The sequence below is a fragment of the Mesorhizobium sp. WSM4813 genome, from assembly GCF_055811555.1.
Genome location: NZ_JBVVQU010000016.1, coordinates 1 through 55,787, shown reverse-complemented (window position 1 = coordinate 55,787; position 55,787 = coordinate 1). Strand labels below are relative to the sequence as shown.

At 63.2% G+C, this 55,787-nt stretch carries 54 protein-coding genes, 2 pseudogenes and 1 riboswitch; of the genes and pseudogenes, 28 read left to right on the top strand and 28 right to left on the bottom strand.

Going from position 1 to position 55,787, the window contains the following annotated elements:
- The first annotated feature begins 483 nt into the window (after positions 1-483).
- The gene (locus AC0L25_RS11550; protein ID WP_082982175.1) at positions 484-918 is read left to right on the top strand and encodes a hypothetical protein; all 435 of its coding nucleotides are present in this window, start codon (positions 484-486) and stop codon (positions 916-918) included.
- Positions 919-1,103: 185 nt separating this feature from the next.
- On the opposite strand, the gene AC0L25_RS11545 is transcribed toward AC0L25_RS11550, so the two are convergent.
- Together AC0L25_RS11545 and AC0L25_RS11540 are read right to left on the bottom strand one after the other, a co-directional pair.
- Positions 1,104-2,810, bottom strand: a complete 1,707-nt coding sequence (locus AC0L25_RS11545; protein WP_473595601.1) for an HAD family hydrolase — start codon at positions 2,808-2,810, stop codon at positions 1,104-1,106.
- A 198-nt stretch (positions 2,811-3,008) separates the two neighbouring features.
- Positions 3,009-3,293, bottom strand: coding sequence for an acylphosphatase (locus AC0L25_RS11540; RefSeq protein ID WP_473595600.1), 285 nt, complete (start codon positions 3,291-3,293; stop codon positions 3,009-3,011).
- A gap of 146 nt (positions 3,294-3,439) precedes the next feature.
- On the opposite strand from AC0L25_RS11540, the gene AC0L25_RS11535 reads away from it, so the two are divergent.
- Positions 3,440-4,252 carry a nucleotidyltransferase family protein gene (locus tag AC0L25_RS11535; protein WP_473595599.1) on the top strand — a complete coding sequence of 271 codons (813 nt, stop codon included), beginning with the start codon at positions 3,440-3,442 and terminating at the stop codon, positions 4,250-4,252.
- The gene (locus AC0L25_RS11530; RefSeq protein WP_473595598.1) at positions 4,245-4,997 is read left to right on the top strand and encodes a metallophosphoesterase family protein; all 753 of its coding nucleotides are present in this window, start codon (positions 4,245-4,247) and stop codon (positions 4,995-4,997) included. The genes AC0L25_RS11535 and AC0L25_RS11530 overlap by 8 nt, the downstream gene beginning before the upstream one ends.
- Positions 4,998-5,013: 16 nt before the next feature.
- Here AC0L25_RS11530 and AC0L25_RS11525 read toward each other — a convergent pair whose 3' ends face one another.
- The 4 genes from AC0L25_RS11525 to AC0L25_RS11510 all read right to left on the bottom strand — a co-directional run bounded on the left by AC0L25_RS11525 (position 5,014) and on the right by AC0L25_RS11510 (position 8,604).
- On the bottom strand, positions 5,014-6,204 hold the full coding sequence (locus tag AC0L25_RS11525) for an NADH-quinone oxidoreductase subunit D (RefSeq protein WP_473595597.1): 1,191 nt from the start codon (positions 6,202-6,204) through the stop codon (positions 5,014-5,016).
- Between the two features lie 73 nt (positions 6,205-6,277).
- Positions 6,278-6,718: a hypothetical protein gene (locus AC0L25_RS11520; RefSeq protein ID WP_473595596.1), complete on the bottom strand. Its 441-nt coding sequence runs from the start codon at positions 6,716-6,718 to the stop codon at positions 6,278-6,280.
- 133 nt (positions 6,719-6,851) lie between these two features.
- Entirely contained in the window at positions 6,852-7,211 is a 360-nt protein-coding gene (locus AC0L25_RS11515; protein WP_473595595.1) for a YybH family protein, read from the bottom strand.
- A gap of 271 nt (positions 7,212-7,482) precedes the next feature.
- Positions 7,483-8,604: an NAD(P)/FAD-dependent oxidoreductase gene (locus AC0L25_RS11510; protein ID WP_473595594.1), complete on the bottom strand. Its 1,122-nt coding sequence runs from the start codon at positions 8,602-8,604 to the stop codon at positions 7,483-7,485.
- Positions 8,605-8,835: 231 nt separating this feature from the next.
- On the opposite strand from AC0L25_RS11510, the gene AC0L25_RS11505 reads away from it, so the two are divergent.
- Together AC0L25_RS11505 and AC0L25_RS11500 are read left to right on the top strand one after the other, a co-directional pair.
- Positions 8,836-10,212 carry an aspartate aminotransferase family protein gene (locus AC0L25_RS11505; RefSeq protein ID WP_473595593.1) on the top strand — a complete coding sequence of 459 codons (1,377 nt, stop codon included), beginning with the start codon at positions 8,836-8,838 and terminating at the stop codon, positions 10,210-10,212.
- A gap of 145 nt (positions 10,213-10,357) precedes the next feature.
- Positions 10,358-10,470, top strand: a riboswitch (TPP riboswitch).
- Positions 10,461-11,069 carry a YkoF family thiamine/hydroxymethylpyrimidine-binding protein gene (locus tag AC0L25_RS11500; RefSeq protein WP_473595592.1) on the top strand — a complete coding sequence of 203 codons (609 nt, stop codon included), beginning with the start codon at positions 10,461-10,463 and terminating at the stop codon, positions 11,067-11,069. Its footprint overlaps the riboswitch before it by 10 nt.
- A gap of 9 nt (positions 11,070-11,078) precedes the next feature.
- On the opposite strand, the gene AC0L25_RS11495 is transcribed toward AC0L25_RS11500, so the two are convergent.
- The 4 genes from AC0L25_RS11495 to AC0L25_RS11480 all read right to left on the bottom strand — a co-directional run bounded on the left by AC0L25_RS11495 (position 11,079) and on the right by AC0L25_RS11480 (position 15,874).
- Positions 11,079-12,188: an alcohol dehydrogenase family protein gene (locus AC0L25_RS11495; protein WP_473595591.1), complete on the bottom strand. Its 1,110-nt coding sequence runs from the start codon at positions 12,186-12,188 to the stop codon at positions 11,079-11,081.
- A 9-nt stretch (positions 12,189-12,197) separates the two neighbouring features.
- The gene (locus tag AC0L25_RS11490; protein WP_473595590.1) at positions 12,198-13,577 is read right to left on the bottom strand and encodes an aminotransferase; all 1,380 of its coding nucleotides are present in this window, start codon (positions 13,575-13,577) and stop codon (positions 12,198-12,200) included.
- Positions 13,578-13,758: 181 nt separating this feature from the next.
- Entirely contained in the window at positions 13,759-15,252 is a 1,494-nt protein-coding gene (locus AC0L25_RS11485; RefSeq protein WP_473595589.1) for an NAD-dependent succinate-semialdehyde dehydrogenase, read from the bottom strand.
- A 130-nt stretch (positions 15,253-15,382) separates the two neighbouring features.
- Positions 15,383-15,874, bottom strand: a complete 492-nt coding sequence (locus AC0L25_RS11480) for an Lrp/AsnC family transcriptional regulator (RefSeq protein ID WP_473595588.1) — start codon at positions 15,872-15,874, stop codon at positions 15,383-15,385.
- Positions 15,875-15,957: 83 nt separating this feature from the next.
- Between AC0L25_RS11480 and ehuR the strand changes: the two genes are divergently transcribed.
- From ehuR to doeB, 10 genes are all read left to right on the top strand, one after another.
- Positions 15,958-17,343, top strand: coding sequence for a MocR-like ectoine utilization transcription factor EhuR (ehuR, locus tag AC0L25_RS11475; protein WP_473595587.1), 1,386 nt, complete (start codon positions 15,958-15,960; stop codon positions 17,341-17,343).
- Between the two features lie 123 nt (positions 17,344-17,466).
- On the top strand, positions 17,467-18,252 hold the full coding sequence (gene ehuA, locus AC0L25_RS11470) for an ectoine/hydroxyectoine ABC transporter ATP-binding protein EhuA (RefSeq protein WP_473595586.1): 786 nt from the start codon (positions 17,467-17,469) through the stop codon (positions 18,250-18,252).
- A 70-nt stretch (positions 18,253-18,322) separates the two neighbouring features.
- Entirely contained in the window at positions 18,323-19,174 is an 852-nt protein-coding gene (gene ehuB / locus AC0L25_RS11465) for an ectoine/hydroxyectoine ABC transporter substrate-binding protein EhuB (RefSeq protein ID WP_473595585.1), read from the top strand.
- Positions 19,175-19,361: 187 nt separating this feature from the next.
- Positions 19,362-20,021, top strand: coding sequence for an ectoine/hydroxyectoine ABC transporter permease subunit EhuC (ehuC, locus tag AC0L25_RS11460; protein ID WP_473595584.1), 660 nt, complete (start codon positions 19,362-19,364; stop codon positions 20,019-20,021).
- A 16-nt stretch (positions 20,022-20,037) separates the two neighbouring features.
- Complete coding sequence (gene ehuD / locus AC0L25_RS11455; RefSeq protein WP_473595583.1) at positions 20,038-20,697, top strand: ectoine/hydroxyectoine ABC transporter permease subunit EhuD; 660 nt, start codon at positions 20,038-20,040, stop codon at positions 20,695-20,697.
- Positions 20,698-20,734: 37 nt separating this feature from the next.
- Entirely contained in the window at positions 20,735-21,508 is a 774-nt protein-coding gene (gene eutA, locus AC0L25_RS11450; RefSeq protein WP_473595582.1) for an ectoine utilization protein EutA, read from the top strand.
- A gap of 16 nt (positions 21,509-21,524) precedes the next feature.
- Positions 21,525-22,517 carry a hydroxyectoine utilization dehydratase EutB gene (eutB, locus tag AC0L25_RS11445; RefSeq protein WP_473595581.1) on the top strand — a complete coding sequence of 331 codons (993 nt, stop codon included), beginning with the start codon at positions 21,525-21,527 and terminating at the stop codon, positions 22,515-22,517.
- Entirely contained in the window at positions 22,514-23,506 is a 993-nt protein-coding gene (gene eutC, locus AC0L25_RS11440) for an ectoine utilization protein EutC (protein WP_473595580.1), read from the top strand. The genes eutB and eutC overlap by 4 nt, the downstream gene beginning before the upstream one ends.
- A gap of 38 nt (positions 23,507-23,544) precedes the next feature.
- Positions 23,545-24,723, top strand: a complete 1,179-nt coding sequence (gene doeA / locus AC0L25_RS11435) for an ectoine hydrolase DoeA (RefSeq protein ID WP_473595579.1) — start codon at positions 23,545-23,547, stop codon at positions 24,721-24,723.
- 5 nt (positions 24,724-24,728) lie between these two features.
- A complete protein-coding gene (gene doeB / locus AC0L25_RS11430) occupies positions 24,729-25,730 on the top strand; it encodes a N(2)-acetyl-L-2,4-diaminobutanoate deacetylase DoeB (RefSeq protein WP_473595578.1) in 1,002 nt (333 codons plus the stop codon).
- A 60-nt stretch (positions 25,731-25,790) separates the two neighbouring features.
- Here doeB and AC0L25_RS11425 read toward each other — a convergent pair whose 3' ends face one another.
- The 3 genes from AC0L25_RS11425 to cueR all read right to left on the bottom strand — a co-directional run bounded on the left by AC0L25_RS11425 (position 25,791) and on the right by cueR (position 27,528).
- Positions 25,791-26,468 (bottom strand): phytochelatin synthase family protein, encoded by a 678-nt coding sequence (locus tag AC0L25_RS11425; protein ID WP_473595577.1) that lies wholly within the window; start codon positions 26,466-26,468, stop codon positions 25,791-25,793.
- Positions 26,469-26,587: 119 nt separating this feature from the next.
- Positions 26,588-27,133: a cytochrome c gene (locus AC0L25_RS11420; protein ID WP_473595576.1), complete on the bottom strand. Its 546-nt coding sequence runs from the start codon at positions 27,131-27,133 to the stop codon at positions 26,588-26,590.
- Complete coding sequence (gene cueR, locus AC0L25_RS11415; protein WP_473595575.1) at positions 27,130-27,528, bottom strand: Cu(I)-responsive transcriptional regulator; 399 nt, start codon at positions 27,526-27,528, stop codon at positions 27,130-27,132. The genes AC0L25_RS11420 and cueR overlap by 4 nt, the downstream gene beginning before the upstream one ends.
- A gap of 862 nt (positions 27,529-28,390) precedes the next feature.
- On the opposite strand from cueR, the gene AC0L25_RS11410 reads away from it, so the two are divergent.
- The 3 genes from AC0L25_RS11410 to AC0L25_RS11400 are packed head-to-tail and all read left to right on the top strand — an operon-like array spanning position 28,391 to position 31,385.
- The gene (locus tag AC0L25_RS11410; RefSeq protein WP_473595574.1) at positions 28,391-29,458 is read left to right on the top strand and encodes a type III polyketide synthase; all 1,068 of its coding nucleotides are present in this window, start codon (positions 28,391-28,393) and stop codon (positions 29,456-29,458) included.
- Positions 29,455-30,168, top strand: coding sequence for a methyltransferase domain-containing protein (locus AC0L25_RS11405; RefSeq protein WP_473595573.1), 714 nt, complete (start codon positions 29,455-29,457; stop codon positions 30,166-30,168). The genes AC0L25_RS11410 and AC0L25_RS11405 overlap by 4 nt, the downstream gene beginning before the upstream one ends.
- Positions 30,165-31,385 carry an NAD(P)/FAD-dependent oxidoreductase gene (locus tag AC0L25_RS11400; protein ID WP_473595572.1) on the top strand — a complete coding sequence of 407 codons (1,221 nt, stop codon included), beginning with the start codon at positions 30,165-30,167 and terminating at the stop codon, positions 31,383-31,385. Before AC0L25_RS11405 ends, AC0L25_RS11400 begins: the two co-directional genes overlap by 4 nt.
- A gap of 52 nt (positions 31,386-31,437) precedes the next feature.
- On the opposite strand, the gene AC0L25_RS11395 is transcribed toward AC0L25_RS11400, so the two are convergent.
- Together AC0L25_RS11395 and AC0L25_RS11390 are read right to left on the bottom strand one after the other, a co-directional pair.
- Positions 31,438-31,737 (bottom strand): hypothetical protein, encoded by a 300-nt coding sequence (locus AC0L25_RS11395; protein ID WP_473595571.1) that lies wholly within the window; start codon positions 31,735-31,737, stop codon positions 31,438-31,440.
- A 208-nt stretch (positions 31,738-31,945) separates the two neighbouring features.
- Entirely contained in the window at positions 31,946-32,209 is a 264-nt protein-coding gene (locus AC0L25_RS11390; protein WP_352952418.1) for a hypothetical protein, read from the bottom strand.
- Between the two features lie 244 nt (positions 32,210-32,453).
- Here AC0L25_RS11390 and AC0L25_RS11385 point away from each other — a divergent pair, with 244 nt between their 5' ends.
- A complete protein-coding gene (locus tag AC0L25_RS11385) occupies positions 32,454-33,893 on the top strand; it encodes an FAD-binding oxidoreductase (protein ID WP_473595570.1) in 1,440 nt (479 codons plus the stop codon).
- A 157-nt stretch (positions 33,894-34,050) separates the two neighbouring features.
- Here the strand turns inward: AC0L25_RS11385 and AC0L25_RS11380 are convergent, their stop codons facing one another.
- Entirely contained in the window at positions 34,051-34,476 is a 426-nt protein-coding gene (locus tag AC0L25_RS11380; protein WP_352952420.1) for a hypothetical protein, read from the bottom strand.
- A 503-nt stretch (positions 34,477-34,979) separates the two neighbouring features.
- Between AC0L25_RS11380 and AC0L25_RS11375 the strand changes: the two genes are divergently transcribed.
- The 3 genes from AC0L25_RS11375 to AC0L25_RS11365 all read left to right on the top strand — a co-directional run bounded on the left by AC0L25_RS11375 (position 34,980) and on the right by AC0L25_RS11365 (position 38,757).
- The gene (locus AC0L25_RS11375; RefSeq protein WP_473595569.1) at positions 34,980-36,467 is read left to right on the top strand and encodes a DUF2778 domain-containing protein; all 1,488 of its coding nucleotides are present in this window, start codon (positions 34,980-34,982) and stop codon (positions 36,465-36,467) included.
- Between the two features lie 369 nt (positions 36,468-36,836).
- Complete coding sequence (locus AC0L25_RS11370) at positions 36,837-37,622, top strand: ThuA domain-containing protein (protein ID WP_473595568.1); 786 nt, start codon at positions 36,837-36,839, stop codon at positions 37,620-37,622.
- A gap of 76 nt (positions 37,623-37,698) precedes the next feature.
- Positions 37,699-38,757, top strand: a complete 1,059-nt coding sequence (locus AC0L25_RS11365) for a Gfo/Idh/MocA family protein (RefSeq protein ID WP_473595567.1) — start codon at positions 37,699-37,701, stop codon at positions 38,755-38,757.
- Between the two features lie 196 nt (positions 38,758-38,953).
- On the opposite strand, the gene AC0L25_RS11360 is transcribed toward AC0L25_RS11365, so the two are convergent.
- A complete protein-coding gene (locus AC0L25_RS11360; protein ID WP_473595566.1) occupies positions 38,954-39,820 on the bottom strand; it encodes an alpha/beta fold hydrolase in 867 nt (288 codons plus the stop codon).
- On the bottom strand, positions 39,817-40,419 hold the full coding sequence (locus AC0L25_RS11355) for a TetR/AcrR family transcriptional regulator (RefSeq protein WP_473595565.1): 603 nt from the start codon (positions 40,417-40,419) through the stop codon (positions 39,817-39,819). The genes AC0L25_RS11360 and AC0L25_RS11355 overlap by 4 nt, the downstream gene beginning before the upstream one ends.
- 107 nt (positions 40,420-40,526) lie before the next feature.
- On the opposite strand from AC0L25_RS11355, the gene AC0L25_RS11350 reads away from it, so the two are divergent.
- Positions 40,527-41,528: an NADP-dependent oxidoreductase gene (locus tag AC0L25_RS11350; protein ID WP_473595649.1), complete on the top strand. Its 1,002-nt coding sequence runs from the start codon at positions 40,527-40,529 to the stop codon at positions 41,526-41,528.
- 42 nt (positions 41,529-41,570) lie between these two features.
- Here the strand turns inward: AC0L25_RS11350 and AC0L25_RS11345 are convergent, their stop codons facing one another.
- The 8 genes and pseudogenes from AC0L25_RS11345 to AC0L25_RS11310 form a co-directional block, all read right to left on the bottom strand.
- Positions 41,571-42,299: an amino acid ABC transporter ATP-binding protein gene (locus AC0L25_RS11345; RefSeq protein ID WP_473595564.1), complete on the bottom strand. Its 729-nt coding sequence runs from the start codon at positions 42,297-42,299 to the stop codon at positions 41,571-41,573.
- 29 nt (positions 42,300-42,328) lie between these two features.
- A complete protein-coding gene (locus AC0L25_RS11340; RefSeq protein ID WP_473595563.1) occupies positions 42,329-43,003 on the bottom strand; it encodes an amino acid ABC transporter permease in 675 nt (224 codons plus the stop codon).
- A complete protein-coding gene (locus tag AC0L25_RS11335) occupies positions 43,000-43,671 on the bottom strand; it encodes an amino acid ABC transporter permease (RefSeq protein WP_473595648.1) in 672 nt (223 codons plus the stop codon). Before AC0L25_RS11335 ends, AC0L25_RS11340 begins: the two co-directional genes overlap by 4 nt.
- Before the next feature lie 115 nt (positions 43,672-43,786).
- Positions 43,787-44,575 (bottom strand): ABC transporter substrate-binding protein, encoded by a 789-nt coding sequence (locus tag AC0L25_RS11330; protein ID WP_023799181.1) that lies wholly within the window; start codon positions 44,573-44,575, stop codon positions 43,787-43,789.
- 110 nt (positions 44,576-44,685) lie between these two features.
- Entirely contained in the window at positions 44,686-45,849 is a 1,164-nt protein-coding gene (locus tag AC0L25_RS11325; protein ID WP_473595562.1) for a saccharopine dehydrogenase family protein, read from the bottom strand.
- A complete protein-coding gene (locus AC0L25_RS11320; protein WP_473595561.1) occupies positions 45,846-46,367 on the bottom strand; it encodes an Lrp/AsnC family transcriptional regulator in 522 nt (173 codons plus the stop codon). The genes AC0L25_RS11325 and AC0L25_RS11320 overlap by 4 nt, the downstream gene beginning before the upstream one ends.
- A 178-nt stretch (positions 46,368-46,545) precedes the next feature.
- Positions 46,546-46,865 (bottom strand): annotated as a pseudogene (locus tag AC0L25_RS11315) (LysR substrate-binding domain-containing protein); the annotation flags it as partial.
- Between the two features lie 259 nt (positions 46,866-47,124).
- Complete coding sequence (locus tag AC0L25_RS11310; RefSeq protein ID WP_473595560.1) at positions 47,125-47,850, bottom strand: 3-keto-5-aminohexanoate cleavage protein; 726 nt, start codon at positions 47,848-47,850, stop codon at positions 47,125-47,127.
- Between the two features lie 276 nt (positions 47,851-48,126).
- On the opposite strand from AC0L25_RS11310, the gene AC0L25_RS11305 reads away from it, so the two are divergent.
- A complete protein-coding gene (locus AC0L25_RS11305) occupies positions 48,127-48,552 on the top strand; it encodes an OsmC family protein (RefSeq protein WP_473595559.1) in 426 nt (141 codons plus the stop codon).
- Positions 48,553-48,590: 38 nt separating this feature from the next.
- A pseudogene (locus AC0L25_RS11300) lies at positions 48,591-49,200 on the top strand (carboxymuconolactone decarboxylase family protein).
- On the opposite strand, the gene AC0L25_RS11295 reads toward AC0L25_RS11300, so the two are convergent.
- Positions 49,149-50,504 (bottom strand): sigma-54-dependent transcriptional regulator, encoded by a 1,356-nt coding sequence (locus AC0L25_RS11295; protein ID WP_473595558.1) that lies wholly within the window; start codon positions 50,502-50,504, stop codon positions 49,149-49,151. The pseudogene AC0L25_RS11300 and the gene AC0L25_RS11295 sit on opposite strands and share 52 nt — an antisense overlap.
- Positions 50,505-50,517: 13 nt before the next feature.
- On the bottom strand, positions 50,518-52,377 hold the full coding sequence (locus AC0L25_RS11290) for a sensor histidine kinase (RefSeq protein ID WP_473595557.1): 1,860 nt from the start codon (positions 52,375-52,377) through the stop codon (positions 50,518-50,520).
- 238 nt (positions 52,378-52,615) lie between these two features.
- On the opposite strand from AC0L25_RS11290, the gene AC0L25_RS11285 reads away from it, so the two are divergent.
- From AC0L25_RS11285 to AC0L25_RS11275, 3 genes are all read left to right on the top strand, one after another.
- On the top strand, positions 52,616-53,947 hold the full coding sequence (locus AC0L25_RS11285; RefSeq protein ID WP_473595556.1) for a dicarboxylate/amino acid:cation symporter: 1,332 nt from the start codon (positions 52,616-52,618) through the stop codon (positions 53,945-53,947).
- Between the two features lie 148 nt (positions 53,948-54,095).
- Positions 54,096-54,308, top strand: a complete 213-nt coding sequence (locus AC0L25_RS11280; RefSeq protein ID WP_473595555.1) for a hypothetical protein — start codon at positions 54,096-54,098, stop codon at positions 54,306-54,308.
- A 117-nt stretch (positions 54,309-54,425) separates the two neighbouring features.
- Positions 54,426-55,490: a glycosyltransferase family 2 protein gene (locus tag AC0L25_RS11275; protein WP_473595554.1), complete on the top strand. Its 1,065-nt coding sequence runs from the start codon at positions 54,426-54,428 to the stop codon at positions 55,488-55,490.
- Positions 55,491-55,787: the final 297 nt, after the last annotated feature.

Here is a 55,787-nt window from a genome sequence, read left to right as displayed (position 1 = left end):
AAATGTCGGGGATTGGATGCATTAGGACCGATTTTCAGCGGCGCATCATTTTCATCCGGATTGGGAACGGGAGCTTCGTCGGGAAGTCTATCCGGATCCGGCTCACGCACCGGCTTCGGTTCAGGAAACGGCGGTGGCGTGGGCGCCGGAGTGGGCGTTGGTTCGGGAGTGGGAAGAATGGCCATAGCGTGATTTCTTTCCGCTCGCTGCACTCTGCCTTGGCGGGTCGCTGACGTCGGCCGGATTTTTTGACGCCACCCGTTCCGACCGGTTTCGCTCTACGGGCCGATGCACGCAGAACGACCACGCGTGCCTATAGTTCCGATGGGAACCTCCGATCCCCCACATCAGGCACTCGTGGCAGGACGACGCCGTCAGAAAAGTGATCGAATGGTCCGTGCATCAGGGCCTTGTCGGCGTCGTGGAGCGCCATAATTTCCATTTCAGGGTGGGACGAACTCACCTGCTGAATAGGAGGCGGCCGTGAAGCACCAAACACTTGACCAACTGCATACCGTTGCCGATGTTCACGCTGAAGCAACAGACCTCGTAGCGACCCGAAGCCAGCGTCTCGAACGTTGGGCGAAACTGCTGGAGAAAAATCCCGATCGGCGTCTCGAAGCGCTGACGGGCACCGAATACAAGTCCCCTGAGATACGCGAAAAAATGCGTTACAACGACTCGCCTCTCACGGTTGCCTTCGAGGATCCGATCTTTCGTGCGCAAGGCTTGAGAGACGACACCTACGGTGAAGCCAGGCGCTTCTTCGAACTGACCGACTGGCAGTTGCACGAAATCGTCTGCCATTGCCATGTCGGCGCCACGATACGAGCGCGATGGGCTGCCTCTCGCGTCCGTGCGGCAATGTCCGAGAGGTTCGGTTTCTTCGCCTGGCTGCGAGGAACATTCATGCATTGACGCTACGGACATTCACGATGCCGGCATTCACGCTAGGGGCCGGCATGTTCGGGTGATGGAGGCGGCGAAAGCGATCTCCACGCCTCGTATCAGCGGTCGTTGATGTGCGGATATGTCGTTCTGCGGCAATCCGCCATCGGCGAGGGTCGATACAATGGCCTCGATACCACAGGCATGGGCTGATTTCAGTCGGCGGGCGCCGTGTAGCGGCGATGGACCGCTTCCGCGATGGCGGCACGGCTTTTATGCGGATCGAGACTATCGTCATCCTCGATGACCGCCGCTTCCTCCGCAAGTCCCTGATCCTTGACCTGGTCGCGGAACCAGGCCGAATAGTCACCCGCGCGCAAGTGATGCTCCCAGGTGCGGTCGTCGATTCCCTCGGCGATATGGAGGAACATCATGAGATTTTGCGCTTTCAGGTTGAGCTTGCCGTCCGCGCCGCGGAAATAGAAACTGTTGTCGCCAAGATCGCCCTCGGCATACTTCCGAATATGGCGCTTGCGTTCCTGCCGGGGGCGCTCGATCGAGATCGGCCTTGCAGGATCGGCTGTTGACCGGTTCCAATACAAGACCTTGTTTTCCGGTGGCGGCACGACGCCCTGCGGCACGTCCTCGCCAATTGCGGCGCAGAAGCTTTCGACGACCTTGTCGGCTTCCGGGCCAAGAGCCAGCACCGTGTCGACACCTGCCAGCACGTCCCGCGAAACCAGATCGGGATGAACTGTGACCAGAATGGTCGCCGAAAGGCTCTTTGGAAGCGCAAAGAATGTGCCATCGCGCGCATGCGGCAACATATGGTGTGCCTCGTCGATGATCAGCCAATGCGGGCGTCCGGTGCGGGCGCGAAGCGCGGCAAGCTCCGGCAGCAGCTTGGCGAAGGCGTTTGGCCGCTCCGCGGTCTTGATCCCGAGCATGTTGACGGCGACATTGTTGGACGGCTTCGACAAAAGGTCGAAGATTTCGCGCGAGCTCGGCGGGCTTTTGGCGTCGCCAACCACCAGTACGTCCTCCAGTTCCTCGTAGTCGCCCTCCGGGTCGAGGACGCAAAACTGGAAGCCTTGCTCGACAAAGCGTTCGGTCAGGGCGGTGGCGAGGGTGGATTTCCCGATCCCCGACGTGCCGGCCAGCAGCACGCCGCCGCCGCGCGGTGAAAGGTGCATCACCGTGCCCGATCCGTCGTCCGCGCCAATCTCAATGCGTTGCCGCGCCGTGTCCAGCAAGGCGGCGTCATGCGAGATGAGGCCCTCGATCAACTCCCTCACGCCCGCGCCGCGGGCACCATTCGTCACGTGGCCCGCCGTCTCCCGTACCTTCGGCAGTGCGTTGGCGACTGCAACTCCGAAGCCGACGGCGCGCAGAAAGGCATGGTCGTTCTCCGCATCGCCGATGCCGACGACATTGTGGGCGGACAACCCCAGATCCTCGAGGGCAGCCGCAAGACCGGTCGCCTTGTTGACCCCGCTTGGCAGCACCATGACGGCACCTTTGTTGAAGATGATCTCCAGTTCCAGGCCAAGGTCTTTGATCACTTCCAGCACGATGGTCTCATTAGGCTCCCTGGTGGCGACGACGGAACGTCCCATCGACAGGGGCGCGATCTTGCGCATCATCAGCCTGTCGACGAATTCCGCCGGAGGCGCAGGCGCCAGGATGCGCTCCTCCTTCGAAGCTGGCGTGTAAACGAGCGCGCCATTTTCGGCGACGACTTTGTCGAAAATGCCAAGCTCCGGGAAAACGCTTTCGAGATCGGCAAGCTCGCGACCGGTGACCATTATCAACTTGCGGCCGGTTTCCTTCAGCCGCCCGAGCGCGGCACGGGTCGCATCGGAAACGATCCCGTTTTCCGCGAGTGTGCCGTCGTAGTCAGTGGCTAGTGCAAGAACATACATTGAACTGTCCGTCGGTAGTCCGAAGCTGACCCGAGAAGCTGTCTCGCCGAACTGAGCGGGAAGCCATCTGCTGCGGTGACTTTGTCTTGGCTGATCGGTTCAAACGGCGCTGGCTGCCGATTGTTCCCGGGAAGGCAAGAGTTGCTGAGGCCTGGCTTTTGCTTAAGCATCGGTTTTTCCCAACCCGGTACGCGCTTGCTAGCCGACAATCCTGAATCCGTTCGGCTCCTGGCCGGGATCGACGTCTTGGGATGTCACGCTGGAGACCGACGCTCCGATCGGTCCTTTCCAGAACCGGTTCATCATGGTCGAAATTGCGCGCTCGGGTCCGACGATCAGTGCCGTTACGGATCCGTCCTCCTCATTGCGAACCCATCCGGACAGACCGAGCCTCTCGGCCTCGGTCCGTGTCCACACGCGAAACGAGACGCCTTGCACCCTTCCACTCAGCCTGACACGTACCGCTTTGCGTCCGTCCTCCATGATCACCTCCGTGCAGCTGTTTGTTCACACCTTCAATCACCAGCTGCGAAAAAGGCTCCGCCTTGTCGGCAACGGAACCATGCGGCGGCGGCTTTGTTTAAAGACGGACAGCTGCAGGTTGCTGGGGGCCTCGGAGCCACGATTCCATGACCAACGATTCTCCAAAGGGAGGCGCCATTCCGGCATCCGTTCCGACGATCGACGCAAAAGCGGCGCCGACGCTTCAGCACGCCGAGGCCGAGGTCTTCTACACCGAGGCGATCCGCGAGCTTGCCGCGACGGACATTCCCTTTCTTGTCGCCGGCACCTACGCGGTGAGCGCCTACACCGGCGTCACGCGCCAGACGAAGGATCTCGACATTTTCTGCAAGGCCGGCGATTACGCCCGCATTCTCGCTCATTTCAAGCAGGCCGGTTATGCGGTCGAGATATTGGATGACCGGTGGCTCGGCAAGGTCTTCAAGGGCACGCATTTTTTTGACGTCATATTCGCCTCGGCGAACGGAACCATGCCTGTCAGCGACCAGTGGCTGGAGCACGCAAGGCAGATCGATTTGCTGGGTAGTCGGGTGCGGATCGTAGGTCCGACCGAGCTTATCTGGTCCAAGTGCTTCATCCAGGACCGAGGCCGCCACGACGGCGCCGACGTCGCTCATACAATCCTCAAGGCGCAGGATCAAATCGATTGGCACCGGCTGCTTTCCTACCTCGAAGTTCATTGGGAGGTGCTGTTGATGCAGCTTCTGAATTTCCGATGGATCTATCCGAGCGAGCGCGATCATGTACCGGCCTGGCTGCTCGACGAATTGCTTGACCGTCTCGCCAAGCAGAGGGAACTGCCCACGCCCCGAATGAAGATTTGCCGCGGACGACTGCTTTCGCCGACCGACTACGAGATCGACGTCAAGGAATGGGGCTTTGCCGGCGTCGGTGGAACAGGAGAATTTCGTGATGGCTGAGAAGGGCACAACCGCCAAGGCAAGGGTTGGGAACGGCGACACCGTGAGGATTGCGGCTGTCGGCGACCTGCATGTGAAGGAAGACGCCGAGACCTCTTGTCGTGATCTCTTCGGCGAGGTCTCGCGCGAAGCGGACGTCCTCGTTCTCACCGGCGACCTCACCAATCTCGGCAAGCCCCGCGAGGCCGAAATCCTTGCGGAAGATTTGCGCGCCTGCGCAATCCCAGTCGTCGCCGTGCTCGGCAACCATGACTATGAATCCGGCGCGGTCGAGGACGTCGCCCACATCCTTCGGCAGGCAGGCGTCCATCTTCTCGACGGCCAGACGACGGAAATCAAGGAGGTCGGCTTTGTCGGCGTGAAGGGTTTCATTGGCGGTTTTGGATCACGCATGCTCGGCTCCTTCGGCGAGCCCGCGATCAAGGCGATGGTCGCCGAAAGCGTCAGCGAGTCGATGCGGCTCGAAAACGCAATGCGGCAGGTTCGCACCAATCGTACGCTTGTCGTCCTGCACTACGCTCCGGTGGTCGAGACAGTCGCTGGCGAGCCATTGGAGATTTTTCCGTTCCTGGGCTCGTCGCGCCTGGCGGAGACGATCGATCGGTTCAAGGTCAGCGCCGTGGTGCATGGCCACGCGCATCGCGGTGCCTATGAAGGTCGCACGCCCGGCGGCGCCCCGGTATATAACGTCGCCATGCACGTGGCGAAGCCAACCGGCCGTCCCTACGCCTTGCTCGAAATCTGAAGCACCCTGTGGGTGGTCAGCGGTCGATCTCGCCGAACACGATATCGAGCGACCCGATGATCGCAGCGACATCGGCGATCATGTGCCCCCGCGACAGAAAATCCATTGCTTGCAAATGGGCAAAGGACGGCGCCCGGATCTTGCATCGATACGGAGTATTGCTGCCATTCGAAACCAGATAGACGCCGAACTCGCCCTTCGGCGCCTCTACCGCGGCGTAGACCTCTCCTTGGGGCACGCGAATACCCTCGGTGTAGAGTTTGAAATGGTGGATCGTCGCTTCCATTGAGCGTTTCATCGTCGCCCGCGGCGGCGGCGTGATCTTCTGGTTCGGGATCGCGACCGGCCCGCGGCCTTCGGGCGATCTCAATTTCTCCACGCATTGCTTCATGATCCGCACCGATTGGCGCATTTCCTCCATGCGGACGAGATAGCGGTCATAGCAGTCCCCGTTCTTGCCGATCGGAATGTCGAAATCCATCTCTGCGTAGCACTCGTATGGCTGCGCCTTGCGCAAGTCCCATGATGCGCCCGACCCGCGCACCATCACGCCGGAGAAGCCCCAGGCCCAGGCGTCGTCCTGCCCGATCACACCGACATCGACATTGCGCTGCTTGAAGATGCGGTTGCCGGTGAGCAATTCGTCGAGATTGTCGCAGACCTTGAGGAAGGGGTCGCAGAATGCCCAGATGTCGTCCAGCAGCTTCGGAGGCAGGTCCTGATGCACGCCGCCGACCCTGAAATAATTCGCATGCATGCGGGCGCCGGAGGCGCGCTCGTAGAAAACCATCAGCTTCTCGCGCTCGGCGAAACCCCAGAGCGGCGGGGTCAGCGCGCCGATATCCATGGCCTGTGTCGTGACGTTGAGGAGATGCGACAAGAGCCGGCCGATTTCGCAAAAGAGAACACGGATGAGCTGTCCGCGCTTCGGCACTGAGATTTCGAGCAGCTTCTCGGCGGCGAGGCAGAACGCATGCTCCTGGTTCATCGGCGCGACGTAGTCGAGCCGGTCGAAATAGGGCAGCGCCTGCAGATAGTTCTTGTACTCGATGAGTTTTTCCGTGCCGCGGTGGAGCAGGCCGATATGGGGATCGGCCCGGTCGACGATCTCGCCGTCCAGTTCCAGCACCAGCCGCAGCACGCCGTGAGCAGAGGGATGCTGCGGCCCGAAGTTGAGAGTGAAGTTGCGAACTGCAGCTTCCACCATGACGCTGCTCCGCTGTACTGGGGTTCTCATGGCCGAAGCCGTGTGCTCCGCTCAGCCACGCCCGGGCCGTCGATCACGTGGTTGTCTGAATGATCAGCGTCAGCATGCCATCGCCGTCGATATTGGCAGCGACGACCTGCGAGGAATCAAGCCCGTTCGCCGCCAGCGCCGTTGCTGCCTGCGGTGACGCATCGATCGAGCTCTGCAGGGTAAGCAGATCTTCAACGCTGGTCTGGGTGATCACGGCCTCGGCTTGTGTTTTGAGTTCGGGAGGCAAATCCTCGAGGGCGACGATCGCAATGCCAGTAAAGTTCTGGTCGGTGAAACCCTGATCCGGTAGCGCTTGATCCGGCAGGGCTTGGTCAGGCGGCGTTTGGTCGGGCAGGGTTGGATCGGGCAGGGCTTCCGGGGCAGGGGGTGCGATTTGGGGAAGCTGCGGGTCGGTAGATTGCGCGTGGATCGGCTGCGCCAGGGCCAATCCCGAAAGGGCGGCAATTGTCGTCAACATGCGCATGATCGGTCCTTCCGTTCTCCGGTTGCTCGGGGAGGATCACTTGGTGACCACACAACCACCGTGCCGGATTATGGTTCCAGGTCCGTCACGGATAAGGCCGTCGGGAGGTCCTGCCACATGCGTCGGGCCGACGCTACGCGACGGAGAATCGATCGATGACCCACAGCCATGTCCCGTCGCCTTGGCGGCGGGCGACCTCGGCGGTTACGGTGCCGTCGGGGAGACGGGTTGACGTGAGTGCCAAATCTCCGCTGACAACAGCCGGGGCCTGATTTCCGGCAGCAAATTTTCGGCCCGTTGCGGTGAGGTCCGCAAAGAGTGCCCGGATCGCTTCGCGGCCCAGCGTCAGTCGCCCCTCACCGCTGTCGACGACGGCGTTGGGTTCAAAAAGCGCGGCCATGCCGTCGATGTCTCCCACCCACTGCCGGGAGATCAGCAGGCGCTCCAAATCCTGGGGATCACGCGCCGGCTCACGGCTTGGTTCATCGGTCATGGCGAGGACTCCTCCGGCATTCTCATGAACTACAGGTTCTTACGAACTGTAGGATCTCATGAGTTGCAGGCTGCCGCAAAAGCCTTGGCGGCTTGGGCGCTGCCCTTGAGGGAAGTGACAGCCATCTAACCCCCGTCATTGAGCCGACGGTTCCGAAGCCTCCGGCGATCGGCTGTGATCGACGGACCCAGGTTCTGCGACCCCGGCTTATGGCTTACGGCGTTTTGGATTACGCTTTTAGCAGCGAGCACGCTCGCGCAGGTCGCCTAGGTTAGCTTGCCTTCGGCGCGAGGCGCTGCGCGACATGGTCGGCGACCGCCAGGCTTGAGGTCAGGCCGGGGCTCTCGATGCCGAACAAATTGACCAGGCCCTCCACGCCGTGGACCGACGCGTCCTGGATGACGAAGTCGGCATTGGCTTCGCCGGGACCGGAGAGCTTCGGCCGGATGCCGCTATAGGCCGGCTGCAGACTGCCATCGGCGAGACCCGGCCAGTATTTGCGGATCTCGTCGTAGAAGCGCTCGCCGCGCGCTGGGTCGACGCGATAGTCGAGTTGATCCGTCCATTCGACATCCGGCCCGAAGCGGGCGACGCCGTCGAGGTCAAGCGTCAGATGGACGCCGAGCCCGCCGGGTTCGGGTATGGGATAGACCAGCCGCGAGAACGACCCCCGGCCGGCGACCGAAAAATAATTGCCCTTGGCATAGCGAAGTTCTGGCACGAACTGCGGGTCGAGCCCGTCAAGCGAGCCGGCAAGTGCCGTGGCACCAAGCCCGGCGGCGTTGACGAAGCGCGCGGTGGCGATTTCAAAGCGCCAGCCGCTGGTGCTGTCGACCGTGTCGAGCACGATGCGCCCACTCTCGATGCGGCCGGCGACGATGCGGGTGTTGAGGCTGAGTAGCGCCCCGTGCTCCTCGGCGTCGCCCAGCAGCGCCAGCATCAGGGCGTGGCTGTCAATGATGCCGGTGGCGGGAGACAGAAGAGCCGCCGTGCATCGCAGCTTCGGCTCCAGCCCGCGCACCTCGGCGGCGGTCAAGGACGTCAGGTCGCCCGCGCCGCAGGCAGAGGCGTTGGCCAGGATGGAAGCGAGCACCGGCTCCTGTCCGGCATCCGTGGCGACGATGAGCTTGCCGCAGCGCGCATGCGGCACCGCCCGCTCCTGGCAATAACGGTAGAGCTTTTCCCGGCCTGCCACGCAGAGCCGGGCCTTCAGCGATCCGGTCGGATAGTAGATGCCGGCATGAATAACCTCGGAATTGCGCGAGCTAATCCCGGCGCCGATGGCGTTCTCGGCTTCGAGGATCAAGGTGTCCATGCCGCGCTGCGCCATCTCGCGCGCGATCGCGAGGCCGACGACGCCGGCGCCGGCAACGATGCAGTCGACATGGTCCACGATCAGGCCACCTCAGGCTTGTTGTTGTGCCTGCTGGTGAGCCGTTCGGGAATCAAGTCCTCGCGACGCGTACAGCCGGCTTCTGCATGTCTCAGTCCATCCGCCAGCCCTTCCGAAAGGGCTTGACACCCTTACAAGAAACAGATGCACCAAACAGCATCAATGCCAGAGGCCGATGCGCGCCGAACGGCGGCAAGGACGCACGTCCCGGCATGCAGGACAGGAACGATCATGGACGGTCGACCGAATTCTCCCGAAGCTCGCGACATCAGCTACCACATGCACGGCTACACCAATGCCCGCAAGCATGAGGAAGCAGGGCCGCTCGTCATCGAGAAAGGCGACGGCATCTATGTCGAGGATCTCGCCGGCAACCGCTATATCGAGGCGATGGCCGGGCTTTGGAGTGTCGCGGTCGGCTTCTCCGAGAAGCGGCTGGTCGACGCGGCGGTGCGCCAGATGTCCAAGCTGCCCTACTATCACGACTTCGGCTCCAAATCGCATTCGCCGCTGATCGATCTCGCCGAGAAACTTGTGGAGATGGCGCCGGTGCGGATGAGCAAGGCGTATTTCACCAATTCCGGCTCCGAGGCCAACGATACGGCCATGAAGATGATCTGGTACCGGTCGAACGCCCTCGGCCAGCCGGCACGCAAGAAGATCATCAGCCGCAATCGCGGCTATCACGGCGTCACCATTGCCTCGGCAAGCCTGACCGGCCTGCCCAACAACCACATTTCCTTCGACCTGCCGATCGCCAATGTGCTGCATACGGCGACGCCGCACCATTGGCGCGAGGGATTGCCAAATGAAAGCGAAGAGCAGTTTTCGAGCCGGCTTGCCGACGATTTGGAAAAGCTGATCCTCGCCGAAGGACCGGAAACCATCGCTGCCTTCTTCGGCGAGCCCATCATGGGCGCCGGCGGCGTCATCGTTCCCCCGGCCGGCTATTGGGAGAAGATTCAGGCGGTCCTGTCGAAATACGACGTCCTGCTCGTCGCCGACGAGGTCATCTGCGGTTTTGGCCGAACCGGCGAAATGTTCGGCTCGCAGACCTTCGGCATTAGGCCAGACATCATGGTGCTGTCGAAGCAGATTTCTTCCTCGTACCTGCCGATCTCAGCCTTGCTGATCAACGAAAAGGTTTTCGAGCCGATTGCCGACGAAAGCAATCGCATCGGCACCTTCGGCCACGGCTTCACAGGCGGCGGTCATCCAGTCGCGGCGGCGGTCGCGTTCGAGAACCTGAAGCTGATCGAGGAACGCGACCTTGTCGGCAATGCGCGCACGGTCGGCGCGCATATGCAGAAGCGGCTGCGCGAGCTCGCTCCGCACCCGCTTGTCGGCGAGGTGCGCGGCGTCGGCCTGATCGCGGCGGTCGAACTGGTTGGCGACAAGGCGGACAAGACGCCGTGGGAGACGGCCGGCGCGCTGGGCGGGCTCGTCAACGGTTTTATGCAGCAGAACGGCGTCATCTCGCGCAACATGGGCGACGCGCTGGCCTTCTGCCCGCCGCTCATCATCACCGAGCCCCAGGTCGATCAGGTGGTAGACGCGTTTGAAAGATCGCTCGAAGCCGCGGTCAAGCAGGTCGGGTCACTGAGCTGATCAGGTCGTCCGAAGGCAGAGGCTGAATGGGCGTTGGTGATTGGCGAAGTCGGCAGCTTCGCTGGCGGCGCCACGCTCGGCAATTGGTCTGAAGCGATTGCCCCGGGATCCTACTTGAACATCCACCGCGCCGGTGCTACGTCCACCCTATCGACAGGGGCGCTCCGTATTGCCGGGGCTGAGATGGAAGGTGCCAAGCCTTCGGTCCCTCAAGCTGATCTGGGTAATGCCAGCGGAGCGAGGCGACTATGTTTTCAGGTGCACAGATTTCCCTGTATCCGATGTGCGACGATTTCGTCGGCGTCATCCTTAGAGCAATTTCGGCGATGGATTCCTATCGGCCGAATTTCCGCATCGAGACCGACGACATCTCGACGCTGATCGTCGGCCCGCCCGAACAGCTTTTCCCGGCCATGCGCGATCTGTTCGCCTCGGCGGCGGCAGGTGGCGCGCATTGCGTGTTGTCGGCGACGGTGTCGCGCGGCTGCCCTGGCGAGCCCGACGATCCGATCTGCACACCGATTTCCGGAAGCAGCCACGGACTGTCTCTGACCGAGCGCATCGGTGCGGCGCGGGCGCATGTCGACAGCGCGAAAAAAAACGGACAACAGGTCGCCGCGCAGTTCTCGCTCTATCCGCTCGGCGAGGGCCATCACATGGACGAGATCTACGGCTGCATCGACTTTCTCAAGACCTCGGGCGTCTTCGACAGATCGAAGAACTTCTGCACGAAGCTGAGCGGTGACGCCGGGCCGGTGTTTGCGACGCTGTCGGAAGCCTTCCTTCGCTTCGGCGCCCCGCAAGGCCATGTCGCGCTCGATCTCACCGTGTCAGCGAACAGCCCGACATCTTGTTAGTGTTGGTTGTCAACGGATTACAGCGAAATCCGAAACGGCATCCGGAACGACCACCAGTTTGCCGACAAAGTCCTTGGCGATGAAATCCGCCTGGGCGCGGTGGAAATCGGAGAGCCTGTAGACACCGCCGACCAGCGGCCGGATGTTCTTCTCCTCGATGTAGTGGACGATGCGGCGGAAATCGTGTCGCGTGCCTTGGCTGGACCCGTGCAGCTGCAACTGCTTGAGATACATGGTGCGCAGATCGAGCTGCACGACCGGGCCAGCAATCGCGCCGGCCGTGGTGTAGCGGCCTTCGGGCCGAAGGATGCGCAAGAGGTCATTGAAGATCGCGCCGCCGACCAAGTCGGCAACCACGTCGATCGGCTGTCCGCCTGCCGCCCCATTTACCGCAGCCGCCAGGTCAGCGACGCCACGGGTGATCACTGCCTCGGCGCCGATGTCGAGCACCGCCTGTTCCTTGCCCTTGCCGACGACGGCATAGGGAATGGCGCCGCGCGCCCGCGCCAGCTGCACGATGCCGGAGCCGACGCCGCCGGAGGCGCCGGTGACCAGCACGCGCTCGCCGGCCTTCAACGCGGCGCGTTCCAGCATCTGTTCGCCGGTGAGATAGGCGCAGCAGAAGGTGGCGAGTTCGACATCGGTCAGATTGGTGTCGACAACATGGGCGTTGTCGGCCGGCACGGCCTGGTACTCGGCATAGCCGCCGTCACGGCCGTGGCCCATATAGTCGATGTCGGCGAGTGAATCGTCGTTGCGGTTGTAGATGGAGAAGTCGACCATCACCCGCTCGCCGATGCGGTCCGGCGAGACACCATCGCCGACGGCGACAATGTGGCCGACCGTGTCGGCGCCCTGGATTCGCGGGAAAGTCAGCGTGTTGCCTTGCCGCCGCCAGGTCGACACGGCGGCTGCGTCTTCTTCCGTGCCATAAGCGCCCTGTCGCACCCAGACGTCGGTGTTGTTCATGCCGCAGGCAGTGACCTTGACCAGCACTTCACCAGGGGCGGGCGACGGCACCTTCACGTCGGTGCGGTAGACGAGCTTTTCCGGTCCGCCGTGACCGGTCAGAAGCACGGCGGCCATGGTGGCGGGGAGGGGTTTGGCTATGGCTTTCATGTCGGTTCTTCAGAGGTTCGCGAACACGCTTTTCACCACATCAGCCGTCTTCGATACGACGATGTCGGCCTCTTCGCGCGTCAGGCAGAGCGGCGGCGCGAAGCCGAGAATGTCGCCTTGCGGCATTGCCCGGCCGATGACGCCGCGCTCGGCAAGGGCGGTCGCGACCTGCGGGCCGATCTTTTGCGAGGCGTCGAAGAACACGCGGTCGTCCCGGTCGGCGACGAATTCGATTGCCGCCAGCATGCCGTCGCCGCGAACCTCGCCGACATTTTTGTGGCCGCCGATGGCTTTCGCCAGTTCAGCGCGGAAATAGGCGCCGGTCTCGCCGGCATTGGTCACCAGGTCCATCTCGTCGATCAGTTCCAGGTTGGCGACGCCGGCGGCAACGCAGATCGGATGCGCCGAATAGGTCCAGCCATGGCCTATGCTGCCGAGCTTGTCGGAACCCTGCACCAGCACCTGCCAGACCTTGTCCGCGACGATGACGCCCGACAGCGGCGCGTAGGCCGAGGTCAGGCCCTTGGCGATGGTGATCAGGTCGGGCTTGATGCCGTAATGGTCGGAGCCGAACATGGTGCCTAGCCGGCCGAAGCCAGTGACGACTTCGTCGGCAACCAGCAGCACGTCGTACTTCCTCAGCACCGCCTGGATCTTTTCCCAGTAGAGAGCGGGCGGCGGCACGATGCCGCCGGTGCCGAGGATCGGCTCACCGATGAAGGCGGCGACCGTGTCCGGGCCCTCAGCCAGGATCATCTCCTCGAGCTTGTCGGCGCAGTATTGCGAGAACTGCTCCTCGCTCAGCGAGCGGTCGGCGCGGCGGAAGTAGTAGGGCGCCTCGGTGTGCAGGATCGGCGCGCGCGGCAGGTCGAACGCGTTGTGGAACAGGTCGAGCCCGGTCAGCGATCCGGTCATGACGCCGGAGCCGTGATAGCCGCGCCAGCGTGAGATGATCTTCTTCTTCTCGGGACGGCCGAGCACGTTGTTGTAGTACCAGATCAGCTTGATGTTGGTTTCGTTGGCGTCGGAACCGGAGAGGCCGAAATAGACCCTCGACATGCCTTGCGGCGCCCGGTCGATGATCATCTTGGAGAGCGTGATCGACGCCTCGGTGCCGTGGCCGACATAGGCATGATAATAGGCGAGGTTCTTGGCTTGGGCGGCGATGGCGTCTGATATCTTCTGGCGGCCATAGCCGACATTGACGCAGTAAAGCCCGGCGAAAGCATCGATGCTCTTGCGCCCGTTGTTGTCCCAGATGGTGACGCCTTCGCCGCCGGCGATGATGCGGGTCGGCGATTCACCCCGTGCATGCGTGCCCATATGGGTCGAAGGATGGAAGAAGTGGTCGCGGTCCCAGGCGGCGAGTTCGTTGGACTGGTCGAGCATTTTTTGACTCCTTAGAGAAAGACGGTCTGACGCGGCTTAAGGTGTGTCGAGATTCAGGTCAGGCCGAGTCGAAAATGGTGGCTTCCGAGAACCGGAGCGGAGCGTACTTTTTCTTACGTGAGCACCGGAAGCGCAGGACGCCGCCATTTGCAGACCGGCATCACCTGAAGGTCGATACACCTTACGCAACGTCCAGGCAGAGATATTTAAGGTCAGTAAAGGCTTCGAGCCCGTGGCGCGAGCCTTCGCGGCCGATGCCGGACTGTTTGACGCCGCCGAACGGGATCGGCGCGCCGGTGATCTTGACGCGGTTGATGGCGACCATACCGTAGTCGAGTGCGCGGCCCATGCGCAATTGGCGGCCGCCGTTCTCGGTGACGACATAGGCGACGAGGCCGTATTCGGTGGCGTTGGCGCGGGCGATGACCTCGTCTTCGCTGTCGAAAGGCGTCACGGCAGCGACCGGACCAAATGTTTCCTCGCGCATGATCAGCGCGTCGTCTCCAACATCGGCCAGCAGGGTCGGCTGGTAGAACAGCGGCCCTGCAGAATCGCGTTTGCCGCCGGTAAGGCAGTGCGCGCCATGGGCGAGCGCATCGGCAACCTGCTCCTCGACCTTCTTGACGCCGCGCTCGTGCATCAAGGGCCCGATGTCGGTGTCATCGGCCAGGCCATTGCCGGTCCGCAACGCCTCGATGCGCATGGCGAAGGTGGCGCAGAAGCGATCGTAAATCGGGCGCTGGACATAGATGCGGTTAGCGGCAAGGCAATCCTGGCCGGAAGTGGCGAATTTGGCATCGACAGCGATAGTCACAGCCTTATCGAGATCGGCATCGGCGAAGACGATCAGCGGTGCATGGCCGCCAAGCTCCATCACCAGCCGCTTCATCGTCGGCGCACTTTGCGCGGCGATAAGCCTGCCGATCTCGGTCGAGCCGGTGAAGCTCATGGCCCGGACGCGAGCGTCTTCGCACATGCGCCCAACGATGGTCGAAGCCTTGCCTGTGACGATGTTGAAGACGCCTGCCGGCAGGCCGGCGCGCTCGCCGAGTTCGGCCAGCGCCAGTGCCGACAGCGGCGTTTCCGACGAAGGGTGCGCGACGATCGTACAGCCGGCTGCGAGCGCGGCGGCCGCCTTGCGGGTCAGCATGGCCGCGGGAAAGTTCCACGGGGTGACGACGCCGACGACGCCGAGCGGTTCGCGCCGCACCATCATCTCGGCGTTTGGCAAATGGCTGGTGACGCTTTCGGCGTTGAGGCGTTTTGCCTCCTCGGCATACCATTCGACGAAGGAGGCGGCGTAGTCGATCTCGCCAAACGCTTCCCTAAGCGGCTTGCCCTGTTCGAGCGTCATCAACAGCGCCAGATCATCCTTGGCAGCGATGATCAGGTCGAACCATTTTCGCAGAATTCTCGCGCGTTCTTGCGGGAGCGCCGCGCGCCACGCGGGAAAGGCACGCGACGCCGCGTCGATCGCCTTGCTCGTCTGCCTGCTATCGAGCGCGGCAACCCAAGCAACGGTAGCGCCTGTGGCAGGATCGGTCACCTCGAAGCTCTCGGCGGCCTCACTCGCAGTCCAGTGGCCGTCGACATAGGCGAGTTCGCGCAGCAGCCGGCGGTCGGCGAGGCGGTCGAGCGCTTCGTGGCGTTGTGGGCGGGCAAAATGCGCGGACATGTTCGAGGTCTCCCGGTTCGGAGTGATACAGGAAGACTATCCGCGTAAAGCAGACAGAGAGGCTGTTTGGGCGCCCGGGCGTAGAGAGATTGTCTCTATTGCATCGCACGGGCAGCCGATCTCTCTAGCGCTAAGACGACGCCGGCAGCAGATCCGCCACCGGCAGGGCGACCTCTTCCTTCACCGTCTTGGTGACGATGTAGGTGAAATAGCGGTCGATGCCGATCTCGCGTTCGAGCAGGGCGTCGACGAACCGTTGGTAGGCGTCGATGTCGCGCGCCATCACTTTCAGCAGATAGTCGACGCCGCCGCCCACCGACCAGCAGGCGACGATTTCGGGGACGGCGCGGATGACGCGCTCAAAACGGTCGAAATCGGCCTGGCGGTGGCTGGCCAGCGTCACCTCCATCAGGACTGTGGCGACCGGCGCGACGGCGCGCATCGCAACCTTGGCGTGATAGCCGGAGACGATGCCGGCCTTTTCCAGCTTGCGCAGCCGCATCCAGCACGGCGTCGGCGACAGGCCGACCTTATCGGCGAGCGCCAGCTTGGTGATGCGCCCGTCGCGCTGGACCGCGTCGAGGATTTTCAGGTCGATCTGATCGAGTTTCGGTGCGGCCATGAGCGTCCACTTTTTCGTCCCCGACACCATGACGGCGCATTATTTCGATTGTCAATTGCACTGATTTCGATCTCTAATATGTCATGACATTGTGGCGTCCAGATCCCGCGCTCATCCGGCGGCCGGCCTATCAGTCGCTCGCCGACCAGTTCGCGCGCGCCATTCATGATGGACGGCTAGCCAACGGCGCGCGGCTGCCGACGCATCGCCGGCTGGCCGACGAATTGAAGCTTTCGGTGCAGACAGTCAGTCGCGCCTATGAGGAGTTGATCCGCCGGGGCCTGGTTTCCGGCGAGATCGGCCGCGGCAGCTTCGTGCAGACGCAGCGCCGCGAGCCCGAGCCGCCATACCTGCCGGAGCGTCTTGGCGAGGTCATTGACCTCTCCATCCTGAAGCCGGTTTGCGAACCGATGCATCTGGAGCGGCTGAAACAGGCGCTCGGCTGGCTTGCCGAGAACCTGCCGTCGAGCTCGGCGCTGTTGTTCCGGCCGAACATGGTGTTCCCGCGCCACCGCGCGGTGGCGGTCGAATGGCTGCGGCTGTGCGGTCTCGATGTGTCCGCGCAGAATGTCAGCCTGACCAACGGCGCCACGGCCGGCATGACAGTGGCACTGATGAGCGTGGCGCCGCCCGGTTCGACCGTCGCCACTGAGGCGATCGGCCACCACACGCTGATCCCGCTGGCGCGCTATCTCGGCTTCAACCTCGTGGGCCTGCCGATCGACGATAATGGCCTGATCCCGGAGGCGCTCGACGAGGCGTGCCAGCTTTCCGACATCCGCGCCGTATTCGTGCAGCCCTCGGTGATCAATCCGACCGCAACGCTTATGGGCGCCGCGCGGCGCGAGCAGATCGCCGCGGTGGCGCGCAGGCACGACATCGCGATCATCGAGAACGACGTGCTCGGCCCGCTGGTCGAGGGTCGTCCGCCGCCGGTCGCCGCCTTCGCGCCCGAGCGCACGCTCTACGTCACCTCCTTCACCAAGATCGTCGTGCCGGGCCTGCGCATCGGCTATCTCGCGGCGCCCGACCGCTATGTCGCCGCCGTCGCCAACCGGCATCTCGTCTCCAACTGGATGGCGACGCCGCTGGTGGCGGAGATCGCGACAAAATGGGTGACCGACGGCACGGCGATGGAGCTTGTCCGCTGGCAACGTTCCGCACTGCGGCGGCGGCAGGAGATTGCCGCCCAGGTGCTTGCCGGGGTCGACTATCGTGTCCATCGTGACGGATTGCATCTGTGGCTGCAGCTGCCCGGCGACCGCGCCGAGGAGAGTTTCGTCTCGCAGGCCCGTTTGCAGGGCGTGGCGATCGCGCCAGGCACATCCTTCCGTATTTCGCAGGAGCCCTGGCAGCCGGCAGTGCGCATCTCGCTGGGCTCGACCACCGAGGAGGAACTGCGCGCCGGCCTGAGCGTTGTCACCAAACTTCTGCTCGGCGATCCGGAGCATCTCCTGCTGGCGATCTAGGCAAAGATCGCCGCGAATTGTGCGGAGCCAGAAACATTGTCATGAGTTTATTTTCCTGATTGACATGATTTGGCGCGTTCCGCATCGTTGAAGGCACCAAGCTTCTCCAGCACGGGGAATTCATTGTCCGCGCCCATCATCAGGATCGACGGCATTTCCAAAAGCTTCGGCACCTTCAAGGTGCTGGACGGCCTGTCGATGCAGGTCATGCCGCGCGAGAAGCTGGCGCTGATCGGCCCATCCGGCTCGGGCAAGACGACAATCCTGCGCATCCTGATGACGCTGGAGAGGATCGACAGCGGCCACATCCAGATCGACGGCGAGCAGCTCTACCACATGGAGCGCAACGGCCAGTTGCTGCCCGCCGACGAACGGCATCTGGCAAGAATGCGCCAGAAGATCGGCATGGTCTTCCAGCTGTTCAACCTGTTTCCGCACAAGAGTGTCATCGACAACGTCACGCTGGCGCCGATCTTGACCAAGGGCATGCCGCGCGCCGCCGCCGAAAAACGGGCGGTGGAACTGCTCGACATGGTCGGCATGGCCGACAAGGCCAGAGCGATGCCGGCGCAGCTCTCCGGTGGGCAGAAGCAGCGCGTTGCCATCGCTCGCGCCTTGGCGCTGCAGCCCAGGATCATGCTATTCGACGAGGTGACATCGGCGCTCGATCCGGAACTGGTCGAGGAGGTGCTGAACGTGTTGTGGCGGCTCTGCTCCGAGACAGACATGACCATGCTGCTGGTCACCCACGAAATGGGTTTTGCCCATGATTTCGCCGACCGGGTTCTGTTCTTCGACCGCGGCAAGATCGTCGAGGAAGGCAAGCCTGACGAGATTTTCCGCAATCCCAAGCAGGAGCGTACGCAAGGCTTCCTGAAGAAGATCATCGCGGCCGGACATCGCGTCTGACCGCCATGCAAGGGCGGCAACGCCGTCTCGACCAAAGCAAACCAAGAAGAGAAGCAAGGAGTTGGGAACAATGAAGAAATTTGGCATTCTGGCCGGCGTGGCCGGTGTTGCACTGACGGCGGTTCTGGCCGCCTCGACCGCGGGATCGGCCGACGACAGCAAGCTCGAAGAGCTCAAGGCTCAGGGCTTCGCCCGTGTCGCCATCGCCAACGAGCCGCCCTATACGGCGGTTGCGGCCGACGGCAAGGTTTCGGGTGCGGCGCCCGACGTGGCGCGCGAAATCTTCAAGCGCCTCGGCGTCAACGACATCGTCGCCTCGATCTCGGAATATGGCGCCATGATCCCCGGCCTGCAGGCCGGCCGTTTCGACGTCGTCACCGCCGGCCTGTTCATGAAGCCGGAGCGCTGCGCGGCCGTCGTCTATTCGGAGCCGGTGCTGTGCGACGCCGAGGCGATGCTGGTGAAGAAGGGCAACCCGAAGGGCTTCAAGAGCTACGAGGATGTCGCCAAGGATGCCACCGCGACCATCGGGGCGCCGGGCGGCGGCACCGAGGAGAAGCTGGCGCTCACTGCCGGCGTGCCGCGTGACCGAGTCATCGTCGTGCCGGACGGCCAGAGCGGCCTGAAAATGCTGCAGGACGGCCGCATCGACGCCTATTCGCTGCCGGTGCTGTCGATCAATGATCTGGTTAAGAAGGCCAACGATCCGAACCTCGAAGTCGTCGCCCCCGTGGTCGGTGCGCCGGTCTATTGCGACGGCGCGGCCTTCAAGAAGGGCGACGAGGCGCTGCGCGACGCCTATGACGTCGAGCTGGCCAAGCTGAAGGAGTCCGGCGAATTCGCCAAGATCATCGAGCCTTACGGCTTCTCGGCGGCGGCAGCGATGTCGACCAGCCGCGATAAGCTCTGCTCGGCGAAGTAGGGCCTTTTTCCTTCTCCCCGTTCACGGGGAGAAGGTGTCACGAAGTGACGGGTGAGCGGCAGCGCCATCCTTGGCAGGTTCGCGCTGCCGCTCATCTGCCTGCCGGCATCTCCTCCCCGTGGAACGGGGAGAAGGGGCTGTCGCGGCAGTCTCGCATAACCGCAAACGATAGGAAATTTCGAACTTCATGACCCAATGGTCCGGCTATTTCGGCCTGATATTGCAGGGAGCGCTTGTTACCATCGAGCTGACGCTGATGGGGTCGGTGCTTGCCCTGATCATGGCCTTTCTCGCCGGGCTGGGACGGCTGTCGCGTTTTTTCGCCATTCGGGCGCTGGCCACCGCCTATATCGAATTCTTCCGCGGCACCTCGATCTTCGTCCAGCTGTTCTGGGCCTATTTCGTGCTCCCCTTCATCGGCATTTCGCTGACGCCGCTGCAGGCGGGCGTGCTGGCGCTCGGCCTCAATGTCGGCGCCTATGCGGCGGAGGTGGTGCGCGGCGCCATCCAGTCGATCGGCCGCGAACAGTACGAGGCCTGCACCGCGCTCAATCTCGGCCGCTGGCAAGGCATGCGCCATGTCATCCTGCCGCAGGCGCTGCTGGTCATGCTGCCGACCTTCGGCAACAACGCCATCGAACTGCTCAAGGCCACCGCCGTCGTTTCGCTGATCTCGCTCGCCGATCTGACCTTCCAGGCGCAGGTGGTGCGCTCGCAGACCGGCAACACGCTGGTGCCGTTCACCACCATTCTCATCATCTATTTCGCCCTCGCGCTGATCATTTCCTGGGGCGTGCGATCGCTGGAACGCCGCATGGCGCGCGGCCTCGATGGGGTGCGCGTATGATCGATCGGGCGTCATAATGGAGTGGGATTGGAATTTCGTCTGGGAGATCATGCCGACCCTGATCCAGGGCGTGAAGATCACCATCCTGGCGACGCTGCTCGGCTCGGTTCTGGCCGCATTCGTGGGGCTAGCCATCGCGCTGGCGCGGCGCTCGCCGAACAAGGGCTTGTCGCGCACCGTCGGCTTCCTCGCCGAGTTCATCCGCGGCACGCCGCTCTTGGTGCAGCTCTATTTCATCTTCTACGTGCTGCCGGATATCGGTATCCTGCTGCCACCGCTGGTGGCGGGCGTCATCGGCCTCGGCCTGCATTACGGCACCTACACGGCCGAGGTCTATCGCGCCGGCATCGACAATGTGCCGCGCGGCCAGTGGGAAGCCGCCAAGGCCTGCAATCTGAACGCCAGGCAGACCTGGACCCACATCATCATGCCGCAGGCGATTCCGCCGATGATCCCGGCGCTTGCCAACTACTTCATCGCCATGTTCAAGGAGACGCCGCTGCTGTCGGCGATCACCGTGCTGGAACTGATGAACCAGGCCAAGAGCGTCGCCAACACCTATTACCGCTATGTCGAGCCGATGACCTTGGTCGGCGCCTTCTTCCTCGTCATCAGCCTATTCTCGATCGTGCTGCTGCGCTGGCTGGAACGCCGCTATGGGCGGATTGAAAGATGACAGTTCCTTCGACCAAACCGTTGGCAAGGAGCGCGTGATGACCGCTCCTGTCGACATCCGCGTCCACGCGACACGGCCCGCGCTCGATGCACGTCCGCTGGAAAAGCGCGTCGGGTTGATCATCCTTGCGACCGACCATACGACCGAACCGGATTTTCGCCGCATGGTGGCGAGCGAGCGGATCGGCGTTTATGTCGCGCGCATTCCCTACGCCAATCCGACGACGACGGAGAATTTGCGCAAGATGCAGCCGTCGCTTACGGCGGGCACGGCGCTCATCCTGCCCGATGAGCCGCTCGACGCGATTTGCTATTCCTGCACCTCGGCCTCCGTGGTCATCGGCGATGCCGAGATCGAGGCGGCGGTTCAGGCAGCCAAGCCCGGCGTGCCTGTGGTCACGCCGCCGATGACAGGGGTGCGCGGCTTGAAGGCGCTGGGCGCCAGGACGATCAGCATACTCACTCCCTACACGGTCGAGACCAGCCGGCCGATGGCGGCCTATTTCGCGGCGCACGGGTTCGACATCGCCAGCTTCACCTGCCTCGGCTTCGAGGACGACCGCGAGATGGCGCGGATTGCGCCGGCGTCGCTGGTCGATCTGGCGCGCGAGACGACCGATGCGCAAGCGGACGCGCTGTTCGTCTCCTGCACGGCGCTGCGGGCTGCACTTGCCGTGATCGGCATGGAAGAGGCGATCGGCCGTCCGGTCGTCACCAGCAACCAGGCGACGGCCTGGAACTGCCTGCGGCTTTGCGGCGACGACGAGCCGCGCGCCGAATTCGGCCGTCTGATGACGCTGCCTTTGAATTGATTGCAGAGCAAAGGTCATGACTGCGAACGACGTCACCCTCTCCGATATCCGCGCGGCGCGCGAGCGCATCGCAGCCAAGGTCGAGCGCACGCCGATCGTGCTTTCCCCGAGTCTTTCCGGACGCTTGGGCGCGCCTGTTTATCTCAAGCTCGAACATCGGCAGACTACCGGCAGCTTCAAGCTGCGTGGCGCCTCGAACGCAATCGCTTCGCTGAACGCCGAGGAGAAGGCGCACGGCGTGGTCGCCGCCTCGACCGGCAATCACGGCCGGGCGCTGGCTCATGCGGCGAAGCTCGAAGGCATGCTTGCGACGATCTGCATGTCGCGACTGGTGCCGCAGAACAAGCTCGACGAAATCCGCCGGCTCGGCGCCGAGATCCGCATCGTCGGCAACAGCCAGGACGATGCGCAGGAGGAGGTCGACCGGCTGGTCGCGGAAGACGGGCTGATCATGCTGCCGCCCTTCGACCATCCTGATATCATCGCCGGGCAAGGCACGCTCGGGCTGGAAATCATCGAGCAGATTGCGGACGCCGCCCTGGTGCTGGTGCCGCTGTCAGGCGGCGGACTGGCAGCGGGTGTCGCCGCTGCCGTGAAGGACGTCAGCCCCGGCACGAAGGTCGTCGGCGTTTCGATGGCGTGGGGTGCGGCGATGAAGGCAAGCCTCGATGCCGGACATCCAGTTTTGGTCGAAGAACTGCCGACGCTGGCGGATTCGCTCGGCGGTGGCATCGGCCTCGACAACCGGCTGACCTTCTCGATGTGCCGCGACCTGCTCGACGATGTGATCCTGCTCAGCGAGGACGAGATCGCCGCCGGCATTCGCCATGCCTATGAACAGGAGCGCGAAATCGTCGAAGGCGCCGGCGCCGTCGGCATCGCCGCCGTGCTCGCCGGCAAGGTCAGGGCGAGCGGCCCTACGGTTCTCATTCTGTCGGGCCGCAACATCGACATGACGCTGCACAGGAAAATCATCTGTGGCGAAGCGATTGAGGAGAGCGCCGTATGAGCCGGATGACGATACTCACCGAAGCCGAATTGCGCGCGATCGTGAAGCTCGATCTCGCTGCCGTCGCCTGCGTCGAAAATGCGTTCCGCGCGCTTGCTACCTTGCCGGTGGCGATGCCGCCGATCCTGCGGCTCGACATTCCCGAGCATCGCGGCGAGGTCGACGTCAAGACTGCCTATGTGCCCGGGATCGACGGTTTTGCCATCAAGATCAGTCCCGGCTTCTTCGACAATCCGAAGCTCGGCTTGCCCAGCGTCAACGGCATGATGGTGCTGCTGTCGGCAAAAACCGGGCTGGTCGAGGCGCTGCTGCTCGACAATGGTTATCTCACCGACATCCGCACAGCGGCGGCCGGAGCGGTCGCGGCGAAACATCTTTCGCGAGCCGACTCCTCGACCGCCGCAATCTTCGGCGCCGGCGTCCAGGCCGGACTACAGCTCGAGGCGCTTATGCTGGTGCGGCCGATCGCGGAGGCCCGCATCTGGGCCAGGGACGTCGCCAAGGCCGAGGCCGCCGCGGAAGCATTGCGCGAGCGGCTGGGCATCGTCGTGCGTGCCGAGCCCGATGCGGCAACGGCGGCGGCCGGCGCCGACATCATTGTCACCACGACGCCGTCGACCGAACCGCTGATTAAGGCCGGCTTCATCTCGGCCGGCCAGCACATCACCGCGATGGGCTCTGACGCCGAGCATAAGAACGAGATCGCGCCGGCGATCCTGCGCATGGCCGATCTCTACGTCGCCGACAGCGCGAAACAGACGCGGCTGCTGGGCGAACTGCATCATGCCATCGCGACGGGCGTGATGGCGGCCGATGCCGAGATTACCGAGCTCGGCCAGATCATCGCCGGCGAAAGGCATGGCCGGCGTTCGGACAGCGACATCACCATCGCCGACCTCACCGGCACCGGCGTGCAGGACACGGCGATCGCCACGCTCGCCCGCGACCGTGCCCGGGCGGGGAATGCCGGGACTGTTTTCGAAAGCTGATGCCGGCCGCGAGGCCCAACAAACGAGGACCAAGAACAATGCAGCCTAATCTGAAATTCTCGCGCGGCGAATATGCGGACCGCCTCGCCAAGACACGCAAGGCCATGGAGGCCAAGGGTGTCGATCTCCTTATTGTCAGCGACCCGTCCAACATGGCCTGGCTGACCGGCTATGACGGTTGGTCGTTCTATGTGCACCAGGCCGTCATCGTGCCGCCGTCGGGCGAACCGGTCTGGTACGGGCGCGGCCAGGACGCCAACGGGGCCAAGCGCACCGCCTATCTCGCGCACGACAACATCGTCGGCTATGCCGACCACTATGTGCAGTCGACCGAACGCCACCCGATGGATTTTCTCTCGCAGGTACTGGCCGATCGCGGCTGGGGCAAGCTCAGCATCGGCGTCGAGATGGACAATTACTGGTTCTCGGCCGCTGCCTTCGCGTCGCTGCAGAAACATCTGCCCAATGCCCGCTTCGTCGACGCTACGGCACTCGTCAACTGGCAGCGCGCGGTGAAGAGCCCGACCGAAATCGATTATATGCGCAAGGCCGCCCGCATCGTGGAAGTGATGCACCAGCGCATCGTCGACAAGATCGAAGTCGGCATGCGCAAATGCGACCTGGTCGCGGAGATCTATGATGCCGGCACGCGCGGCGTCGACGGCATCGGCGGCGACTATCCGGCGATCGTGCCGCTGCTGCCGTCGGGCGCCGATGCGTCGGCGCCGCATCTGACCTGGGACGACCGGCCGATGAAGTCGGGCGAGGGCACCTTCTTCGAGATCGCCGGCTGCTACAACCGCTACCATTGTCCTCTTTCCCGGACTGTGTTCCTTGGTAAACCCACGCAGGAATTCCTCGATGCCGAAAAGGCGACGCTGGAAGGCATGGAGGCCGGGCTTGCCGCGGCGAAGCCCGGGAACAGCTGCGAGGACATCGCCAACGCCTTCTTCGCGGTGCTGAAGAAATACGGCATCGTCAAGGACAACCGCACCGGCTATCCGATCGGTCTCAGCTATCCGCCGGATTGGGGCGAGCGCACCATGAGCCTTCGCCCAGGCGACCGCACCGAGCTGAAGCCCGGCATGACCTTCCATTTCATGACCGGCCTGTGGTTGGAGACGATGGGGCTCGAGATCACCGAATCAATCCTGATCACCGAGACCGGTGTCGAGTGCCTGGCCAATGTGCCACGCAAGCTGGTGGTGAAGGATTGAGCCCGGTGTCCCACCTTCGCCCATCACCGATTACGACGACCGTCGATTTCGACCGCGACGGCGTGCAGCACGGATTCCTGCGCCTGCCTTACAGCCGCGACGACTCAGCCTGGGGATCGGTGATGATCCCGATCTGCGTGATCCGCAACGGCAGCGGGCCGAGCGCATTGCTCACCGGCGGCAATCATGGTGACGAATATGAGGGGCCGCTGGCGCTCTACGATCTCGCCCGCACGCTCGATCCAAAAGAGGTCAGCGGCACGGTGATCATCGTGCCGGCGATGAACTACCCGGCTTTCCGCGCCGGCACCCGCACCTCGCCGATCGACAAGGGCAATCTGAACCGCAGCTTTCCCGGCCGGCCCGACGGTACGGTGACCGAGAAGATCGCGGATTATTTTCAACGTGAGTTGCTCCCCCGCGCAGACATCGCGCTCGACTTCCATTCCGGCGGCAAGACGCTCGACTTCGTGCCGTTCTGTGCCGCCCATATCCGGCCCGACAAGGTGCTGGAGGCGAAGGGGTTCGCGGCGGTCGAAGCGTTCTCGGCGCCGTGGTCGATGAAGATGCTGGAGATCGACGCGGTTGGCATGTTCGACACTGCAGCCGAAGAGATGGGCAAGCTGTTCATCACCACCGAGCTTGGCGGCGGTGGCACCTCCCGCGCGAAAACGGTGCGGATCGCTCGTCGCGGCGTGCTCAATGTGCTGCGCCATGCCGGCATTGTCGCCGGTGCGGTCGAGATGCAGCCGACCCGCTGGCTGGATATGCCGTCGGGCGATTGCTTTTCGTTCGCCGAGGACGACGGGATGATCGAAACCATGATCGATCTCGGCGAGCCTGTCGAAGAGGGCCAGGTTCTGGCGCGCATCCACTCCATCGGTCGCACCGGTACCGCACCTCAGGAGATCAGGGCGAGGATGTCGGGTCTATTGGCCGCGCGGCATTTCCCCGGATTGGTCAAGTCGGGCGACTGCACCGCCGTGGTCGCCGTGCTCGTCGATTGAAGGCAGCCGCAGGGACTCGGCTCATGGATTAGGCGCTCTGCGAAACTGCTTGCGACCGTGCTACTCGATCAGCAGCAAGCCGCGCTTTTTGTCGCCATCGCTGTCGATTGTGTCCATGGCGGAGAACAGGCGCTCACGCTCGATCAGCCAGGGCTTGTAGTCCTCGTTTACGTCGAGGACGAAGACCATGTCCTCGGCCTCCAGATACCCTCCGACCGGGGAAAAATGGCCAGCGCCGGCGCCGAAAATCTTCTCACGGGTGAAGTTGACGATGTAACGGCGGCCGGGATCGTTGGCGCGCTTCATGTGCTCGCGAAACGCCTCGGCGCTCAGATTCCGAAGCACGGAGACTTTCCGCCTGGTGTTGGTTCGAGCGACCTCGGCAAGCTCGTCCAGCGTGAGCCCGATGATGCAAAAGCCTGTCCAGCACTTTCCGGTTCCCGCGAGGACTTCGGCTTCGGTTGTCTCCTCCTCGCCGATGGAGCGGAATGCGTTCGCGACACTTGCCGGGCCGCACCGTGATCCGTTTGATTGCCATGTGACATCGGCATTGAAAGTGGCAGCCACGGGGAGCTTCCAGGCACTGTCAATCAATTCAGGGGTGCGGGTAACCGATGACTGGATTGCACCTTGCGAAACTCTGGACTGGCCAGCAATCAAAAGTGCGCCGCCGCCCAGCAGGCCGACGACGGCGATCACACTGCCGACAATCACACCGAAAGCGAGACTGCGCTTCATTGCTGAACCTCAGAAACAGCAACAGGACAATGAAGAAACGGCACCGCAGCGTCAATCAGCGCCGCACCCGGCCAATCAGCCATCCGGTCCTGCAACAGATCTCGCGGATCGGTCGGCCTTCACAGGACCTTCTGCCGGAACTTCGAATGACAGCTTGAGCAATCCTGCAGGATAAGATGCAGGAGGTGCTCGGCGGGAGCCTTGGCAGGATCGGCTTCCGCCGCTGCCGGCCGATTGCCGAGCAGGCTGCCGCCGCCCATCGCCGGGCCGGGACCCATCCTCATATCGTCGGTGATGCTGGCCCGCTCGGCCTTGGCTGCCAGTGTGCTGGCCAGCGTCCCGATGTGACGGGCCAGCGCCTCGAATTCCGAACGGGCTTGATCAATCTCCAACTTGGCGCCCGAAGGTGCGCCCAATGTCGTGCTGGGAAATTCCGCAATGAGGGCAGGGCCGGTGCGGGCGCGAATGGTTCCGGCCGCCGCCTTGAAAACCGCGGCGTCATAGGCCAGCTTGCCCTCGAACATCCCCGCGATCGTCTTCGCGGCAGCAGCCATCTCCTTCATCGCGGCTTGGCGCGTCGCGACGATTGGGTCAGGTCCGGCCGCGGCCGCCACAGCGGAGGCGCAGGCAAGCGACAGCATCACCGCGGCGGCGGTCCATTTCACTGAACCATGCCCTCTCCCGCCAGTTCGTCGATGATCGGGCAGTCCGGCCTCTCATCGCCCTGGCAGTGCTCGACCAGATGATGCAGCAGGCCGCGCAATCCCACGAGTTCGGCGATCTTCCTGTCGATCTCCACCAGCTTGGCTTCGGCGATAGATTTGACGTCGGCGCTCTCGCGGTCCTTGTCTTGATAGAGCGACAGCAACTGGCGGCACTCGTCGACCGAAAAACCCAGGCTGCGCGAGCGCTGCAGAAACCGGAGGCGGTGGATGTCTGCCGTCGAATAGTCGCGATACCCATTGTCTGTCCGGGCCGGGCGCAAAAGCCCGATATCCTCGTAGTAGCGTATCGTCTTGGACGGCAGGCCGGATTTCTCGGATGCGATGCCAATGTTCATGATGAAAATCTCCGTTTGCATGGAAAATAGACCTTCCAGCTGCTGGAAGGTCAACTGCCCATGGTGATTTTCACGCGCTGCAGCCCTTTGCGGGAGGGAGAGAGGCGACGAGACCGAAGCGTCAGAAGAGAACGTTGGGTCTTTGAGGGTATGGGTCGGGCAGGGAGCCTCGCCCGTGAAGGAGCAGAATCGTTAGCGCGCGCCAGTAGGCCCGCCATGTGAGTTCCAGTCGACCCAAGTACTATCTGATCCTGCGTCGCCTTTTCGCTAAAGGCGAATCTTAGCGAAGGCCAAGGAAGCTGAGTATCGCTATTACGATAACAACGGCCCCAACCAGCCAGATGATATTGTTCATGACAGCTCTCCTTTGTCTTTGCCGCGAATCCCGGGCAGCTGGTTATAATTCGTGGAACGCCTGCTCGGCGTTCTTGTTCCCATAGCCGCCCTCAGGACCGGGGAAGCCCGCGCTTCTGGAGGAGCGCGGGCCGACCGGGGTACGGGCCCCGATCCAGCAGCCAATATCCGGGAGATACTCGCTGTCATCCTACAACTGTTAGTAAGCACTAATGTTCCGTCGATGCAGGAAAAGACCGTGCCCGGTGAGTGCCGGACGCAAGGCGCCTCAGCCCGAAGCGCGGGCTCTTCGGTGGACGCCTCGGTGATGGATCCTATGTTCCTTAGTGCCGGCGAACCGCAGCATAGCCTGGCAAACAGCACGTGCTGAACCTTGGGATGAAATCAGTTCTCTGAAACGTTCAATCGAACAACACTCAAAACCTGATGTCCACATCTGGTGCTGATGACCAAACAACCTCCGGCGGTGGCCCCAAGTATACCGTGCACAACGCCGAGGAGACAGAATATGCCGACCAAAGCGTATATCAACCGGATCGCGACAGCGGTGCCGGAGCACGAGGTTCATCAATTCTATCTGCGTTTCGCGGCCTCCATGCTTGCGGCCGATCGCCGAAGAATTTTCAAACGCATGGCTGACCTTGCCGGCATCGAGCACCGCTATTCCTGCTTTGCACCTGCCGGCGACCCCGAAGGACCATCAGCAGACCTAGCCGGGAGGTTCATCCGGGGCGCCTTTCCTGGAACGGCCGAGAGAATGGCAATGTTCTGTCATGCCGCACCTGTTCTGGCGAAAAAAGGCGTCGACAGATTGGAGCTTGGTGGCGGCGTTTCCCGCATCACCCATCTTATCGTTACCACCTGCACCGGTTTTTCAGCGCCGGGCATCGACCTGGAGTTGGTTGCGCGATGCGGCCTGCCGGAGAGGGTCGAACGCACGATGATCGGGTTCATGGGCTGCTACGCGGCGATCAACGGCCTCAAGCTTGCCCGCCACATCGTCCGCTCCGACCCGCAGGCCAGGGTCCTGTTGGTCAATATTGAACTTTGCACGATGCATCTGCGGGAATCCAGCGAGCTGGAAAAGCTGCTGTCGTTCTGCCTCTGGGGCGACGGCTGTGCGGCTGCGCTCGTCACCGCCGAGCCGCACGGCATCGAGCTCGAAAGCTTTTACTGTATCGTGGCGGACGAGCGGCGGGATCTGATGAGCTGGAGCATTCGCGACCACGGCTTCGAAATGGTTCTTTCCGGCCAGGTCCCGGCAGCAATCCATGAAGCGTTGCGGAGCAACCAGGACGCCATCCTCGGCGACCGGCCGACCGCGGCGATCGACCTCTGGGCCGTGCACCCGGGTGGACGTTCGGTCCTCGACGCCGTCGAACGGGCCCTGAAACTCGCGCCCACCGCGTTGGAGCCATCGCGCGAGGTGCTGCGCCGATATGGAAACATGTCGTCCGCGACCGTCATGTTCGTGATGAAAGAAATGTTGAAGGCGCAACCAGGCCTGCTCGGTTGCGGCATGTCGTTCGGACCTGGGCTGACGGCCGAAACCATGCTTTTCCGAACGGTGCCATGAGCGGCCTGGAGCACCGCCAGCTTGAACCGGAAATCCTCGACGGACTTGCGGGCGACGATCCGCGAGCACTTGCGGCGCGCCGCGACCTCCGTCGCATCAACGCGCTGATGTTTCAGGCGAAGATCATGGCGTCGCTGCTCAGGAAATTTGTGCGAAGGCCGCCACGCCGGATTCTGGAGATCGGCGCCGGCGATGGCTCCTTCATGCTGGCGGTAGCGCGGCGCATGGCCGGGCATTGGCCTGGGGTCGAACTGGTAATGCTGGACCGCGTCGACCTCTTCACCGTGCAATTGCTTGGTGAGTTTGACAGGCTGGGGTGGACGGTCGAAGGTGTCACCGCCGATGTCTTCGACTGGGCAAGAAAGAATGAGGGCACGCGGTTCGACGCGATCACCGTCAATCTGTTTCTGCATCATTTCGACGATGCCGAGCTCGCGCGTCTGTTTTCGCTGATGGCGCCGAAGACCCCGCTGCTCGTGGCGACAGAGCCGTTGCGGACGAAACTGGCGTTGGCCGCGACCCGTCTTCTGCCGGCAATCGGCGCCAATGACGTGACACGAAACGACGCGGCTCAAAGCGTGCGTGCCGGCTTTCGCGGCAACGAGCTTTCCGGTCTCTGGCTCGCAGCAAACGGCAAACCGGTCGAGGAACGGCGCGCCGGCCTTTTTTCCCACATTTTCGTGGGCGCCAGCGCCGGTCATGACCTATGACGCGATTATCGACACACGACGCGATCATCATAGGCGCCGGCCCGGCGGGCACATCCGTCGCGTTGACGTTGGCCCGGCGCGGATGGGCCGTGGCTATTGTGGAAAAGAGCGCGTTCCCGCGCCGCAAGGTCTGCGGCGAATACATGTCGGCAAGCAATCTTGCGCTTCTGGACCAGTTGGAGATCGGCGAAGCGTGGCGTGCCGATGCCGGCCCCGAAATCCGCCGTGTCGGCTTCTTTTCCGGCGAAACTAGCGTCGAGGCGCCAATGCCTCGCGCAAACGATGGGCGCTCTGCAAAAGATGGCTTCGGCCGGGCGCTCGGCCGGGACATTCTCGACGGTCTGCTTTTGCAGGCGGCGCGATCGGCGGGCGTCGAAATCTTTCAGCCTTGCCGCGCCGTCGCCATCGATCGGGATGGCGAGATGCAAATAGTGCGAATACAAGCCGGAAACGAAACGACGATGTTGCGTGCGCCGGTGATTGTCGCCGCTCACGGCTCCTGGGAACCAGGGCCGCTGCCCAGCCAGCTCGGGAAGACCAACCGCCCGTCGGATCTGCTCGGCTTCAAGGCGCATTTCACCGGGTCGTCCCTGGCGCCTGATTTGATGCCCCTGCTGGTATTCCCCGGCGGTTATGGCGGCATGGTCTTGGCGGATCATGGCCGGCTGTCTATCTCGTGCTGCATTCGGCGCGATATGCTTGCACTGTTGCGCAAACAACCTGGCCCCAAACACCAGGGCCATTTGTCGGCCGCCGATGCGGTCTCCCGTCATCTGATGGAATCGTGCCGGGGTGTCATGGATGCCTTGGAGTCAGCTCACGCCGACGGTCCGTGGCTTGCCGCAGGCCCGATCCGGCCGGGAATTCGCTCCTGCTACGAACGGGACATCTTCCGCGTCGGCAATGCAGCCGGAGAGTCTCATCCTGTTATCGCCGAGGGCATCTCGATGGCGCTTCAGTCCGGCTGGCTGCTGGCCTCGGAACTCGCATGCGCGCCAGATGGCTGTGCAGGGCGCGAGGCTGCCGGTAGGCGCTATGAGACGGCCTGGAAGCGACTGTTTTCGACACGGGTCTACGCCGCTGCAGCGATTGCTGGAATTGCCCTTCGCCCCGGTAACGCCACCTTGATGCCGGCAATTATCAGGAATTTTCCGCAGGCACTGAGATTAGGCGCGCAATTAAGCGGCAAGACAAAGCCGGTTCCCGGCTTTGTCTAACAAGTGAGTGCGGCGCATCATGCGCAAACGAGCTCAACAAGCGCTAGCTCCGTCACTTGGGGCAATTCTCCATGTCCGAAGTTGCAGTGCCACTGGCGGAGCCTGTATTCGCATCGGCGCCGGCGGTTTCCTTGCACCGGTCACCCATGCCGTCGGCGCCTGTGGTTGTTGAACCGGTTACGTTTGGATCGGCAGGAGTTGCATTATCGGTGCCGGGAGCCATGGTGCCAGTGCCGGTCCCGGTGGCCGCTCCCGGATCGCTGGTGCCGGATCCTGTGCCGCTTGATTGCGCCATCGCCGAAGTGGCAAGGGCGATGCTGAGTACGGTTGCAGAAAGAATTTTCTTCATCATGATGGGTCTCCATTCGAGTTGCATCGCTGATTGCGATGATTATCCAACGAGCGTTTTTTGGAGTTGTTCCGCCAGACAGAAATTGTGATCGATGGGTTCGCACGGCATTCGGACAAAGGCCCCGCGCTTCCTTCCCGCGGGGCCTTTACTGTCATTTGGAGGAACTTTCACGGAATTTGGACCGGAACCAGCCGCGCTATGCTGCCGTTCACGGCTCGTCGATATCTTGCTTCGAGGGGTTGCGCGAGATGGCGCGTTCCTCTTCGTCGTCCGGCAGCGCCTCGTCACTTTCCTGGTACGGATTGTCGTCGTCTTCCTCGGGCAGTTCAGCCTCGTTCTCGACGTCGCGACGGATGTCGCCGTTTCCCGGCACGCTGTCCGGTAGAATTTCGCCGCCTTTGATCGCGTCCCAATCCTGCTGTTCGATGGTCGGACCTTCGGACGGATCGTCGGGTTTTCTGCGCGGTGCCATCAGAGCTCTCCTATGCATTGGTTGTTCATATCCTTAACTCCGCGGACCGCTGCGTAGTTCCTCGACCGAACCGGCGGAGACCGCCTCACGGCGATCCAGCACCCATCTCGGTTTGGCCTGCCGGCGGGGCTTTTTACCAATACCGCCGGCAGCCCACTAGGAACTTGCATGACCTCTAATATAGGGGCACACTTCGAAACGGGTGGAGGGAAAACAGCTCAAAAAAACAATCGGGAGGAAAGCCATGGATAGCATGAGCTTCACCACGCTTGAACGCGGCAAGACAACAGTCGATGCCGCGGCCCTGGACGCGCTTTCGGCGCAATTGCGCGGCACTGTGTTGAGGGAAGGCGACGCCGCCTATGACGAGGCACGCAGCATCTGGAATGCCATGATCGACCGACGGCCCGGGCTGATCGTGCGCTGCGCCGGCGCCGCCGACGTTATCGCCGCCGTGAATTTTGCCAGGGAAAACAGGCTGCTCGTCGCGGTTCGCGGCGGCGGCCACAACATCGCCGGCAGCGCCGTCTGCGATGGCGGCCTGATGATCGATCTGTCGCCGATGAGATCGGTGCGGGTCGATCCGGCGACGCGGCGGGCATGGGTGGAACCTGGCGCGACGCTCGCCGATGTCGACGCGGAAACACAGGCTTTCGGATTGGCGGTGCCGATCGGCATCAACTCGACCACCGGCATCTCAGGCCTGACGCTGGGCGGCGGCTTCGGCTGGATCACGCGGAAATTCGGCCTGACCATCGACAATCTTCTCTGCGCCGATGTGGTTACCGCCGACGGCAAGCTGCTGCGCGCCAGCCAGACCGAAAATCCGGACCTGTTCTGGGCGCTGCGCGGTGGCGGCGGCAATTTCGGCGTCGTCACGGCCTTCGAGTTCAAGCTCCACCAGGTCGGTCCGCAGGTGCTGTCGGGGCTTGTCGTTCATCCGTTCGCCGATGCCGAAAACGTGTTGGGGGAATACCGAGCGGCGCTCGAAGCAGCGCCCAATGAGCTGACCTGCTGGGTGGTCATGCGGCAGGCGCCGCCGCTGCCGTTCCTGCCGGCCGAATGGCATGGCAAGGAGGTGCTGGTTCTGGCCATGTGCTATTGCGGCGACCTTCAGGAGGGCGAGAAAGCGACGCAAAGGCTGCGCGCCATCGGCACACCGATTGCCGATGTCGTCGGCCCCAACCCATTCACCGGCTGGGAGCAGGCATTCGATCCGTTGCTGACGCCCGGCGCCCGAAACTACTGGAAGAGCCATGACTTCACCGAGCTTTCCGACAGCGCGATCGAGGTCGTCACGGCCGCGATACCCCGGCTTCCGGGGCCGGAATGCGAGATATTCTTCGCCCATATCGGTGGTGCCGCGGGCCGCGTGACGGCGGATGCAACGGCGTTTCCACAACGCAGCGCGCATTTCGTCATGAATGTTCACGCCCGCTGGCGCGAACCGGCAATGGACCGCGCCTGCATCGACTGGGCGCGCGGTGTTTACGAGGCGGCCAGGCCCTATGCCGCAGGTACGGCCTATGTGAACTTCATGCCCGAGGACGAGGTCGACCGGGTCGAAGCAGCCTATGGCGGCAACTATCCGCGGCTTCTGGAAATCAAACAGCGTTATGACCCGCTGAACCTGTTCCGCATGAATCAGAATTTGCGGCCGGTGGAAAGCCTGCGCGCCGCATAGGCGTGCGCACGCAATGACAAAGGCCCGCGCCTCCGACGGAGGAGACGCGGGCCTCATTTCTCGCTTCACCGCTCTAGCTGTTTTTTGCGCAATTCCCTAGGGAAAGCGCTAAGCGCTTTTCCGGGGAAAACCGTTGCACACTTTTCCTGGAATTGCTCTAGGCAGGTATCAAGATCGCAATTCGATGCACGCCGACCACGGCACTTGTGTTGGTGGCACCGTCGGTCTTGCCCTTGGCGCAAGTGTACATGTCCCCTTCCCTAAGCTTGAATTCCTTGTCCGCCTTCTTGATCGTGAATTCGCCGGCAGCAATCGTGCAGACCATGTCGTTGTCCATCACCGTTTCAGGAAAGACTGCTCCGGGCTGAAAGACTATGTCGACGATTGAGATGCTCTTGTAAGCGGGAATGTCGGAGTTGCCAGTGCCGACCTCCACCACTCTGATGCCGGGCGCAACCTCCTTGCCTTCAGTCGGGCCGTATTGCTTGGCTGCCCTTGCAGGCGTCGCCAAAGCGAACAATGGCGTTACCGCGGCGGCCGTGACGCCGAGCGCAATTGCAGATCTGCGATTCATGGTTTCCATCGCATCCTCCCTTTTGTTGGTCGCGCACAAATGTGCATGACAACTTATATTAGCACAGACGAATTTACCTGTATGCAAGGCGGAGCCGGCGACGCAGCCTGCGCGCAGAAGATCATGGTGATGCGACGCTGTTGATCCCGAAACAGCCCTTCAGCTGACGTCCGGCCAGGCAAGGTCTAGTCCTTTCGCTTTGTTGACTCGGCCTGCAAAAACGGGCAGCAAAGCCTGGCATAGAGGGCATTTCCGCTATTTTCATAGTTTTGGAGGGAGCCTTTTTGACATAGACCTTCGCCCAATCGGCGATCGGTAGAGGGATTGGTTAACCAAGTTTGTCCATCTTTTGATTCAATCGGCAACAGACGTGAAGCGTGCCGGGGGGCACCAGGCGACTGTGATTGTGACGGCTGCGAGCCCGCATGCCGCAAGGCCGATTGAGGTTTGGTTGTATGGCGTTGATGCGTTTGAATAACCGGGGTGACAATCCTGATACTGGATTGCCTTCGATGAGGCCCGGCCTGCGCTGGGTCGCGATTCCCGTTGTTGGCGCCGCGATCGCTCTGTGGTCGGCTGCGACCGTGGCCGGCCTCCATTCGGTGGGAACTTCGCTCACCGCGGCCTCCAACAGTCTTCCGCACACCCTGCTCGCGCCGCGCTCCATGGCGCTCGCCGATCCCCGACACACCGTTGCCAATTCACCGGCCAATTCATGGGCCAATTCACCGGCGCCGTCGCTGGCGGCCAGCCGACAGCGTCAGGCGTCGCTGCTCAGCCGATGCGATGCCGGATGCGCGCAGGCCGCCGCGAGCTTCGTGCATGAAGGCAAGATGGCGCGTCTCAAGCCGTTAGCGAAGCCGGATACCGTGCCGGTCGTCGCAGAAATCTCGCCGCAAGCGCGCTTCGACAGCGTGGTGGCGAAAGCCGCGCTGTCGCCGCAAAAGCTTGCTGCTGCCTTTGCCAACGTCACCGCGGCACCTCCTATGCTTGCCAGCCTTCCGGCGGCCGGGCGCGCTGCGGAGCCGGTGCGCCTGCCCGATCAGCATGGTCCCGCGGCCGTGCGCTTCGGGCCCGAGATTGCGGAGTCCGAACGGTCCTCCCGTGTGGCGCTGGCGCTTGCGAATGCATTGCCGGGAGAGATGATCGACGTGCTGCCCCCAGCTGTTGCAGCAAGCGAGCTTTCTATTCCACAGGAACCACAAGGGGGCGAGGTGCAGATGGCCTCGCTGCCGCCGCAGGACGAGATGCCCGACAGCGTTCCCTTGCCGACCTTCCGCCCGCGGGCGGAAATCGATCAGTCAGACGAGGCGCCCAAGGTCGAGGCACCCAGGGCCAAAGCGCCCAAGGTCCAGGCATCGAAGCCCGCCAAGGCCCAGTCTCAGCCATCCAAAGCCAACAAGGCGCCGACCGCCGACGCTCCGCAGGTCGAGATGCCGCGGGCGCCGGCCTTGTCACCGAGGAGTTCGTCACCGGCGGCGATGCCAAGCATGCAAGGCAGCCCGGGCATGCAAGGCAGCCCGGGCATGCCGGCCAAGCGGTCGAAGGCCGCAGACATGCTGGCCTATGCCAAACCCGACAGCCCGGCGGGCGGCGGGGCCTTCCGCAACCTGTTCACCAAGCCAGGCAGCGGCGTCGCCGTCTACGACATCTCGGCGAAAACCGTCTATATGCCGGACGGCTCGCGGCTCGAGGCGCATTCGGGACTGGGCTCGATGGCCGACCAGCCGCGCTACGCCAACCGGAAGAATGCCGGCCCGACGCCGCCCCACACCTACGATCTGAGGCTGCGTGAATCGCGCTTCCATGGCGTCGAGGCGCTGCGTCTCACCCCTATCGACGGCAAAAACAAATATGGCCGCGACGGCTTTCTTGCGCACACCTACCTTCTGCGCGGCCGGCGCGGGGAATCGAGCGGCTGCGTCGTTTTCAAGGACTATGCCCGCTTCCTCGCCGCCTTCAAGAAGGGCAAGGTCAAGCGTCTCGTGGTGCGCGGCTAACCAAGCCGCTGATGCAGGTCGCGTCGGAAGGGACGGGCGCCTGAGCCATCTGTGGCGGCGCAGAATGAAGGCGTTCTGTCGCGATCTTTCGCGCCCCCTTCTGTCCTGCCCTCTTTGCCAAAACTTGGCATCTCCCCCACAAGTGGGGAGATTGGCAGCTTCTGCGCTCCACTCACTCCTGCGGCGTTGGCGATTTGCGAAAGCCGGCGTGACATCCAATCTCCCCCGAAGTGGGGGCGCTGTTCGCCGGCATCGCCGGATTTCCGACCGATTGTCAGCAGCCGGCCTCGAAACCGTTTTCATTCCCGGCCGAGGATACTATGACTGGCAATACCGTGGCGGCGGCTTCAACCAATCAAAGAGGATGTCATGACTATACGGGCTGTCGTTTGGGGCGAGAATATCCATGAGCGGATCAATGAGGTGGTCGCGGACATCTACCCCGAGGGCATGCACGCAACGATCGCCAATGCGCTGGAGCTCGACACCGAAATTTCCGTATCGTGGGCGACACTTGAGCAACCGGAACATGGCCTGCCGGCCGACCGTCTGGCGCAAGCCGATGTGCTCGTGTGGTGGGGGCACAAGGACCATGGCGCTGTCGCCGATGAAGTCGTCGAGCGCGTGGCGCGCCGGGTCTGGGAAGGTATGGGGCTGATCGTCCTTCACTCCGGCCATTTCTCGAAGATATTCAAGACGCTGATGGGCACGCCCTGCACGCTGAAATGGCGCGAGGCCGGCGAGCGCGAGCGGCTCTGGGTGACGAGCCCCAACCACCCGATCGCTGCCGGGATCGGCGAGTATTTCGAGCTCGAAAACGAAGAAATGTACGGCGAGCAGTTCGCTGTGCCGGAGCCGCTGGAAACCATATTCATCTCCTGGTTCCAGGGCGGCGAAGTGTTCCGGTCGGGGCTGACCTATCGTCGCGGCGCCGGCAACATCTTCTATTTCAGGCCCGGCCATGAGACCTATCCGACCTATCACGACGCCACCGTGCAGAAGGTGCTGCGCAACGCGGTGAAATGGGCGCACAACCCGCAGGGCTCAAATCCAGCCATCCTCGACGCGCCGAACGTGCCGGTGGAAAAGGCGCTCGAGCCGATCGTCGAGCGCGGCGGAAAACTCCACGCCGATGGCGAAGCCGGTTTTCGCTAGAACCATGGTCCGAACCTCAGGTTCGGGAAATCTATGGTCAAACAATAAGATAAAGCCCATCCTAAGGATAAGAATCATGCGTCTCCTGATACTCGGCACCGGCTGGATGGCGGCGGAGCACGCCAGGCAGTTCAGCAAGATCGAGGGCGTCGAACTGATCGGCGCCGTCGATCTCGACCGCGCGCGTGTCGACAAATTTTCGGACATCTACGGTATCTCCAATCGGTTCGCGTCGCTGAAAGACGCGCTCGCATGGGACAAGTTCGACGCGGTGGCGAACGTCACGCCAGACCGCATCCACCATCCGACCACCATGATGCTGATCGCGGCGGGCAAGCCGGTGCTATGCGAAAAACCGCTGGCCGAAAATTACCAGAGGGCCAATGAAATGGCCGATGCCGCCGAGCAGGCCGGCATCATCAACATGGTCAACCTGACCTATCGCAACGTCGCCCCGCTGCAGAAGGCGCGCACCATGGTGCTGGCCGGCGAAATCGGCCAGATCAGGCACGTCGAGGCGTCCTATCTGCAGAGCTGGCTGGTGTCCAAATTCTGGGGCGACTGGCGCACCGATCCGAAATGGCTCTGGCGGCTCTCACGCGGTCATGGGTCCAATGGCGTGCTGGGCGATGTCGGCATCCATATCCTCGATTTCGCCAGCTATGGCGCGGCGCTCGACATCGACCATGTGTTCTGCCGCCTCAAGTCCTTCGACAAGGCGCCCGGCAACCGGATTGGCGAGTACGAGCTCGACGCCAACGACAGTTTCACCATGGCGCTGGATTTCAGCAACGGCGCCTTCGGCGTCGTCCATGCCAGCCGCTGGGCAACCGGCCATCTCAACGAATTGCGGCTGCGCATCTATGGCGACAAGGGTGGCATCGAAGTCGTGCACAATCTGAACGGCTCGGAGCTGAAAGTTTGCATGGGCGAGAACATCGAGAACGCCAAATGGCAGGTTCTCGATGCCGGAACGGTGCCGACCAACTACCAACGCTTTGTCGATGCGGTGCGCAGCGGCATGCAGGCCGAACCGTCATTCCGCCATGCCGCCGAACTGCAGAAGGTGCTGGACCTTGCCGTCGTCTCCGACGAGAAGAGGGCAGAGCTGAGGGCCCATGCGGATACTCATTGATGTCGTTCGCTGAAAGGGGCCAGCCATGGTCTCACGCGCCGCGCCTATGTTCTGCGATCAGCTATCGATGGATCGGACCAAGCGGGCCGCCGCTAGAGCGACGTGCGTCCACTTGGACGCACAAAGTAGGCTCTAGCACTTTTGAATTTACGCATCGTGCTTTCCGAAAACCGATTCCGATTTTCGGGCCGATGCGCTAGGCCTCGAGGAAGTCCAGGGCCTTTTCCACGAAGGCGCCGTGATACTGGAAGATCGCCGTATGCCCGCCGTCCTCGTACAGGACCAGCTCGGCATTGGGAAAGCGCCGAGCCAGGTCGACGGAATTGCTGGTGGGCACCATTCTGTCGTGATCGCCATTCACCACGAGGACCGGGTGCCGGATACGCGATAGGTCGGCAGGGCGCTCCCGGCCAAAGGCACGGACCGCCTTGAGCTGCTGGCTGAAGGCGCCGAGCGCGATGGGCTTGTCGCGGTCGTTGGTCCGTTCCTTCAATCGCTGCAGAAACTCGCGCGCCGCCTTCTTGCCGTTGGGGCTTTGGGTGAAGAAGAGGTAGTTCTTTGGGTCCTTGATGGTCAGCGCGGCGCGGATCATGTCGAAGAGGGTGACGAACGTCACCCTGTCGATGCCGGTACCCCCGGCTGGGCCGGTTCCCGCGAGGATGATCTTGCGAACCAGATTAGGTTCCAGCTGAACAATCGCCTGGGCGATGAAGCCGCCAAGAGATAGGCCGAGCAGATCGACCTGCTCGAAACCGAGGGCCCGGATGAAGGCGATCGCGTCGCGGGCCATCGCCTCCACCGTGTTGGGAGTGGACCCGCCTGATGCACCAACCCCGCGGTTATCGAAGGTGATAACTCGCCGTTTTGCGGCAATGCCATCGACGACCCGGGGATCCCAATTGTCGAGAACCGCACTCAGATGGGTAAGAAAGATCACCGGTACCCCTGACGTGGGCCCGAGTTCCCGGTAGGCGAATTTCGTCCCGCCGACGTCGACCGTTTTCGTCGGCACGTCCCTGTGTTTGATGATCGCGGCAGGTCGCGACAGCTGATGCACGTTCATGATGATTTCCTTTCTTCTGGCTTGTCGTTCTCGCGGGGCTGGAGCAGCGCCTTCGCCGCCACCGCGCCAGCCTCAAGAATGCGATCGGACAGTTCGGTTCCGTTCACCGCGCGGGACAGCTCAAGCGTGCCGATCAGGGTCGCAAAGACAGCGAACGCGGCAGCCTCGGGGTCGCGGGCGTCGGGCGTAAGTTCGGCCGCCACCGGGCGTACGAGCTTGAGCAGGTGTTCGGCGTAGACTTGGCGCGTCTCGACCGGCTCACGCGCAATTTCGGGCAACAGCGCGGCTGAAGCGCAACCCTTGCCCGGATTGTCTCGGTGTTCCGCCGACAGATACGCGTCGATGGCCATTGACAGGCCGCCGGCGGCCAATAGCTCCTGAATCTGGGTCGCCTGAGCCTCCAGGGCGGCCGCCACACTCTCACGCACAAGCGCCGCCTTGGACCGAAAGTGGGGATAGAAAGCTCCATTGGTCAGTCCCGCCTCGCCCATGATGCCGGCGAGACCTGATGCAGCGATGCCGTCGGAGCGAAACCGTTCGGTCGCCACATCCATGATCCGCTGCCGCGATGCGTCCTTCCTGCCCTTCTCGTAGCGCATACTTTTCTCCTTCGATCAGCTATTGCATTATGCTTATAATATCACTAAATGATCGTAATGCAATAGGGACGCGCCGCTCCGGGTCTCCTCAATTTGGGAAAGCTACAATGAAGGCCTTCATCGTCGATCGATATGCAAAGAACGCTCCCCTGCGGCTTGGAGAGGTTCCAGAGCCGGAAGTCGGGCAGAATGACGTGCTGGTGCAGATCCATGCCGCCAGCCTCAATCTGCTGGACTCCAAGATCAGGGACGGAGAATTCAAACTCATCCTGCCCTTTCGCCGGCCCTTCGTTGCAGGCCATGACGTGGCCGGAACGGTCATTCGCGTCGGCTCGAAGGTCCGACAGTTCAAACCGGGCGATGAGGTCTATGCGCGACCGCGCGACGGTCGGATCGGGACTTTCGCCGAGTACATCGCCATAAATGATACGGACGTGGCCCTGAAGCCGAAGAGCCTCAGCATGGAAGAGGCTGCGTCCATTCCCCTGGTCGGGCTGACCGCCTGGCAGGCGCTGGTTGAAAGGGCGAACCTGAAGAAAGGACAGAAGGTCTTCATTCAGGCCGGCTCCGGCGGAGTGGGAACATTCGCCATTCAATTGGCAAAGCATCTCGGCGCGACGGTCGCCACGACAACAAGCGCGTCCAACATGGATATGGTTAGGAATCTGGGCGCCGATGTCATCACCGACTACAAGAAGGATGACTTCGAGAAAGTCCTTTCGGGCTACGACGTCGTCCTGAACAGCCAGGACAACAAGACCCTCGAAAAGTCCCTGCGTGTGTTGAAGCCAGGTGGCCTTGCCGTTTCGATTTCCGGTCCGCCCGATGCTGGGTTTGCCAGGGAGAAGGGTCTGAGCGTGATGCTGAACTTGGTCATGCGCTTTTTGAGCGCCGGCATCAGGAGGCGGGCCAGACGCGCAGGTGTCCGATATTCGTTCCTGTTCATGGCGGCCAATGGCGAGCAGCTGACCAAAATCACGTCCCTCATCGAGTCTGGCGTCATCCGCCCGGTCGTAGATCGCGTCTTTCCGTTTGAGCAGACCAACGAGGCCTTGGCCTACATCGAGCAGGGCCGCGCCAAAGGCAAGGTTGTCATCAAGGTGAAATAGCTTTGCAAGACTCCAGGCGGCGAACCTTCGCTTCCGGCAATCCTAATGCCACAGGATCTTGCTCAGGAAAGCGCGGCTGCGGTCGGTCTTGGGGTGCGAGAAGAACTCGTCGGGCGTGCCGCTCTCGACGATGGCGCCGGCATCCATGAATACCACGCGCTGCGCGACCCTGCGGGCAAAACCCATCTCGTGGGTCACCACCATCATGGTCATGCCTTCCTCGGCGACCGCGACCATGACGTCGAGGACTTCCGAGATCATCTCGGGGTCGAGCGCCGAGGTCGGCTCGTCGAACAGCATGATCTTGGGACGCATGCCGAGGCAGCGGGCGATCGCCACGCGCTGCTGCTGGCCGCCGGAGAGTTGCGCCGGATAGGCGTTGACCTTGTCGGCAAGGCCGACCTTGGCAAGCAGCTCGCGCCCGGCCTTCTCGGCCTCAGCGCGCGGGATCTTGCGCACGTGGATAGGCGCCAGCGTCACGTTCTCGAGCGCCGTCTTGTGCGGATAGAGGTTGAAGGACTGGAAGACGAAGCCGATCTCAGTGCGCAGCCGCGTCATGTTGGTGGCGGGGTCGCCGAGGCGCTGGCCGTCGACCATCAGGTCGCCGTCGCGGATCGTCTCCAGACCGTTGATGCAGCGGATCAAGGTGCTCTTGCCCGAGCCGCTCGGGCCACAGACGACGACTACTTCGCGCGGCTCGACGCTGAGCGTGATATCATTCAGCACATTGAGAGGGCCGAACCATTTGTTGACGCCGCGAAACTCGATCATGCCGGTACCATTTTTGCTGCGGTTCGACGTCATAACTGCACCTCGCCATGGGCCGCACCCATGCGCTGCTCCAGCCGGCGCGCCAGCATGATCAGCGGATAGCAGACGATGAAATAGCCGAGGCCGACGAGAAAGAAGACCAGCAGACCGTTCGGCACACGCTGCACCACCAGCCAGCCGACGCGGGTGAGGTCGGTGAGCCCGATGGCCGAAACAACAGAGGAATCCTTGATCAGCAGCACATACTGCCCGACCAGCGGCGGCAGCACGATGCGCATCGCCTGCGGGAGCACCACCTGGCGCATGCGCTGCCAGCGCGACAGACCGGATGCCAGCGCCGCCTCGACCTGGCCGATCGGCACCGAGCGGATGCCGGCGACGACGATCTCGCAGATGAAGCAGGCGGCCAGATTGGTCAGCGCGATGATGCCGGCGGTGAAGGCGTCGAGCTCGATGCCGAGTTCCGGCAGGATGAAGAAGATCAGGAAGATCTGCACCAGGAATGGCGTGCCGCGGATCAGGTCGACCCAGGCGCCGATCACGCTGCTGATCAGCCGGTTGCCCCCGGTCCGCAGGATGCCGAGGCCAAAGCCGATCAGTGTGCCCAGCACCAGGCTGATCAGCGACAGCACGACAGTCATGCCGAGGCCACGCAAGGCGAGGGGATAGCTGCCGGCGAGGCTTTGCAGCTGCTGCCAGATCATGTCCGTGCCCCCGCTAGGCCGAGCCAGCGCCCGGATAGCGCCGCCAGTCCCTTGAGCCCGTAATAGAGCAGGAGGTAGAAGGCGGCGATAGTGATAAAACCTTCCGCCGGCATGAAACGGTCGGAGGCGAGCAATTGTCCGGCGCGCGTCAGTTCGGCGACCGCGATCAGCGAAAGCAGAGCGGAATCCTTGACCAGCACGATCGCCTGGCCGAGCAGCGGCGGGATCGTCACCTTGAACGCCTGCGGTAGGATGACGAGGCGCATGCGCTGGACATAGGTCATTCCTGAGGCGACGCCGGCTTCGACCTGGCCGCGTGGGATCGACAGGATGCCGGCGCGGATGATCTCGGCGACATAGGCGCCGCTGTTCAGCGACAAAGCAAGGATGCCGACGACGAGCTCAGGCAGGATGATGCCGAGCCGTGGCAGGCCGAAATAGAGGAAATAGAGCTGCGCCAGCAAGGGCGTGGCGCGCACCGCGTCGATATAGGCCTTGGCCGGGATGCGGAACAGCCGGCCGCGCTGCAGGTTCATCGCGGCGAGCACGATGCCGATGGCGAGCGCGCCGGCAAAGGCGAGGACAGACAGCCAGACGGTCGTGACGAGGCCCTGCCCGAAGAGGGGCAGATATTCGACGATAGTGCGGAAGCTGAAGTTTTCGAGCATGGTGAATGGGCAGTAGTGAGTAGGCAGTAGTGAGTAGTGGAGGTGTCCGGAATGGCCATCAGCCACTCCATGCTCCCTACTTCCTTCCTACTCCCTACTCCCTGCCTCCTATTTGTCAGTGGTCCTTCTTCCAGTCGTCGGAATTGACCCAGTAGTCGAGGTTCTTCTGCAGGCGGCCGTCGAGGCTGACCTGGTCGAGGAACAGGTTCATCCAGGTGAGCAGGTCCTGCTCGTCATAGCGCGTGGCGAAGGCCAACGGCTCCTTCGACAGCATGTCAGGCATGATGGTGAAGCTGCCGGCCGGATAGGCGGTCGACTGGCCCTTGACCGCCGAGACGTCGTTGACGCCGCAATCGGCCTGGCCATTGTTGACGGCGTCGAGCAGCAGCGGGCCGCCGCCCTTGTAGCTCTTGATGTCGGCGTCGGGGAAGGCCTTCTTGGCCTCCTTCTCGCCGGTGGCGCCGAGCAGCACGGCGATCTTGGTGCCTTTGGCCTTGCAATCCTCGGTGGATTTGAACTTGCCGTCGGCCTTGGTGAAGACGGTGCTGCCGGTGTACATGTAAGGCTTGGTGAAGGCGACCTTCATCGCCCGCGCCAGCGTCGGCGTCATGTCGGCGACCAGAAGATCGGCCTTGCCCGACAGCAGCGCCGGGATCAGCCCGTCCCAATCGAAGTCCAGGAAGGTGATCTTGACGCCCATTTCCTTGGCCATCAGTTCGGCAAGCTCGACCGAACTGCCGGTGCGTTCGCCCGCCGCGCCGACCAGCGAGAAGGGCGGTCCTTGTGTCTGCACGGCGACGCGCAATTCGCCGCGCTTGGTGATCTCGTCGAGCGTCCCGGCGCTGGCCGCGGCAGTGAGGCCGGCGAGCGCAAGGCCTGCGATGAAAAGCTTGGCAATCGTCATTGGGCATTCCTCCTAGTTGTGTTTGTTATTTTCACTTTGTTGTTCCACCCCTTGGGGGTGCTTTTTGAGCGGCAGCGCCGTTGCCGGCGGCGACCACCGTTCGAAAATCCTCAATCCCAGCTGGTCATTTCGGATACTCGTATACCGCGCCGGGCCAGTTCGCCGAGGAAGCGGCCGTCGGGCACATGCAGCAGCGGGTTGAGCAGGCCGGGCTCGGTGATTTCGCCCCGCGCCAGCATCTGCGCGACGATGCTTGCGGGATAGCCGACACCTAGGCTCATGCCGAACAGGCCGGAGGCGAGATCGCGTTCGATGATAAGGTCCGAGGTCACCGTCTTGCGGCGGCCGCCTTGGGTGCCTGAGAAGACATTGCGCATCACGCACAGGTCCTTCTCGTCGGCGCCATACTGCAGTTGCGGGCCGAGCAGCCGGCCGAGAAATTCGCGTGGGCTGGCGCCAACGCCGGGCACCTTGTCTTCGGAGAGGAAGCCGAGCTCCTTCAGGGGCGCCCAGAACGCCGACCAGCCCGGCCAGCGCAGCGAATAGCGGCCGGAGCGCTGCAGCCCCTTGGCGGCGGCAAGCATGCCGGCGTAATGCGGTGCATCGCCATTGGGGAAGGCTTCCAACCTGCCCAAGCCCTCGACCTCGATCTGATGGATGAACGGATTGTCGTGCTGGCGGCCGGCCGGCACCTCGACCCGTTGGCCGTCCTCGACCAGCACGCTGTCGCGGTTCTGGCTGACCAGAACCATGTCAAAATTCCAGCTCACCTTGTAGCATAACGGTTTGGCCATCGCCTTCGGCTCGGGGATGCCGCCGCAATAGGAATCGATCGCGGTGATGGTGTCGAACTGCCGGGCGGCGCGCGCGTAGAGCACGAGGTCGATGCCGGGGTCGAGCCCGCATTCGGTCATGATCGAAACGCCGGCCGCTTCCGCTGCCGGGGCGAGGTCGGCAATCGTCTTGCCGTAATTGGTGGTGACCAGCGGCGTGCGCGTCGCGATTGCCGCCAGGACCGCCTCGCGCATCAGCGGCTGCGGCAACAGGTCGATCGCGGCGTCGACGCCCGCCAGCACATTCGCCAACACAGGGGCGATCGCGCCTTGGGGCACGACGAAACGCACGCGGGCAAGATCAGTCAGGCCGCCAAGCCGGGCTGCCCCATCCGGCGCGGTATCGACGCAGACGACCTCTTCGACATCGGCGCTGGCGACGAGATCGGCAATCGCCGCCCGGCCTTGCAGGCCGAGGCCGCCGAGAACCGCGATCTTCATGGCATTTCCTTTCGGCCAGTTTCGTCGCGCTTGGTCTCGTCCGACCAGCAGCCTTCCGGCAGGCTGACCCATTTGTTGCAGGAGGCCATGACGACGAAGGTCTCGCTGCGCACGACCTCGCCGGGCTCGCCCGCGCCGGGAATCAGCTCGCTGGTGACGCGGTAGAGATCGGCGACATCGCCGGCCACGGTCACGTCGACGATGATGTCGAAGCGTCCGGTGACGACGGAGGCCGAGTTCACGAAAGGCAGTTCGGCGATGCGCTGCGCCAGTTCCCGCGCCCGGCCGCGCCCCTGCGCATTGATGCCGACGATCGCCGAGATCAATTCTGGGCGCTCGGTCAGGTTGAGCAGCCCGACGATCTTGAGCAGGTTGCGGTCGAGCAGGTTGCGCAACCGCATGCGCACCGTCGGCACCGAGACGGCCATCTTCTCGGCGACTCGATTGACGCCAAGCTGCGCATCCTGCGACAGCAGCTTGACCAGTCGCCGGTCGGTCTGATCGAGATGTTCCCGCAAACGCTTAGGCTTTCACAAATGGAAAGAAATGATGGAGTTTTCTTTCTGATATGAAAACAGCTTAGGGTGTATCTTTTGAAATCGCAAGAGCGTTCGGCCGCCTGTCAACAAGGCCGAATGGTGGATCCGGGAGGCGGGAGGGCTTTGCCGGTGTCGTGGCCGGCTGAGGGCAAGTCGACTAACGCGGCTTCTTGATCCCTGGAATGCCGCCGATCAGCTCGGCGAGAAAGTCGACCAGCAGCCGGGACCCGAGCAATGCCCGCGCGTTCCGGGATGATCAGCATGCTCCCCGGAATGGGAGTGCGGGGCGTAGTCCGGCAGGATCACTTCCAGCCGGCCGGCCACCAGGAGATCGTCGACAAGCCAGTGATGGGCAGGTGCGATGCCGCGCCCGGCGACGAGCGCTTCGCGCGCGGCAAGCCCGTGGTCGATCCGAAATCGGCCGCCAAAAGGCACCGCGTGGCGATCACCGCCTGGCCCCTGCAGGGCGAGCGTGTCGCCTGCGCGAAAGAATGCGGACGCTCGAGACAACCCAGCCCATTTCCTATCGGCAGCAGAATGGCGGTGATTACCACATCCGCAGCATGCTGCTTCGACCCGAACTGGGCGATCCGGGTGCGACGGCTTCGCACTTCATGAGGACCGCGCCGGCGCAGCCACCAAGTCGGCGACGCCGCAGTCGACTTTGCGGGACGTGGCCTGACGCGGGATTCGAAAGATCATGGTCGGGCGAGGCGCCCGAAACCTATGGGATGAATCAGCGACCGGCCCGGAAGATCGCAACGGCTGCCGCCGTCAGCGCGGCATTGCCGGATGCCGCCGTTCCGTCCGGAAGCTGGTTGCCGTCCTCCAGCCCGACGCGTGTCGACCAGTTGCGCTCCGCCGCCCGGTGGACGAACGGCCAGACCGTGGCGTCGGCGCCGTGCAGCAGGATGGCGCGACGCATTCCGGCGCGGTCGAGCACGGCGGCGATGCCGTCACTGACCTCCAGCGCCGCGGCCGGTTCCTGCTCCGAAATCTCGATCAGGATGCGCAGCAGCTGGCTGCCATGGTCGAGGTGGACCAGGCGCGCGGCGTCGGCGACGGAGGCGAGCCCGGCCTCGATGCCGACGCCGCGCTGCCGCAGGCGCTCCATGACCTCGGGCGCGGCCTTCTCACTCAGATTGACCGAGGCATAGTCGGGCAGCTCGCTCCAGCCGGCGATCGCGGCAAGCGTCCGCTCGTCGTCGTTCTCGATCCAGGCGCCGGTCGACACGCCGATCAGCGTTCCAGGGCAGGCGCGGCGAAGCGCAAGGATGGTGCGGTCCATCGCCGCCGGCGCGAGACTTTCGCGGCCATCGGGCCCGCGCGCATGGACATGCAGCTCGGCCGCCCCTGCAGCCACGCAGACGGCGCCGTCGCGCGCCATGGTCTCGGGATCGAGCGGCAGTTGCGGATGGAAATCGGCGCTGCGTGCGCCATTGATGCAGGTCTGGACAATCATGGAGGTGGCGGCCCGGTTGCGGTTGCAACCAGTCTAGCGCATGACCTCGAAAACCGAAATCGGTCCGGCGCGCATTCCTGACAAGCGGATGCGGGCTGACCCGTGTTCAGTCACGATCTGTTGGCAGGCGAGATACGGTTATTTGACGTATGCTGGGCAGCTCAAGCAGCACTGCTGATCAGCTATCTTGACGATCGTCAGCGGATGCTGCCGTATCCGGCCCCGAGCACGCCAGGGGCAACGGCATGCCCGGCCGGCCGAAAGGATATTTTGAGAATGAGTGAGCTCAAGGTCAGGACCCGAACCACCGGCGCGGTTGCCGTGCTGTCGCCGGGCAGCTTGCCCGTCGTCACCACGCCGACCGGCGGCATGGTCGACGTCGTGACCGGTGCCAGCGCGCCCGGCTTCAATCCGCTCGACCTTCTCTATGCCTCCGTGGCCGCCTGCATGGTGCTGAGCGCCCGGATCGCTGCCACGCGCATGGGTGTCGCCGCCAGCCTCGGCGAGGTCCGTGCCGATGTGAGCGGCGCAAAGGCGGCGGGCGATGTTTCCCGCATCGGCCGCTTCACCATCACGCTCGACATATCGGGCGATCTCGACAAGGCCACGAAAAAGCGGATCGTCGAGGACGCCGAAACGATCTGCACGGTCAGCAACACGCTGCGTGAAACGCCCGAGCTTGTCACCACGCTCGCCGGCTGATCGCATTGGCCAATTTCACGTATCCTCCGAGGCCGCCCATGGCACGCATTTCCCCGATCGACTATGACACCGCCTCGCCTGAAATCCGCGCTGCGCACGACGAGGAACTGCGCTTGCGCGGCCGGATGACGAATATGAAGCGCATCCTGCTGCATTCGCCGGCCGCCCATCGCATCTATGCCGAGTGGTTCACCTTGCGCGACCTGCTGCGGCCTGATCTCGACGATCGCGCCATCTGCCTGTTTTCGCTGACGATTTCCGCGGCGTGCCGGGCCGAGGTACCGGTGACCTTCTTTCGGCGCGCGCTGATCGATATGGGGCTCGATCCCGAGAGCATCGAGCCGACAGCCGATGAAGCGCTGCTGATTGCCTTCGGCAAGGCCATCGCGACTGACGCCAATGCCGTTCCCGATGGGGATCTGGGCCGAACTGAAAGCCCGCTACCAGGAGCCGCTGCTCGTCAACCTAGTCGCCTTCGCCGGCATCATGGTGGCGACGACCGTGTTCACCAATGCGGTGAGCGTCGACCTCGATCCGAACTCGAGGCTTACCGCAAGAAGGCCTGAGGCAATCGAAGCCGCCGCGCTGGGCGACCTCTATCTGGAAAACTCGCTGCGCACGATGCCGTGGCGCTGGAGCTTATCGTAGAACGTCTTACGCGGAATCCCCAGCGCTTCGATCGTGCGCCTGACGTCGCCCTCGTTGCGGCCAAGCGTCTCGCGGATGATGTCGGCCTCGTAGCGCTCCAGCCGCTCCGGCAGCTTCATGTCGGCATCCGGCCGGGCTGGGCCAGGGGATGGCGCTCCAGCGTCTTCTCCCAATCCAAGCACAAACCGCTCGGCGAAATGCGCGAGCTCGCGCACATTGCCCGGCCAGTCATGGTCGCTCAGATGGCGGTGCACCGCGGCCGGCACCGCCGGCACTGGACGCCGGAAGCGGGCGGCGGCGCGCTCGGCGAAATAGAAGAACAGCAGGGCGACGTCGTCGCGGCGCTCGCGCAGCGGCGGGATGGAGATCGTCACCACGTTGAGCCGGTAGTAGAGGTCCTCGCGGAAGGTGCCGCGCTGGTGCGGGTCGCCGAGATCGACCTTGGCGGCCGCAACCACGCGTAAATCGACGGGCCGCAACTCGTTGGTGCCGAGCGGGGTGACCTCGCGCATTTCCAGCACGCGTAGCATCTGCACCTGTGTCGAGACCGGCATGCTTTCGATCTCGTCGAGGAAAAGCGTGCCGCCGCTGGCGTGCTCGATACGGCCGATCCGCTTCTTCTGCGCCCCGGTGAAGGCACCCGCCTCATGGCCGAACAACTCGCTCTCGATGACCGTCTCCGGCAGAGTGCCGCAATTCAGCGCAACGAAATTGCCCCTGGCGCGGCGACTCCAGCGATGCAAAAGGCTGGCCACCACCTCCTTGCCGGAGCCGGTTTCGCCGGTCACCAGCACGTCGACATCGGTGTCGGCGATCTGGCGCAGCGTGCGGCGCAGCCGCTCCATCGCCGGTGTCTGGCCGATCAGCGGCAGGCCGTCCTGCGCCTCTCCGGCCGCCTCGCGCAAGGCGCGGTTTTCCATCACCAAGCGGCGCTTTTCCGCGGCGCGGCGCACGCTCTGCACCAGCCGGTCGGCGGCGAAGGGCTTTGTGATGAAATCGTAGGCGCCGTCCTTGATCGCCTTGACAGCCATGGCAATGTCGCCATGCCCGGTGACGAGGATGACCGGAATGTCCGTATCAAGCCGCAGCACGCGGTCGAAAAGCTGCAGGCCGTCGATCTCGGGCATGCGGATATCCGACACCAGCACGCCGGCAAAACCGGCGTCGAGCCTGGCCAGCGCTTCGGCCGCTACCGAAAAAGCCGACACCGAAAAACCGGCAAGCTCGAGCGTCTGCGCGGTGGCTCTGAGAAGATCGCTGTCGTCATCGATCAGGATGACCGGCGCTGCGTCGTCATTCATCATGCTGCCTTGGCCGTTACACTGCTTTCAAGAGATGGATGGTGAAGCGGGTGCCGTTGTCGTCGCTCGAAACCTCGATGCGCCCGCCATAATCGGCGAGGATATCCTTCGAGATGACGAGGCCAAGGCCGAGGCCTTTTTCCTTGGATGTGTTGAACGGCGTGAACAGCGATCTGAGGATCCCTGGCGGAATGCCGGGTCCGTTGTCGGACACGCCGACCATCACGCCGTCCGCCGTCTCCTCGACCGAAACCCGCACCTTGGCCTCATCGCGGCCTTCCAGCGCTTCAAGCGCGTTCTGGAAGAGGTTGATCAGCACCTGTTCGAGCCGGACCCGGTTGCCCATGACCTTGAGGCTCGGCGGCGGCAGGTCGATGGCGAGCGCGTCGAGCCGGCCGGCAAAGCGGCTTCTCAAGAGCACCACTGCGCCCTCGATGATGCCGCGCAATTCGACAGGCTCGGCGGCAGTGCGGCCCTTGCGGGCAAAGGCCTTCAATTCCTCGGTGATGGTGCCTATGCGTTCGGTAAGTGCTGCGATGGCGCCGAGGTTTTCCTCGGCAGGCGCAGTCTGCTTGCGGTCGAGGAAGACGCGGGCGTTGTCGGCATAGGCGCGTATGGTGGCGACCGGCTGGTTGATCTCATGGGCGACGCCGGCGGCAACCTGGCCGAGGATGGCGAGGCGGTTGGCCTGGACCAGATCCTGCTGCACCACCTGCAGCTTGGCTTCCGTGCTGCGATGGTCTGATATCTCGGCCTGCAGCCGGTCGCGGGCGCGGCTCAGATCCTCGGTCCGTTCGACGACGCGGCGTTCGAGTTCGGTGCGCGCCGCCTGTTCGGCGGCGATCCGCATTTGTCCCGACTGCCGGCGCCACAACAGATACGCGGCAAGGCCGAGCAGCGGGACCAAGACGCCGAGCGCAAGGAGCCGCATTTCACGGGACGCGGCGGCGATCGGCACTTCTGCCGGGACGAGATAGTCGAGCCGCCAGGGGGTCGAAGGAACCGGCGTGGAAAGCCTGAGATATTCCGCGTCGCTGCCGCCGGGCGTCACCGCGTGGACGATCGACACGTCCGGGCTGAGAGCCTGCGGGCGTGTGATCGGCAACGGCATCAGCGGTGCGTCGCCGAACTGCTGGCTGCTCTGAATGGCGGCAAGATCAGGCCCGGTCAGCCGCGCCGTCGTCATGAAGCGCCAGGACGGCACGCTGGTGATCAGGACGACGCCATGCTCGTCGCTGACATAGGCCGGGCGGTTCACCTCGTGCCAGTCGGCCTCGAGTTGGTCGAACTCCGCCTTGACGACAACGACGCCGAGCGGTGCGGCAGCATCGCCGACGCGTCGCGAGATATAGAGGCCGGGGCGTTTGCTGACATTGCCGAGCGCGAAATATTCGGCGGTTCCCGATTGCATCGCCGTGGAGAAATAATCGCGGAACCGGTAGTCGTTGCCGACGAAGCTGATCGGGTCGCGCCAGTTGCTGGAGGCGATCGCCAGCCCGTCGGTGCCGATGACATAGAGCACAGAAGCCTTGGTCCCGGAGACCAGCCCGTCGAGCTTGCGGTTCAGCACATCGATTGCAGCAGCACTTTTCTGCGCCAGCGCATCGCGCACCTGCTGGTCTTCCGACAGCAGCAGGGGCAGGGCGCGTGGGCTTTCCAGCACAGCGCGCAGCAATGCGACCTTCAGATTGGCGTCGGTGCGACCTTGCGCCGCCAGTGTCCCAAGCTCCGTGGTGCGGCCATAGAGGCCGGCGCCGTAAAGTGCGGCCGTGGCGATCGCAAGGGCGATGGCCGCAAACAGCAGCCAGGCACGGCGCGCCCGCCTGCCGAGTTGCTCGGGCGTCGACGGCAAGGCAGCGGCGGGGCGTTGCAGCATCACCCATTTGTGCATGATTTCGCACAAAGCACAATTCGGCTATGCGGATATCCGCACTTTTTATGCGCGAAACGAAACCACGAGTTCGAAAATACTCAGTAAAATCAAAGGGACATTCTCTTCCACGCAGTCTGGCACGGCAGTTGCAAACACGAATTCAGCGGTCGCGAGGCTGCTGGGGGTCAATGCAATTGCTCCGGGAGGTCGAGCTTTCGATCGGAGCACAATGGAGGACGTCATGCAGACAGCATTCGCTGCCGCCGAGCCGCGCGGCAAACTTCCCTTCTACCGGCATCTCTATGTGCAGGTGCTGGCGGCGATCGCCGCCGGCGTGCTTCTCGGCCACTTCTATCCCGAAACCGGTGAGGCGATGAAGCCGTTCGGCGACGCCTTCATCAAGCTGGTGAAGATGGTGATCGCGCCGGTGATCTTTCTGACGGTGGCGACCGGCATCGCCGGCGTTTCCGACCTGCAGAAGGTCGGCCGCGTCGCCGGCAAGGCGATGATCTACTTCCTGGTGTTCTCGACGCTGGCGCTTGTCGTCGGTCTCGTCGTCTCCAATGTCGTCCAGCCCGGCGCCGGCATGCACATCGATCCGGCCACGCTCGACGCCACAAAGGTGGCGGCCTTCGCCGAAAAAGCGCACGACACCAGCATCGTCGGCTTCCTGATGAACATCATTCCCGATACGATCACCGGCGCTTTCGCGAAGGGCGACATACTGCAGGTTCTGTTCTTTTCGGTGCTGTTCGGGATCGCTCTTGCCGCGGTCGGCGATCGCGGCCGCCCGGTCGTCGATTTCCTGCAGGCGCTGACCACGCCGATCTTCCGCCTCGTCGCCATCCTGATGAAGGCGGCACCCATCGGCGCCTTCGGTGCCATGGCCTTCACCATCGGCAAATACGGCATCGGCTCGATCGCCAACCTCGCCATGCTGATCGGCACATTCTATCTCACCGCGCTGCTGTTCGTGCTGGTGGTGCTTGGCGCGGTTGCCCGCTACAACGGCTTCTCGATCCTGGCGCTGATCCGTTACATCAAGGAAGAGCTGCTGCTGGTGCTCGGCACCTCGTCCTCGGAAGCGGCACTGCCGGGCCTGATGGCCAAGATGGAGCGTGCCGGCTGCAACCGCTCGGTGGTCGGCCTGGTCGTCCCGACCGGCTATTCCTTCAACCTCGACGGCACCAACATCTACATGACGCTGGCCGCGCTGTTCATCGCGCAGGCGACAGACACGCCGCTTAGCTTCGGCGACCAGATCCTGCTGCTCGCCGTCGCCATGCTGAGTTCCAAGGGCGCTGCCGGCATCACCGGCGCCGGCTTCATCACGCTGGCCGCGACGCTGTCGGTGGTTCCCACCGTGCCAGTCGCCGGCATGGCGCTGATCCTCGGTGTCGACCGCTTCATGTCAGAGTGCAGGGCACTGACCAACTTCGTCGGCAATGCGGTGGCGACAGTGGTCGTGGCACGCTGGGAAGGGGAACTCGACCAGACCAAGTTTGCCGCCGCCATGGCCGGCGACTTGCCTGAGGAGGTCGACCTGTCGCTGCCAGGGCTGCAGGCCGCCTGACCGTTCAGGCTGCATGGCATATCCCGAAGCCGGCTTGCCGCCGGCTTCGGGATAGCCACCGTCAATCTCTAACATCTGCGATTATCACAGGCCAAGCCGCTGCGCCTCAGATGTAACAGGCTTGTGAGTCTAGTTCTTGGCGCGGGGCTTGTTCCAGCCGCATTTGAAGGTCAGTATCCGCCATGCCTTCAAGGTGCCCGTCCGCTTCGATCCCGACCTGATCGCGACCGAAGGTGAGACATTTCCGTCGGGCTCGGTTGCGAGCGGCCGAACCGTCGGAGCTTTTGCTGCCGCCGACCTGACCAAGGCGGCAGCCCTCGAAGGCAATCGCGGCGTCGGTGCGAAGTCGCAAGAGACGTGACCCGTCTCCTGACGGAAGGCGCAGGCTTCCCTCTCAGGAACTCGTCGCGCTTGAAGAGGGGGGCGGCCGGTGAGCGGGTTTTTGCCGAAACCAAAGCAAGATGCGAGGTCAAACGCGATGCAGTCTGTACCGAGGATTCCGGTATCCATCATCATCCCGAACTACAATTACGCGCGTTTCCTCAAACGCAGCATCGATAGCGCCCTCGAGCAGGATTACGCGGACGTCGAAGTCATCGTCGTCGACGACGCATCGCAGGACAATTCCACGACAATCATAGAATCATATCGCGGCGAGATCCTCGCCCGCCCGCGCGCGCAAAATGGCGGGCATGCCGCCGCGTTCAACACCGGCTTTGCGGCAAGCTCTGGCAAGATCGTCCTGTTCCTCGACGCCGACGACTATCTCTATCCAACCGCTGTTTCAACGATCGTCGACACCTGGGATGCGGCAACCGCCCAGGTGCAGTCCAGGCTGCATATCGTCGACGAACGACAACGCATCAAGGACGTCTTTCCGCCGCCCGAACTGCCCTTCGACAGCGGCGACGTCATGCCGAAACTGCTGCACAAGGGCCGCTATCAGACGACCGTGACCAGCGGGCTGGCCTTTGATCGCACAACCCTGGAATCGATCATGCCGATTCCCGAGCCGGAGTTCCGCCAGGGCGCCGATGGCTACCTTGCAACGCTGGCGCCCATGTACGGACACGTCCAGTCCATCGACGAATGCGTCGGCGCCTACCGGATCCACGGCGCCAACCATTCGGTATTCGGTGAAAAGCTCGCCGAGCGGGCACGCTGGCGGGTAACCCACGATTTCCGCCGCATGCAGGCGCTGTCGGACCAGGCTTCCGGGATCGGCCTGACCATCGTGCCGTCCGATGCTGTCCGCCACGATCCGGTCCACCTGGAAGAGCGGTTGGCGTCGCTTTGCGCGGACAGGCGCCGGCACCCCGTAGCCGACGATTCCCGGCTGGCGCTCGGGGCGGCCGGCGCCGTAGCCAGCCTCGAAATGACCGCGTCCCTGCGCCGGCGCGCCGTCCTTGCCGCATGGTTCCTGTCGGTCGGGGTGTTGCCGCGGAAAATGGCGACGGCGGTCCTGTCGTGGAAGCTTGACGCATCGTCGAGACCGGCATTCCTTAGCCGCCTGTCCAAGACAATCCGCCACGCCATGGGATAGAAGGCCGTCGCCCGAAGCTTGGAAAACAGATCAAGTCAAAGGTTGGCACTCTACGGTGCCCCCCTCTGTCCTGCCGGACATCTCCCCCCACTTGGGGGAGAGATTGGCCGTCATCTTTGATTTCGCCAATCGCCAACCTCGAAAAGAGGCGCTGTCGGCGGAACTGCCAATCTCCCCCCTTGTGGGGGAGATGGCCGGCAGGACAGAGGGGGGCGCGGGTCCCATAGGCGCTAACTTAGGGGTAGACTGGTGGAATCGAGATGTGATTCCTAGGCCAGATGCAAAGGAATGATTCCA

Coding starts and splice junctions, on each gene's coding strand:
- AC0L25_RS11545 (WP_473595601.1), bottom strand. CDS start 2,810: ATGTATGTTCTTGCACTAGCCACTGACTACGACGGCACACTCGCGGAA.
- AC0L25_RS11540 (WP_473595600.1), bottom strand. CDS start 3,293: ATGGAGGACGGACGCAAAGCGGTACGTGTCAGGCTGAGTGGAAGGGTG.
- AC0L25_RS11535 (WP_473595599.1), top strand. CDS start 3,440: ATGACCAACGATTCTCCAAAGGGAGGCGCCATTCCGGCATCCGTTCCG.
- AC0L25_RS11530 (WP_473595598.1), top strand. CDS start 4,245: ATGGCTGAGAAGGGCACAACCGCCAAGGCAAGGGTTGGGAACGGCGAC.
- AC0L25_RS11525 (WP_473595597.1), bottom strand. CDS start 6,204: ATGGTGGAAGCTGCAGTTCGCAACTTCACTCTCAACTTCGGGCCGCAG.
- AC0L25_RS11520 (WP_473595596.1), bottom strand. CDS start 6,718: ATGCGCATGTTGACGACAATTGCCGCCCTTTCGGGATTGGCCCTGGCG.
- AC0L25_RS11515 (WP_473595595.1), bottom strand. CDS start 7,211: ATGACCGATGAACCAAGCCGTGAGCCGGCGCGTGATCCCCAGGATTTG.
- AC0L25_RS11505 (WP_473595593.1), top strand. CDS start 8,836: ATGGACGGTCGACCGAATTCTCCCGAAGCTCGCGACATCAGCTACCAC.
- AC0L25_RS11500 (WP_473595592.1), top strand. CDS start 10,461: ATGTTTTCAGGTGCACAGATTTCCCTGTATCCGATGTGCGACGATTTC.
- AC0L25_RS11495 (WP_473595591.1), bottom strand. CDS start 12,188: ATGAAAGCCATAGCCAAACCCCTCCCCGCCACCATGGCCGCCGTGCTT.
- AC0L25_RS11490 (WP_473595590.1), bottom strand. CDS start 13,577: ATGCTCGACCAGTCCAACGAACTCGCCGCCTGGGACCGCGACCACTTC.
- AC0L25_RS11485 (WP_473595589.1), bottom strand. CDS start 15,252: ATGTCCGCGCATTTTGCCCGCCCACAACGCCACGAAGCGCTCGACCGC.
- AC0L25_RS11480 (WP_473595588.1), bottom strand. CDS start 15,874: ATGGCCGCACCGAAACTCGATCAGATCGACCTGAAAATCCTCGACGCG.
- ehuR (WP_473595587.1), top strand. CDS start 15,958: ATGACATTGTGGCGTCCAGATCCCGCGCTCATCCGGCGGCCGGCCTAT.
- ehuB (WP_473595585.1), top strand. CDS start 18,323: ATGAAGAAATTTGGCATTCTGGCCGGCGTGGCCGGTGTTGCACTGACG.
- ehuC (WP_473595584.1), top strand. CDS start 19,362: ATGACCCAATGGTCCGGCTATTTCGGCCTGATATTGCAGGGAGCGCTT.
- ehuD (WP_473595583.1), top strand. CDS start 20,038: ATGGAGTGGGATTGGAATTTCGTCTGGGAGATCATGCCGACCCTGATC.
- eutA (WP_473595582.1), top strand. CDS start 20,735: ATGACCGCTCCTGTCGACATCCGCGTCCACGCGACACGGCCCGCGCTC.
- eutB (WP_473595581.1), top strand. CDS start 21,525: ATGACTGCGAACGACGTCACCCTCTCCGATATCCGCGCGGCGCGCGAG.
- eutC (WP_473595580.1), top strand. CDS start 22,514: ATGAGCCGGATGACGATACTCACCGAAGCCGAATTGCGCGCGATCGTG.
- doeA (WP_473595579.1), top strand. CDS start 23,545: ATGCAGCCTAATCTGAAATTCTCGCGCGGCGAATATGCGGACCGCCTC.
- AC0L25_RS11425 (WP_473595577.1), bottom strand. CDS start 26,468: ATGAAGCGCAGTCTCGCTTTCGGTGTGATTGTCGGCAGTGTGATCGCC.
- cueR (WP_473595575.1), bottom strand. CDS start 27,528: ATGAACATTGGCATCGCATCCGAGAAATCCGGCCTGCCGTCCAAGACG.
- AC0L25_RS11410 (WP_473595574.1), top strand. CDS start 28,391: ATGCCGACCAAAGCGTATATCAACCGGATCGCGACAGCGGTGCCGGAG.
- AC0L25_RS11405 (WP_473595573.1), top strand. CDS start 29,455: ATGAGCGGCCTGGAGCACCGCCAGCTTGAACCGGAAATCCTCGACGGA.
- AC0L25_RS11400 (WP_473595572.1), top strand. CDS start 30,165: ATGACGCGATTATCGACACACGACGCGATCATCATAGGCGCCGGCCCG.
- AC0L25_RS11395 (WP_473595571.1), bottom strand. CDS start 31,737: ATGATGAAGAAAATTCTTTCTGCAACCGTACTCAGCATCGCCCTTGCC.
- AC0L25_RS11390 (WP_352952418.1), bottom strand. CDS start 32,209: ATGGCACCGCGCAGAAAACCCGACGATCCGTCCGAAGGTCCGACCATC.
- AC0L25_RS11385 (WP_473595570.1), top strand. CDS start 32,454: ATGGATAGCATGAGCTTCACCACGCTTGAACGCGGCAAGACAACAGTC.
- AC0L25_RS11380 (WP_352952420.1), bottom strand. CDS start 34,476: ATGGAAACCATGAATCGCAGATCTGCAATTGCGCTCGGCGTCACGGCC.
- AC0L25_RS11375 (WP_473595569.1), top strand. CDS start 34,980: ATGAGGCCCGGCCTGCGCTGGGTCGCGATTCCCGTTGTTGGCGCCGCG.
- AC0L25_RS11370 (WP_473595568.1), top strand. CDS start 36,837: ATGACTATACGGGCTGTCGTTTGGGGCGAGAATATCCATGAGCGGATC.
- AC0L25_RS11365 (WP_473595567.1), top strand. CDS start 37,699: ATGCGTCTCCTGATACTCGGCACCGGCTGGATGGCGGCGGAGCACGCC.
- AC0L25_RS11360 (WP_473595566.1), bottom strand. CDS start 39,820: ATGAACGTGCATCAGCTGTCGCGACCTGCCGCGATCATCAAACACAGG.
- AC0L25_RS11355 (WP_473595565.1), bottom strand. CDS start 40,419: ATGCGCTACGAGAAGGGCAGGAAGGACGCATCGCGGCAGCGGATCATG.
- AC0L25_RS11350 (WP_473595649.1), top strand. CDS start 40,527: ATGAAGGCCTTCATCGTCGATCGATATGCAAAGAACGCTCCCCTGCGG.
- AC0L25_RS11345 (WP_473595564.1), bottom strand. CDS start 42,299: ATGATCGAGTTTCGCGGCGTCAACAAATGGTTCGGCCCTCTCAATGTG.
- AC0L25_RS11340 (WP_473595563.1), bottom strand. CDS start 43,003: ATGATCTGGCAGCAGCTGCAAAGCCTCGCCGGCAGCTATCCCCTCGCC.
- AC0L25_RS11335 (WP_473595648.1), bottom strand. CDS start 43,671: ATGCTCGAAAACTTCAGCTTCCGCACTATCGTCGAATATCTGCCCCTC.
- AC0L25_RS11330 (WP_023799181.1), bottom strand. CDS start 44,575: ATGACGATTGCCAAGCTTTTCATCGCAGGCCTTGCGCTCGCCGGCCTC.
- AC0L25_RS11325 (WP_473595562.1), bottom strand. CDS start 45,849: ATGAAGATCGCGGTTCTCGGCGGCCTCGGCCTGCAAGGCCGGGCGGCG.
- AC0L25_RS11310 (WP_473595560.1), bottom strand. CDS start 47,850: ATGATTGTCCAGACCTGCATCAATGGCGCACGCAGCGCCGATTTCCAT.
- AC0L25_RS11305 (WP_473595559.1), top strand. CDS start 48,127: ATGAGTGAGCTCAAGGTCAGGACCCGAACCACCGGCGCGGTTGCCGTG.
- AC0L25_RS11295 (WP_473595558.1), bottom strand. CDS start 50,504: ATGATGAATGACGACGCAGCGCCGGTCATCCTGATCGATGACGACAGC.
- AC0L25_RS11290 (WP_473595557.1), bottom strand. CDS start 52,377: ATGCTGCAACGCCCCGCCGCTGCCTTGCCGTCGACGCCCGAGCAACTC.
- AC0L25_RS11285 (WP_473595556.1), top strand. CDS start 52,616: ATGCAGACAGCATTCGCTGCCGCCGAGCCGCGCGGCAAACTTCCCTTC.
- AC0L25_RS11275 (WP_473595554.1), top strand. CDS start 54,426: ATGCAGTCTGTACCGAGGATTCCGGTATCCATCATCATCCCGAACTAC.